Annotated in this window: 59 protein-coding genes, 2 tRNA genes and 1 pseudogene (1 of these 62 only partly in view); 24 read left to right on the top strand and 38 right to left on the bottom strand. The window is 44.5% G+C overall.

Annotated features, from left to right (window positions below; translation table 11 throughout):
* Positions 1–148: the 5' portion of a helix-turn-helix transcriptional regulator gene (locus tag NGM44_RS04395; protein WP_253224397.1), read on the bottom strand. 125 nt of this gene lie to the left of the window's left edge; the window shows 148 of its 273 coding nt (coding positions 1–148); it begins with the start codon at positions 146–148; its stop codon lies off the left edge, out of view.
* Between NGM44_RS04395 and NGM44_RS04400 the strand changes: the two genes are divergently transcribed.
* The 4 genes from NGM44_RS04400 to NGM44_RS04415 all read left to right on the top strand — a co-directional run bounded on the left by NGM44_RS04400 (position 149) and on the right by NGM44_RS04415 (position 3,510).
* Positions 149–535 carry a helix-turn-helix domain-containing protein gene (locus NGM44_RS04400; protein WP_253224398.1) on the top strand — a complete coding sequence of 129 codons (387 nt, stop codon included), beginning with the start codon at positions 149–151 and terminating at the stop codon, positions 533–535. It begins immediately after the preceding gene.
* Positions 536–708: 173 nt separating this feature from the next.
* Positions 709–1,137: a DoxX family protein gene (locus NGM44_RS04405; protein WP_253224399.1), complete on the top strand. Its 429-nt coding sequence runs from the start codon at positions 709–711 to the stop codon at positions 1,135–1,137.
* A 235-nt stretch (positions 1,138–1,372) separates the two neighbouring features.
* Positions 1,373–2,644, top strand: a complete 1,272-nt coding sequence (rho, locus tag NGM44_RS04410; protein WP_253224400.1) for a transcription termination factor Rho — start codon at positions 1,373–1,375, stop codon at positions 2,642–2,644.
* 452 nt (positions 2,645–3,096) lie between these two features.
* Complete coding sequence (locus tag NGM44_RS04415; RefSeq protein ID WP_253224401.1) at positions 3,097–3,510, top strand: hypothetical protein; 414 nt, start codon at positions 3,097–3,099, stop codon at positions 3,508–3,510.
* 163 nt (positions 3,511–3,673) lie between these two features.
* Here NGM44_RS04415 and NGM44_RS04420 read toward each other — a convergent pair whose 3' ends face one another.
* From NGM44_RS04420 to NGM44_RS04460, 9 genes are all read right to left on the bottom strand, one after another.
* Positions 3,674–5,200: a fumarate hydratase gene (locus NGM44_RS04420; RefSeq protein WP_253224402.1), complete on the bottom strand. Its 1,527-nt coding sequence runs from the start codon at positions 5,198–5,200 to the stop codon at positions 3,674–3,676.
* A 191-nt stretch (positions 5,201–5,391) separates the two neighbouring features.
* The gene (gene hisC, locus NGM44_RS04425) at positions 5,392–6,477 is read right to left on the bottom strand and encodes a histidinol-phosphate transaminase (RefSeq protein WP_253224403.1); all 1,086 of its coding nucleotides are present in this window, start codon (positions 6,475–6,477) and stop codon (positions 5,392–5,394) included.
* Positions 6,478–6,561: 84 nt separating this feature from the next.
* Positions 6,562–7,857 (bottom strand): histidinol dehydrogenase, encoded by a 1,296-nt coding sequence (hisD, locus tag NGM44_RS04430; RefSeq protein ID WP_253224404.1) that lies wholly within the window; start codon positions 7,855–7,857, stop codon positions 6,562–6,564.
* Between the two features lie 30 nt (positions 7,858–7,887).
* Positions 7,888–8,547: an ATP phosphoribosyltransferase gene (hisG, locus tag NGM44_RS04435; protein ID WP_253224405.1), complete on the bottom strand. Its 660-nt coding sequence runs from the start codon at positions 8,545–8,547 to the stop codon at positions 7,888–7,890.
* Between the two features lie 93 nt (positions 8,548–8,640).
* Positions 8,641–9,903, bottom strand: a complete 1,263-nt coding sequence (gene murA / locus NGM44_RS04440) for a UDP-N-acetylglucosamine 1-carboxyvinyltransferase (RefSeq protein WP_253224406.1) — start codon at positions 9,901–9,903, stop codon at positions 8,641–8,643.
* A gap of 23 nt (positions 9,904–9,926) precedes the next feature.
* Positions 9,927–10,169 (bottom strand): BolA family protein, encoded by a 243-nt coding sequence (locus NGM44_RS04445; protein ID WP_253224407.1) that lies wholly within the window; start codon positions 10,167–10,169, stop codon positions 9,927–9,929.
* Positions 10,170–10,294: 125 nt separating this feature from the next.
* On the bottom strand, positions 10,295–11,056 hold the full coding sequence (locus tag NGM44_RS04450; protein WP_253224408.1) for a BON domain-containing protein: 762 nt from the start codon (positions 11,054–11,056) through the stop codon (positions 10,295–10,297).
* Positions 11,057–11,150: 94 nt separating this feature from the next.
* Complete coding sequence (locus NGM44_RS04455; RefSeq protein ID WP_253224409.1) at positions 11,151–11,546, bottom strand: YraN family protein; 396 nt, start codon at positions 11,544–11,546, stop codon at positions 11,151–11,153.
* A complete protein-coding gene (locus NGM44_RS04460) occupies positions 11,547–11,999 on the bottom strand; it encodes an RDD family protein (RefSeq protein WP_253224410.1) in 453 nt (150 codons plus the stop codon).
* Positions 12,000–12,153: 154 nt separating this feature from the next.
* Here NGM44_RS04460 and rlmH point away from each other — a divergent pair, with 154 nt between their 5' ends.
* The gene (rlmH, locus tag NGM44_RS04465) at positions 12,154–12,636 is read left to right on the top strand and encodes a 23S rRNA (pseudouridine(1915)-N(3))-methyltransferase RlmH (protein WP_253224411.1); all 483 of its coding nucleotides are present in this window, start codon (positions 12,154–12,156) and stop codon (positions 12,634–12,636) included.
* A gap of 59 nt (positions 12,637–12,695) precedes the next feature.
* On the opposite strand, the gene NGM44_RS04470 is transcribed toward rlmH, so the two are convergent.
* Positions 12,696–13,349, bottom strand: a complete 654-nt coding sequence (locus tag NGM44_RS04470) for an IS1595 family transposase (RefSeq protein ID WP_253224626.1) — start codon at positions 13,347–13,349, stop codon at positions 12,696–12,698.
* 88 nt (positions 13,350–13,437) lie between these two features.
* Here NGM44_RS04470 and NGM44_RS04475 point away from each other — a divergent pair, with 88 nt between their 5' ends.
* Positions 13,438–14,367: a hypothetical protein gene (locus NGM44_RS04475; protein ID WP_253224412.1), complete on the top strand. Its 930-nt coding sequence runs from the start codon at positions 13,438–13,440 to the stop codon at positions 14,365–14,367.
* A gap of 77 nt (positions 14,368–14,444) precedes the next feature.
* Here the strand turns inward: NGM44_RS04475 and NGM44_RS04480 are convergent, their stop codons facing one another.
* Positions 14,445–15,335: a LysR family transcriptional regulator gene (locus NGM44_RS04480; RefSeq protein ID WP_253224413.1), complete on the bottom strand. Its 891-nt coding sequence runs from the start codon at positions 15,333–15,335 to the stop codon at positions 14,445–14,447.
* 121 nt (positions 15,336–15,456) lie between these two features.
* On the opposite strand from NGM44_RS04480, the gene NGM44_RS04485 reads away from it, so the two are divergent.
* Both NGM44_RS04485 and NGM44_RS04490 read left to right on the top strand, forming a co-directional pair.
* The gene (locus NGM44_RS04485) at positions 15,457–16,311 is read left to right on the top strand and encodes an MBL fold metallo-hydrolase (RefSeq protein ID WP_253224414.1); all 855 of its coding nucleotides are present in this window, start codon (positions 15,457–15,459) and stop codon (positions 16,309–16,311) included.
* 35 nt (positions 16,312–16,346) lie between these two features.
* On the top strand, positions 16,347–16,955 hold the full coding sequence (locus NGM44_RS04490; protein WP_253224415.1) for a DsbA family protein: 609 nt from the start codon (positions 16,347–16,349) through the stop codon (positions 16,953–16,955).
* 61 nt (positions 16,956–17,016) lie between these two features.
* Here NGM44_RS04490 and NGM44_RS04495 read toward each other — a convergent pair whose 3' ends face one another.
* Positions 17,017–17,967 (bottom strand): hypothetical protein, encoded by a 951-nt coding sequence (locus NGM44_RS04495; protein ID WP_253224416.1) that lies wholly within the window; start codon positions 17,965–17,967, stop codon positions 17,017–17,019.
* A 167-nt stretch (positions 17,968–18,134) separates the two neighbouring features.
* On the opposite strand from NGM44_RS04495, the gene NGM44_RS04500 reads away from it, so the two are divergent.
* Entirely contained in the window at positions 18,135–18,650 is a 516-nt protein-coding gene (locus tag NGM44_RS04500) for a TetR/AcrR family transcriptional regulator (RefSeq protein WP_253224417.1), read from the top strand.
* 70 nt (positions 18,651–18,720) lie between these two features.
* Here NGM44_RS04500 and NGM44_RS04505 read toward each other — a convergent pair whose 3' ends face one another.
* Entirely contained in the window at positions 18,721–19,221 is a 501-nt protein-coding gene (locus NGM44_RS04505; RefSeq protein ID WP_253224418.1) for an isochorismatase family protein, read from the bottom strand.
* A gap of 26 nt (positions 19,222–19,247) precedes the next feature.
* The gene (locus tag NGM44_RS04510; RefSeq protein ID WP_253224419.1) at positions 19,248–20,096 is read right to left on the bottom strand and encodes an MBL fold metallo-hydrolase; all 849 of its coding nucleotides are present in this window, start codon (positions 20,094–20,096) and stop codon (positions 19,248–19,250) included.
* A gap of 101 nt (positions 20,097–20,197) precedes the next feature.
* On the opposite strand from NGM44_RS04510, the gene NGM44_RS04515 reads away from it, so the two are divergent.
* The gene (locus NGM44_RS04515; protein ID WP_253224420.1) at positions 20,198–21,151 is read left to right on the top strand and encodes a GlxA family transcriptional regulator; all 954 of its coding nucleotides are present in this window, start codon (positions 20,198–20,200) and stop codon (positions 21,149–21,151) included.
* Between the two features lie 258 nt (positions 21,152–21,409).
* Here NGM44_RS04515 and NGM44_RS04520 read toward each other — a convergent pair whose 3' ends face one another.
* Positions 21,410–22,024 carry a cation diffusion facilitator family transporter gene (locus tag NGM44_RS04520; protein ID WP_253224421.1) on the bottom strand — a complete coding sequence of 205 codons (615 nt, stop codon included), beginning with the start codon at positions 22,022–22,024 and terminating at the stop codon, positions 21,410–21,412.
* A gap of 69 nt (positions 22,025–22,093) precedes the next feature.
* Here NGM44_RS04520 and NGM44_RS04525 point away from each other — a divergent pair, with 69 nt between their 5' ends.
* Positions 22,094–22,492, top strand: coding sequence for a MerR family transcriptional regulator (locus NGM44_RS04525; RefSeq protein WP_253224422.1), 399 nt, complete (start codon positions 22,094–22,096; stop codon positions 22,490–22,492).
* Between the two features lie 80 nt (positions 22,493–22,572).
* On the opposite strand, the gene NGM44_RS04530 is transcribed toward NGM44_RS04525, so the two are convergent.
* From NGM44_RS04530 to NGM44_RS04540, 3 genes are all read right to left on the bottom strand, one after another.
* The gene (locus NGM44_RS04530) at positions 22,573–23,133 is read right to left on the bottom strand and encodes an NAD(P)H-dependent oxidoreductase (RefSeq protein WP_253224423.1); all 561 of its coding nucleotides are present in this window, start codon (positions 23,131–23,133) and stop codon (positions 22,573–22,575) included.
* Positions 23,134–23,361: 228 nt separating this feature from the next.
* Positions 23,362–23,604 (bottom strand): DUF2798 domain-containing protein, encoded by a 243-nt coding sequence (locus NGM44_RS04535; RefSeq protein WP_253224424.1) that lies wholly within the window; start codon positions 23,602–23,604, stop codon positions 23,362–23,364.
* Positions 23,605–23,686: 82 nt separating this feature from the next.
* Positions 23,687–24,268 carry an isochorismatase family protein gene (locus tag NGM44_RS04540; RefSeq protein WP_253224425.1) on the bottom strand — a complete coding sequence of 194 codons (582 nt, stop codon included), beginning with the start codon at positions 24,266–24,268 and terminating at the stop codon, positions 23,687–23,689.
* 115 nt (positions 24,269–24,383) lie between these two features.
* Here NGM44_RS04540 and NGM44_RS04545 point away from each other — a divergent pair, with 115 nt between their 5' ends.
* Positions 24,384–25,235: a LysR family transcriptional regulator gene (locus tag NGM44_RS04545; RefSeq protein ID WP_253224426.1), complete on the top strand. Its 852-nt coding sequence runs from the start codon at positions 24,384–24,386 to the stop codon at positions 25,233–25,235.
* A 75-nt stretch (positions 25,236–25,310) separates the two neighbouring features.
* Here NGM44_RS04545 and NGM44_RS04550 read toward each other — a convergent pair whose 3' ends face one another.
* The 4 genes from NGM44_RS04550 to NGM44_RS04565 all read right to left on the bottom strand — a co-directional run bounded on the left by NGM44_RS04550 (position 25,311) and on the right by NGM44_RS04565 (position 28,531).
* Positions 25,311–26,060, bottom strand: coding sequence for an NADPH-dependent F420 reductase (locus NGM44_RS04550; RefSeq protein WP_253224427.1), 750 nt, complete (start codon positions 26,058–26,060; stop codon positions 25,311–25,313).
* Between the two features lie 10 nt (positions 26,061–26,070).
* Complete coding sequence (locus NGM44_RS04555) at positions 26,071–27,033, bottom strand: nitronate monooxygenase family protein (protein WP_253224428.1); 963 nt, start codon at positions 27,031–27,033, stop codon at positions 26,071–26,073.
* Positions 27,034–27,219: 186 nt separating this feature from the next.
* On the bottom strand, positions 27,220–27,714 hold the full coding sequence (locus NGM44_RS04560; protein ID WP_253224429.1) for a hypothetical protein: 495 nt from the start codon (positions 27,712–27,714) through the stop codon (positions 27,220–27,222).
* Positions 27,715–27,781: 67 nt separating this feature from the next.
* Entirely contained in the window at positions 27,782–28,531 is a 750-nt protein-coding gene (locus NGM44_RS04565) for an SDR family NAD(P)-dependent oxidoreductase (protein WP_135711076.1), read from the bottom strand.
* Between the two features lie 190 nt (positions 28,532–28,721).
* On the opposite strand from NGM44_RS04565, the gene NGM44_RS04570 reads away from it, so the two are divergent.
* Positions 28,722–29,225, top strand: coding sequence for a TetR/AcrR family transcriptional regulator (locus NGM44_RS04570; RefSeq protein WP_253224430.1), 504 nt, complete (start codon positions 28,722–28,724; stop codon positions 29,223–29,225).
* An 87-nt stretch (positions 29,226–29,312) separates the two neighbouring features.
* Here NGM44_RS04570 and NGM44_RS04575 read toward each other — a convergent pair whose 3' ends face one another.
* Complete coding sequence (locus tag NGM44_RS04575) at positions 29,313–29,705, bottom strand: nuclear transport factor 2 family protein (protein ID WP_253224431.1); 393 nt, start codon at positions 29,703–29,705, stop codon at positions 29,313–29,315.
* 126 nt (positions 29,706–29,831) lie between these two features.
* On the opposite strand from NGM44_RS04575, the gene NGM44_RS04580 reads away from it, so the two are divergent.
* From NGM44_RS04580 to NGM44_RS04600, 5 genes and pseudogenes are all read left to right on the top strand, one after another.
* Positions 29,832–30,758, top strand: coding sequence for a hypothetical protein (locus NGM44_RS04580; protein ID WP_253224432.1), 927 nt, complete (start codon positions 29,832–29,834; stop codon positions 30,756–30,758).
* An 18-nt stretch (positions 30,759–30,776) separates the two neighbouring features.
* Positions 30,777–31,598 (top strand): hypothetical protein, encoded by an 822-nt coding sequence (locus tag NGM44_RS04585; protein ID WP_253224433.1) that lies wholly within the window; start codon positions 30,777–30,779, stop codon positions 31,596–31,598.
* A complete protein-coding gene (locus NGM44_RS04590; RefSeq protein ID WP_253224434.1) occupies positions 31,583–33,994 on the top strand; it encodes a hypothetical protein in 2,412 nt (803 codons plus the stop codon). Before NGM44_RS04585 ends, NGM44_RS04590 begins: the two co-directional genes overlap by 16 nt.
* Positions 33,991–34,863, top strand: coding sequence for a LysR family transcriptional regulator (locus tag NGM44_RS04595; RefSeq protein ID WP_253224435.1), 873 nt, complete (start codon positions 33,991–33,993; stop codon positions 34,861–34,863). The genes NGM44_RS04590 and NGM44_RS04595 overlap by 4 nt, the downstream gene beginning before the upstream one ends.
* A 339-nt stretch (positions 34,864–35,202) precedes the next feature.
* Positions 35,203–35,420: pseudogene (locus NGM44_RS04600) on the top strand (IS3 family transposase); the annotation flags it as partial.
* 75 nt (positions 35,421–35,495) lie between these two features.
* Here NGM44_RS04600 and pnp read toward each other — a convergent pair.
* The 9 genes from pnp to NGM44_RS04645 all read right to left on the bottom strand — a co-directional run bounded on the left by pnp (position 35,496) and on the right by NGM44_RS04645 (position 45,892).
* Positions 35,496–37,589 carry a polyribonucleotide nucleotidyltransferase gene (gene pnp / locus NGM44_RS04605; RefSeq protein ID WP_253224436.1) on the bottom strand — a complete coding sequence of 698 codons (2,094 nt, stop codon included), beginning with the start codon at positions 37,587–37,589 and terminating at the stop codon, positions 35,496–35,498.
* Positions 37,590–37,787: 198 nt separating this feature from the next.
* Entirely contained in the window at positions 37,788–38,054 is a 267-nt protein-coding gene (gene rpsO, locus NGM44_RS04610; protein WP_253224437.1) for a 30S ribosomal protein S15, read from the bottom strand.
* A 202-nt stretch (positions 38,055–38,256) separates the two neighbouring features.
* Positions 38,257–38,886 carry an opacity family porin gene (locus tag NGM44_RS04615; RefSeq protein WP_253224438.1) on the bottom strand — a complete coding sequence of 210 codons (630 nt, stop codon included), beginning with the start codon at positions 38,884–38,886 and terminating at the stop codon, positions 38,257–38,259.
* A gap of 188 nt (positions 38,887–39,074) precedes the next feature.
* Positions 39,075–39,998, bottom strand: a complete 924-nt coding sequence (gene truB, locus NGM44_RS04620; protein WP_253224439.1) for a tRNA pseudouridine(55) synthase TruB — start codon at positions 39,996–39,998, stop codon at positions 39,075–39,077.
* A gap of 3 nt (positions 39,999–40,001) precedes the next feature.
* A complete protein-coding gene (locus tag NGM44_RS04625) occupies positions 40,002–40,409 on the bottom strand; it encodes a ribosome-binding factor A (protein WP_078317276.1) in 408 nt (135 codons plus the stop codon).
* Between the two features lie 152 nt (positions 40,410–40,561).
* Positions 40,562–43,300 (bottom strand): translation initiation factor IF-2, encoded by a 2,739-nt coding sequence (gene infB, locus NGM44_RS04630; RefSeq protein WP_253224627.1) that lies wholly within the window; start codon positions 43,298–43,300, stop codon positions 40,562–40,564.
* Between the two features lie 189 nt (positions 43,301–43,489).
* Entirely contained in the window at positions 43,490–44,971 is a 1,482-nt protein-coding gene (gene nusA / locus NGM44_RS04635) for a transcription termination factor NusA (RefSeq protein ID WP_253224440.1), read from the bottom strand.
* Between the two features lie 119 nt (positions 44,972–45,090).
* Positions 45,091–45,588 carry a ribosome maturation factor RimP gene (gene rimP / locus NGM44_RS04640; RefSeq protein WP_253224441.1) on the bottom strand — a complete coding sequence of 166 codons (498 nt, stop codon included), beginning with the start codon at positions 45,586–45,588 and terminating at the stop codon, positions 45,091–45,093.
* 227 nt (positions 45,589–45,815) lie between these two features.
* A tRNA-Met gene (locus NGM44_RS04645) sits at positions 45,816–45,892 on the bottom strand.
* Between the two features lie 373 nt (positions 45,893–46,265).
* Between NGM44_RS04645 and NGM44_RS04650 the strand changes: the two genes are divergently transcribed.
* Positions 46,266–47,243: a Fic family protein gene (locus NGM44_RS04650; protein WP_253224442.1), complete on the top strand. Its 978-nt coding sequence runs from the start codon at positions 46,266–46,268 to the stop codon at positions 47,241–47,243.
* Between the two features lie 98 nt (positions 47,244–47,341).
* Here NGM44_RS04650 and NGM44_RS04655 read toward each other — a convergent pair.
* From NGM44_RS04655 to tpiA, 3 genes are all read right to left on the bottom strand, one after another.
* Positions 47,342–47,426 (bottom strand) — tRNA-Leu (locus tag NGM44_RS04655).
* A gap of 69 nt (positions 47,427–47,495) precedes the next feature.
* On the bottom strand, positions 47,496–47,816 hold the full coding sequence (gene secG, locus NGM44_RS04660) for a preprotein translocase subunit SecG (protein WP_253224443.1): 321 nt from the start codon (positions 47,814–47,816) through the stop codon (positions 47,496–47,498).
* Positions 47,817–47,864: 48 nt separating this feature from the next.
* A complete protein-coding gene (tpiA, locus tag NGM44_RS04665) occupies positions 47,865–48,620 on the bottom strand; it encodes a triose-phosphate isomerase (protein WP_253224628.1) in 756 nt (251 codons plus the stop codon).
* A gap of 177 nt (positions 48,621–48,797) precedes the next feature.
* Here tpiA and pilB point away from each other — a divergent pair, with 177 nt between their 5' ends.
* The 5 genes from pilB (at position 48,798) to NGM44_RS04690 (ending at position 54,733) form a co-directional block, all read left to right on the top strand.
* Positions 48,798–50,450, top strand: coding sequence for a type IV-A pilus assembly ATPase PilB (gene pilB, locus NGM44_RS04670; protein WP_253224444.1), 1,653 nt, complete (start codon positions 48,798–48,800; stop codon positions 50,448–50,450).
* A 4-nt stretch (positions 50,451–50,454) separates the two neighbouring features.
* Positions 50,455–51,675, top strand: a complete 1,221-nt coding sequence (locus NGM44_RS04675) for a type II secretion system F family protein (RefSeq protein WP_253224445.1) — start codon at positions 50,455–50,457, stop codon at positions 51,673–51,675.
* Complete coding sequence (locus tag NGM44_RS04680) at positions 51,675–52,532, top strand: A24 family peptidase (protein WP_253224446.1); 858 nt, start codon at positions 51,675–51,677, stop codon at positions 52,530–52,532. The genes NGM44_RS04675 and NGM44_RS04680 overlap by 1 nt, the downstream gene beginning before the upstream one ends.
* Before the next feature lie 41 nt (positions 52,533–52,573).
* Positions 52,574–53,200, top strand: coding sequence for a dephospho-CoA kinase (coaE, locus tag NGM44_RS04685; protein WP_253224447.1), 627 nt, complete (start codon positions 52,574–52,576; stop codon positions 53,198–53,200).
* A 240-nt stretch (positions 53,201–53,440) separates the two neighbouring features.
* Positions 53,441–54,733 carry an alpha-hydroxy-acid oxidizing protein gene (locus tag NGM44_RS04690; RefSeq protein ID WP_253224448.1) on the top strand — a complete coding sequence of 431 codons (1,293 nt, stop codon included), beginning with the start codon at positions 53,441–53,443 and terminating at the stop codon, positions 54,731–54,733.
* Positions 54,734–55,012: 279 nt separating this feature from the next.
* Here the strand turns inward: NGM44_RS04690 and NGM44_RS04695 are convergent, their stop codons facing one another.
* Positions 55,013–55,960, bottom strand: a complete 948-nt coding sequence (locus NGM44_RS04695) for an MBL fold metallo-hydrolase (RefSeq protein ID WP_253224449.1) — start codon at positions 55,958–55,960, stop codon at positions 55,013–55,015.
* A 368-nt stretch (positions 55,961–56,328) separates the two neighbouring features.
* Positions 56,329–57,621 (bottom strand): hypothetical protein, encoded by a 1,293-nt coding sequence (locus NGM44_RS04700; protein ID WP_253224450.1) that lies wholly within the window; start codon positions 57,619–57,621, stop codon positions 56,329–56,331.
* Positions 57,622–57,671 lie beyond the last annotated feature (50 nt).

Below are 57,671 nucleotides of genomic sequence, written 5' to 3' on the forward strand. Positions count from 1 at the left end.
TATGACCTGTATTCTCAAACCGACGAATGGTTGGCTCAGGAATCAAGGATTTTTCAGCCAGCGCTCGGCGTGACAGCTTGGCATCTTTGCGTTTTTGTTTTAGATACGCCGCCAAAGCAGTGGTGATGCCGCACTCAGCACTTAGCAAATGACAGGGATCAAGCAGGGGTTGTTTGAGCTTTTGGCAGCGACACTGGCAACCGAGCAGCAGTCCACACCTACGCCATCATTGGAGCTGTACCATATTGAGCGTATCAAGCGACACATTAATGCCAGACTGATGGATGCTGATCTCACCATCAAAACCATCGCCCAAGAGCTCAATATCTCAACCAGCTATCTGCATCGATTATTTCAAAGCCAAGAAATGTCCGCTTCACAGTACCTATGGCGTCAAAGACTCGAAGCCTGCCGCCAAGATCTAAGCGACACCCAACATCGGCTGAGCATTTCGCAGATTGCGTATAAGTGGGGATTTAATGATGCTGCGCACTTTAGGCCGCAGTTTCAAGACACAATTCGGCTGCTTGCCTAAGCAATACAAGCAGCAACTGGTGCTTAATCCACTGTGATGTGAATTTGGGTAAGGGGTAATGCTTGCAACCCACCATTGCATTTTTAGAATATTATGTTGTAAAAATACCCCTATATTTGGCGATGCGATTTTCTTACAATGGCAGCACTTTTCTCTCATTATAAGGAAATCTAATGCCAAGCCCTAATCAGCTCATTGACAAAATCCTAGCCCATCCCACCATCGGTAGCATCGTCGCCTTAGTTGCGCGCCTGCTGCTGTCGTATCTGTTCATCACATCAGGCTGGGCGAAAATCACCAACTACGCAGGTACTGCCGCGTATTTTCAGGCAGGTGGCGTGCCCACTACCCTATTGCCATTGGTCATCGTCGTCGAGTTCATCGGCGGTTTGATGATTTTATTTGGCATACAGACACGCTTTGTGGCGCTTGTCATTGGTACATTTGCCATCGCAGCGGCATTCATCATGCACAGCGCGCCCGAGCAGGCGATGGATTTTATGAAAAATTTCGCCATCGGCGGCGGCTTTTTTGCACTGATGCTGCACGGCGCGGACAGCTTTAGTATCGACGGTATTTTGTCCAAATCATACGATCGTTAATTTTTCTATGGCAGATTTGACCATCAAATTTGCCATGCTCACTTCTGGTTGCTCATATTTTGGCTGATTGACCAAAAAACAGTCACTATATCACTTGACAATATCACGCTTTCGCCTTAATATGAGCAGGCTTGCAATCTGTGTCTCATGATTGCATTTTTCTTTTTTCTCTCACCTATTTTTCGGTGCATCATGCACTGATTGTCACTTTTTGTCTATATATTGACTTAATTCTATGAACTTAACCGAACTTAAAAGAAAATCTGTCGGCGAACTGCTTGCCATCGCCGAAGCCATGGGTCTTGATAACATGGCAAGAAGCCGCAAACAAGACATCATCTTCGCTATTCTAAAAACCCACGCCAAAAACGGCGAAGCCATCTACGGTGATGGTGTGCTTGAGATTTTGCCCGATGGTTTTGGCTTTTTGCGCTCATCTGAAGGCTCGTACTTGGCAGGCCCTGACGATATCTATGTCAGCCCAAGCCAAATCCGCCGCTTCAATCTACAAACAGGCGACTCCATCGCAGGTCAAATCCGCCCGCCCAAAGACTCGGAGCGTTATTTTGCACTATTAAAGGTGAGCGAAATCAACTTTGACACCCCTGATCGCAGCCGTCATAAGCTGATTTTTGAAAACCTAACCCCGCTTTTCCCAACCGAGCAACTGGTACTAGAGACAGGCAACGGCACAACCGAAGACTTGACCGGTCGCATCATCGATCTGATCGCACCGATCGGTAAAGGTCAGCGCTCGATCATTGTCGCTCCGCCAAAAGCCGGTAAAACGGTGCTGCTACAGACCATCGCCCAATCCATCACCAAAAACCACCCAGAATGCTATCTGATCGTACTGCTGATCGACGAACGCCCAGAAGAAGTCACCGAAATGCAGCGCACCGTACGCGGTGAAGTCGTCGCATCGACTTTCGATGAGCCGCCACAGCGCCATATCCAAGTGGCTGAGATGGTCATCGAAAAAGCCAAACGCTTGGTTGAGCATAAGCAAGATGTGGTGATTTTGCTAGACAGTATCACGCGTTTGGCGCGTGCTTATAACACCGTCATCCCATCAAGTGGCAAGGTGCTGACAGGCGGTGTCGATGCCAATGCGCTTGAGCGTCCTAAGCGCTTCTTCGGTGCAGCGCGTAATGTCGAAGAAGGCGGCAGCCTAACCATCATTTCAACTGCTCTGATTGACACAGGCTCGAAGATGGACAGCGTGATTTTTGAAGAATTTAAAGGCACAGGCAACCAAGAAATTACCCTTGAGCGCGACCTTGCCGAACGCCGCATTTTCCCTGCGATCAATATCAAAAAATCAAGCACACGCCGCGAAGAGCGACTGCTTGATGAAGACACCCTGCGCCGCGTATGGGTACTGCGTAAATTGATGCAGCCGATGGATGACTCGCAAGCGACCGAATTTTTGCTAGAACGACTCAAAGATTCTAAGACCAATGATGAATTTTTTGAGCAAATGGTCAAAAAAGCCCAAAATAGCTGACATCGCCATCCATCAGCGACAATCTACCCCAAGCTTGACAATGTCTGGTTTGGGGTATTTTTTGTACAAAATTTGAGCAAATATTACAATTTTATGGCAAAATTGGCGATTTTTTGATATCGAAATATTGTAAGACTGTCAATCTTATGTTACCATAGTTTTAACACCGAACTGTCAGCGTATGTTTAGCATGATCATTGATAAGGTCATTTGCTTGTTTAGTCTGCAAACAGTGAAATAGAAATATTTTGTTACAACTTCTATGATAGCTTGTAAAGAAAATTGTTTTTATTTATGCTAAATTGCATTATACTAATCTAATGCGCAACACACAGTGTATTACCTATGGATGAGTAATAAGGGCTATTCGGCAGCGCGGCTGTCCGAAGGTTTTTATGTCGTTCATGGGTGTTTTTCTGTCAAAACATCTTATCTCTTAATTGGAGTTTACCATGCAAACTAAACTAATCGCATCTGCACTAATCGCTGCTCTAGCTCTAACTGCTTGCTCAAAGCCAGCTGAAGAAAAAGCTCAAGAAGCTGCCGCTACCGCTACTGAAGCTGCTGCAACTGCAACTGAAGCTGCAGGCGAAGCTGCTGCTGCAACTGGTGAAGCTGCTGCTGACGCTGCAAACACTGCTGCTGACGCTGCACAAGCTGCTACTGAAGCTGCTGGCGACGCTGCTAAAGCTGCAGGCGACGCTGCTGCTGACGCTGCTACCACTGCAGGCGCTGCTGCTGCTGACGCTGCAACTGCTGCTGCTGACCAAGCTCAAGCTGCTGCTGAAACTGCACAAGACGCTGCAACTGCTGCAACTGAAGAAGCTCCAAAAGCTGAAGAAGCTGCTAAAGAAGAAGCTAAATAATTTTAACGCAGTCTTAACTGCTTAAATTATTCTTCATAAAAGAGAATCCATTTCGGGTTCTCTTTTTTATTGTCTTAGTTTTACCGCTAAATTACCACCAAATAAATGGCAATAAAAAATCACCCAAACCGTGATGATTTGGGTGATTGTGTGGTGACAGTACTTATGCTTCAACTACTGGGATTTTACCGATTTTGGCTTGCCAAATCTTCGGTGCAGTCGCGTGTACTGAGCTGCCGCTGCTATCGACAGCGACGGTCACAGGCATATCTTTGACTTCAAATTCATAGATCGCTTCCATACCAAGCTCAGGGAAGGCAACCACTTGTGCTTTTTTGATCGCTTTTGAGACCAGATAAGCTGAGCCACCCACTGCCATCAGATACACCGCTTTATTATCGGCGATGGCTTCACACGCCGCTTGGCCGCGCTCAGATTTACCGATCATGCCAAGCAGACCAGTTTGCTCCAGCATCTGACGGGTGAATTTATCCATACGCGTCGCTGTCGTCGGACCAGCAGGACCAACCACTTCATCACGCACAGGATCAACAGGGCCGACATAGTAGATCAGTTTATTGGTGAAATCAACTGGCAGCTCTTCGCCATTATTCAGCATATCAGTCATGCGCTTGTGCGCAGCGTCGCGGCCAGTATAGATTTTACCGCTTAGTAGCAGCACATCGCCTGTTTGCCATGTTGCCACTTCTTCTTTGGTTAGGGTATCGACATTGACACGCTTGCCATTTTCTGGATTGTAGGTAATGTCTGGATACACATCCAGATTTGGCGGTGTCAGCTCCACAGGACCTGAGCCATCCAGTTCAAACTCGACATGGCGCGTCGCTGCGCAGTTTGGAATCATCGCCACAGGCTTAGATGCTGCGTGCGTTGGGTAGTCTAGGATCTTGACATCTAATACTGTAGTCAAGCCGCCCAAGCCCTGCGCGCCAATACCCAGTGCATTGACTTTCTCATACAGCTCAAGGCGCAATGCTTCGGTAGTGCTCAGCTCAGCACCTGATGCTGCCTTATCTTTTAGCTCATGAATATCGATGTGGCTCATCAGTGATTCTTTGGCAAGTAGCGCCGCTTTTTCTGGCGTACCGCCAATACCGATGCCTAGGATACCTGGTGGACACCAGCCTGCGCCCATGGTCGGGACGGTTTTGAGCACCCAATCCACGATGCTGTCTGATGGGTTTAGCATGGCAAGTTTTGATTTATTCTCAGAGCCGCCACCTTTTGCCGCACAAGTCACTTCCACTTTGTCGCCAGCGACGATTTCCATGTGGATGACCGCTGGGGTGTTGTCCTTGGTATTTTGGCGCTTGCCCGCAGGATCGGCCAGAACTGATGCACGCAAGGTATTATCAGCATTTTTGTACGCGCGGCGCACGCCTTCATTGACCATGTCCGCGACGCTCATGCTTGCATCCCATTGCACATTCATGCCGACTTTTAAAAATACGGTCGCGATACCTGTATCTTGGCAAATCGGGCGATGACCTTCGGCACACATACGGCTATTGACCAAAATCTGCGTCATCGCATCTTTTGCCGCTGGGTTTTCTTCTTTTTCCAAGGCTTCAACCAAGGCTTCAATGTAATCAGTCGGATGATAGTAGCTGATGTACTGGAACGCATCGGCGATACTTTGGATAAAATCATCTTGTTTAATAATCGTCATAATGACTTCCTTTTTGGCGAATTTGCAAGCTGCAAACGGCTAATTTTACTTGGCACGCACTGCCAAGACCCTGTAAAATTAAGCTATTCTATCATTATTTGCACAAAAAATTCATACTAATAACAAATTATTATGATTGAAAAAATTGCAAGGTTTATAAAATTTATTATAAATTTTCAATCAATTCACACTCACAACACCTGCTTGAGCACTTCGATCAAGCGCGCGTTTTGTGCAGCTGTACCGACACTGATGCGCAGATAATCTTTGATTCGCGCTTGCTTAAAATGACGGACGATCACACCATCTTCGCGCAGTTTGGCAGCGATATCGGCAGCGTCCGTGCCTTGTTTGGTAGCAAAGACAAAGTTTGCCGCTGATGGCAGTACATCAAAGCCAAGCGCAGTCAAATCAGCGGTCAGCTGATTGCGAAGATGAATCACTTCGGTGCGACGACTTTCAAAATACTCGACATCCGCCACACTTGCCGCCGCGCCTGCTTGCGCCACGCGATCGAGTGGATAGCTGTTGAAGCTGTTTTTCATGGCGGTGAGTGCCGCTATCAGACTTGGATTGGCAAATGCCATACCGACACGCAGACCGGCTAGAGCGCGAGATTTTGAAAAGGTTTGCGTCACCACCAGATTATCAAACTCACGGATTAGACTGATCGCACTTGCCGCCTTGACATCATCAGCATAGTCGATATACGCTTCATCGATCACCACCACCGCATCAGGATGCTGGCTAAGCAAAGTGCGAATGTCGTCAAGCGGCAGCAGTCTGCCTGTCGGCGCGTTTGGATTGGCAAGAATCACACCATCGCACGGCTGGGCATAGTCAGCAACATGGATAGAAAAATCATCAGCAAGCGGCACAGTCTGCGCCGCCACCCCAAAAGTATCAGCATACACAGGATAAAAACTGTAGCTGATGTCAGGGGTCAATAGCGGCTTGTCTTTGGTAAAAAAGCAAGCAAACACCAGTGCAAGCACCTCATCTGAGCCATTGCCAACAAAAACTTCGCTACTATCTAGACCATAATACGCCGCCAACGCCTGACGCAAACCATCTGACTCAGGCTCAGGATACAAGCGCAGTGCTGCGGCATCATCAGCAAGCACTACCTGCATGGCAGCGACAGCTTTTGGACTTGGCGGAAATGGGTTTTCGTTGGTGTTTAATTTGCACAGATTGTCATGCTTGGGCTGCTCACCGGGTACATACGGTGTCAGACTTTTTGCCTTGGTACTCCATAGGCGATTGTCGATGGTCATTGGATTTTCCTTAAAAAATTCTTTAAATCAAGCTGTATGAAGTTTGTGGCAAAGTTCAATTTCACCCCTTGCCACAAACCCAAATCACTGATGACGATAACGCGCCGATAAGGCGTGCGCTTCCAAATTTTCTTCGATCGCCAAAATATCCGCCGTCTTTGCAAGCGGTACTGCACCATCTTGGGTGCAATAAATCAATGATGATTTCTTTTGAAAATCATACACCCCAAGCGGTGATGAGAATCGCGCCGTGCCTGATGTCGGCAAGACATGATTGCTGCCTGCGCAATAATCGCCGATGGCTTCAGGGGTGTGGCGACCCATAAAAATCGCCCCTGCATGACGAATATCGCCAATCACCGACTCAGGATCATCCAATGACAGCTCCAAATGCTCAGGCGCAACTTGATTGATCACCGCCATGCCTTCGGCGCGATCTTTGACCAAAATCAACGCCCCGCGCGCTGCCAGTGCGGCTTTGGCAATGTCTGCCTTTGGTAAGCGCGCCAATGCCGACTCAATCGCCGCTTCCACTGCCTGTAGCTGCTCGCTGCTTGTCGTCACAAAAATCGCCTGCGCCACCGTGTCATGCTCAGCTTGTGACAATAAATCCATCGCCAGCCACTCAGCATTATCCGCCGCTTCACCTTCGGCATAGACCAGCACTTCAGATGGCCCTGCGATCATATCGATACCCACTTGCCCAAAGACCGCGCGCTTTGCCGCTGCGACAAATTTATTACCAGGGCCTGTGATTTTATCCACTTTCGCGATCGATGCCGTGCCATAAGCCAATGCCGCCACCGCCTGCGCGCCACCGATGGTAATCACCGTATCAACGCCCGCCAAGTGCGCCGCCGCCAATACCAAAGGATTGAGCTGTCCATCGGGTGCTGGCACGACCATGGTAATGTTCGCCACGCCTGCGACCTTGGCAGGAATGGCATTCATCAGCACCGATGATGGATAACTTGCCAAGCCACCAGGGACATAGATGCCGACGCTGTCAAGCGGGGTGATTTTTTGCCCAAGCATATTGCCAAGGCTGTCGGTAAAGCGAAAGCCGTCCTGCACTTGATACTCATGAAAAGCAAAAATCCGCTCAGCAGATAATTTCAATGCCGCGCGCACTTCATCGCTTAAGTCATCAAATGCTGCCTTTAGCACAGCTTGGCTGATGAATAATTCACTCATCGATGTCGCAGGATGGCGGTCAAATTTTTGGGTAAGCTCAAGCACCGCATCATCACCACGGCGGCGCACATCAGCGATGATGTTATCGACAGTCGCAACCAAATTGGCATCAGTCACCGTTTCAAAAGCCAATAATTCTGCCAATTGTGCGTCAAAATCTGCTTGTGCGGAATCTAATTTTTTCATTCAATTATCCTTATTCTTATTCAACGATGCTTAGCGATTGGCTTTGACCGCATCTTCTAAAATCTGCAAAATCGGTTCAAGCTTGGCAAGTTTGCGCTTATGGCTGACAGGATTGGCAATCAGGCGTGATGACACTTGGCAAATGGTCTCAAGCGGCTCAAGTCCATTGGCGCGCAAGGTGTTACCCGTATCGACGACATCGACGATCAGATCGCCCAAGCCCACCAATGGCGCAAGTTCCATCGAGCCATACAGCTTGATGATATCCACCTGCTCACCTAGGCTTGCAAAATACTGGCGCGCGACATTGACATATTTGGTGGCGATACGCAGGCGGCGATTGGGCAGACTCACTCCCTTGATGCCTGCAGTCATCAGGCGGCATTTGGCGATGTCAAGGTCAAGTAATTCATAGACTTGGGCATCATATTCCATCAAGACATCTTTACCCGCCACGCCAATATCGGCCGCTCCATGCTCAACATAAGTCGGCACATCAGATGCGCGCAAAATCAGCAAACGCACTGCAGGATCTGTGGTCTCAAAAATCAGCTTGCGTGATTTTTCCATATCTTCAAGCGGCGCAATGCCTGCTTTGGCAAATAGCGGTAAAGTTTCGTTCAAAATTCGCCCCTTAGATAGAGCGATGGTTAAGCCGTCAAATTGGCTTGTTTGCATTGGATCAGCCATGACAATTCTCTAAGGTTTTTCTAATTTTTTTGTCTAATTTTATCTATACAAATTAAGAAAAAACGCACCGCCTAGACAGTGGTGCGTTCTGGCTTAGCCTTTGATGCGTTCGATATTCACGCCCAAGGCACGCAGTTTGTTTTCAACATCATCATAACCGCGATCAATGTGATAAATGCGGTCAATGATACTCTCGCCTTCGGCACACGCTGCCGCCATTACCAGCGACATCGATGCGCGCAAGTCCGTCGCCATCACAGGCGCTGGGCTGAAGCTCTCCACCCCTTCAACGATGGCGGTATGACCATCGACGCGGATGTTTGCACCCATGCGCTGCAGCTCTGGCACATGCATGAAGCGGTTTTCAAAGATATTTTCGATGATGGTACTTGTACCTTCAGCTAGGCAGCACACCGCCATCAGCTGTGCTTGCATATCGGTTGGGAAGCCTGGATGCACTTGCGTACGGATATCCACCGCCTTTGGACGACCTTTCATCACCGCGCGAATCCAGTCATCGCCTGTGGTGATGGTCGCGCCCATCGCTTCAAACTTCTTCAAGACAGGATGTAAAAACTCAGCCGATGTATTGGTGGTCAGTACATCACCTTCGCTCATCAGCGCACCCGCCAAATACGAACCTGTCTCAATACGGTCTGCGATGACACTATACTCACAGCCGTGCAAGCTTTCGACACCTTCGATGACCATCGTCGTCGTGCCGATGCCGCTGATTTTTGCACCCATTGCCACAAGCATATTGGCAAGATCAACGACTTCAGGCTCGGTCGCGCAGTTCTCTAGGCGAGTCGTGCCACGCGCCAAAGTCGCCGCCATGATGACATTCTCAGTACCGCCAACTGTCACCATATCAAAGCTAAAATCACAGCCAATCAGACGACCACCTGCAGGGGCTTTGGCTTTGACATAGCCATTTTCGACCGTGATGGTCGCGCCCAACGCTTCAAAGGCTTTTAGATGCTGATCCACAGGACGCGAGCCAATCGAGCAGCCACCTGGTAGCGACACTTCGGCTTCACCAAAGCGCGCAAGCAATGGGCCAAGCACCAAAATTGATGCACGCATGGTGCGTACCAGCTCATACGGCGCATAATAATCTGTCACAGTGCGCGCATCTGCGGTGACTGTATTGCCTTCTTTGACGATTTTTACGCCTGTGCCTGCGATCAATTTCACCAAAGTGTCGGTGTCTTTGAGCGTCGGGACATTGTGCAAAACGGTTTCGTCATTTGGCAACAGCATGGCAGCAAGCAGCGGCAAGGCGGCATTTTTTGAGCCAGAAATGGCAACTTCACCTGCGATACGGCTTTTGCCTGTGATTTTAAATTTATCCATGAAATATCTCTTAAAATAACTTATTATGCTTTTTTGGCATCATATTCAGCAGGGGTCAGCGCGTGAATAGTCAAGGCGTGCATCGCGCCACTTTGGATATGCTCATTCACCAGTGCAAAAATCATCTGCTGACGCGCGACCAAACGCTTGCCTTCAAAGGCACCATCTACGATCAGTAGCTCAAATTTATTACCCTGATTCACCGCTTCGATGTGCGCATCGGCAAAATGCGGGCGAAGTAGTGCGATTAGATCATCTGCATTCATAGTTTTCTCTTTTTTCAATATAAATGATAGCTAAAGCATATACCAAGCCATCTAAATCATGGCTATTATAGCAAATTTTCAACCATACAACGCGAAAAAATTCACAATTTTTGCATCAATTCTACTTATTGTGCAGGCTGAAAAACAGGTACTGTGTTGATCGGTGCGGTCGTGCTGGCTTCTGGTGTATAAATCTCTTGTAGCGTATAAGCATCGCTGCTTGGAGCGGCAACAGGTGCAGCAGCTTCACCGCCATAGATTGTACCGCCTTGATCAGCAGCAGATGTATCATTTGGCAGGCTTGTCACTTGACCATCAGTGACCAAAGTCGTCAAAGTCACCGCCATCTCTATACCAGGTGTGGCTTGTACCGCGTTTAAAATATCCACCTGCTGATCTGGGGTCATATAACCCATCACATAGGCGGTGCGGTCGCGGACGATGACTTTAAATTGTGATGATTTGATGTTGCGATCAGTAAGTAGGCGCGCGTTGATCTTGGTGCGCAGATAATTTTCTTGGACGGTGTGGCTTTGGCTGCGCGGCGTCTCGGTGACAGTCAGATAATTGTACACTTTTGCGACATCACGCATCGACTCGATGGTGCGGCCGACTTCGACCTTGATTTGCTCGCTTGGCACTTCACCTGTTAGCAGAACTTCACGGCGATAGCTGTCGATGGCGATGCGGACATTGTTGGCATCGATCCCTGGTACGGTGGCCAGATTGCGGCGTGCAGTCAGCTCAATGCTGCTGTCACTAATACGCTCAGGGATAGTGCGACCCATAGCATCCGCGCCCACGCTTTGGTTTGCACCACCTGTAGCACAGGCGCTCATCACAGCAGCAGACAGCACCATCATCGATACGGCTAATACTTTTTTCATAAGACACTTCCAGTACTTTTTTGTAAAATAAATCCAAACAAAGATCAAATCTATTGTTTAATCAATTGATAAAATCTGGGCATTAATAAGCAATCTAAAATGCCGACACAATCCATTCATGCGTGATCGCGCCATCTTGAGCGATATCAAACGCCATCACATCAAAGCGTATGGATAAATCAGCAAACTGCGGATAAGCTTGTAAAAAATGCTCCGCTGTCCGTCTAATTTTCTGTACCTTAGCATGATTGATGCTATCAATCGCCGTGCCGAACTCTGACCGCGTGCGACTGCGCACTTCGACAAAGACAAGCTCACGCACGCATCTGCCCCGCACCGTCTTATCAGCGATGGCAATGATGTCAATCTCACCGACTTTTGCCACCAGATAATTTTGGGCGATGATCTTAAGTCCTGCCGCTACCAGTATTTGTACCGCTTGCGTCTCAAAAGCATCACCCTGCCTGCGCTTGGCGGTCTTGGTGGTCATTTAGCGCACTCGCTTGACGACGACCGTCCCTGCGATTTTATCATGCCAGCCTTGTTTTTTCTTATCAAAACCCGCCCAGATATAGCCTAGGCAAAATACAATCGCCGACACAGTATAGCCAACCAAATACCGCAGCAATGCGCGCGGTACAGTGATGAACTGCCCTGTCTTAGCATCTCGGATTTGTAAACCGAACAGCATCTTACCAGGCGTTGCGCCTTTTTTCACCCAAAACCAAATAAACAGCGCAATCACCGCCACTGTCAGCACCAGATCCATCGGCGTATAAGCAGGTATTTCATCGATCGGCACATCCGCATACTGCATATAACTATAAAAATAGTACGGCAGCATCAACACCGAAATCAGCAGGCTGTCCACACAATAAGCGGCAAAACGCACCCAGAAGCCCGCGTATTCAAATTCACTGTCGTCCGTGCGTGGATCGTGCATGGCGCTCACCTTTATTTAATTTGTAAAATCATCAATTATAAAAGATCTTTTAGCATAGCAAAGTTTTACGCTTTTCGCCATAGATTGATGATTTTTTCGATGAATTTTTGCAAAAATTTGGGTAAACTATCGGCAAATAATTTGGAATAAAACCATGAAATTACGCATTTTAAGTGTCGGGCATAAGATGCCAAATTGGGTGCAGACAGGCTTTGAAGAATATTTTAAGCGCATTCAGCCGATGATGACGGTGGAATTGATCGAGCTACCCCCTGCCAAGCGCAGTAAAAATCCATCGCCTGCCGAGATTGATAAATATAAAGCTATAGAAGCTGTGACGATTTTGAACGCCAAACAGCCCAAAGAGCTGTTATGGCTACTGGAAGTCAAAGGCAAAATGCTCTCCACCGAAAAGCTTGCCGATAAGCTTGGGGTCGCCATGCAAGATGGTGTGGACATCGCGCTGGTCATCGGTGGTGCTGATGGTGTGGCAGCAGAAGTCTTGCAAGCGGCGGATTTTAAATGGTCGATGTCAGATCTTACCCTGCCACATCCCTTGGTGCGCGTGATTTTGATGGAGCAGCTGTACCGTGCGATGAGTATTATCAACAACCACCCATATCATCGGGGCGGTTGATTTTCTACTTTACATAAAAATTAACAATGATAAAATATTAGGGACTGTACTAGATTAGCCTAAATTCCACACCATTTTCTCAGCACTTTAAACTGATTAGATGGTGTACCATAATTAAATCTAAACTCGCATTCTTTGATGAATAAGTGAAAATTTTTCTTATCAACGCCATTGTGCTTTCTAAGTACTCGTTTGGCTTGACTCCAGAAATTCTCAATACCATTGATGTAATTGTGGTCTTTGGCAAATTCTTTAGAGTGATTAATTCTAAAGTGTTTAAAGTCAGAAACATCAAGAACATTGTAGCTTTTGTAGCTGTCCGTATAAACAATGCTATCAGGCTTGATTTTGCTTGAAATAATAGGCATTAGCGTATCTGTTTTGGTATCTTTTACAATAGCGGTATAAACTTTACCATTGCGTTTTAACAAGCCAAATACAGCAGTCTTACCACCTGCACCACGCCCACGCTTGCCTTTGCGCATTCCACCAAAATAGCTTTCGTCAAGTTCAATCTCGCCATCAAACAAGGTGTGAGCTTCAAGATTAAGATTGTATTCTATCACAAGCCTGATTTTATGGTGGAATAAAGCTGCTGAATTTGGGTGTATTTGTAGCAAATCAGCTGCCGAATGAGCAGTTACTTCAAGCACAAAAAAAAATTCGAGCAGTCTTTTTTGTACTTTTTTACTTGGTTTACAATGGGTTACAATGGGTTACCTTCATAAAACCAGTATAACATGAGAGTTATTCTAGTGCAGCCCCTATTTTTAAATCCAATTATTTATTTGAGCCACCATCATGAAACTTCATACCCTCACACTTTTGGCTACAAGTCTGGCTACCACCGCCCTAAGCGCCTGCACCACACCACAAGTCATACCAGCACAAACAGCCAATGCCACAGCCCAAACCAAAAGCTATGTTAGTGATGATTATCACAACCGCCACCAAGGCTATGACTGGGCCGCCGTTGAAACCACTGAGCAAGCCAACAACTCGCTAAAAGTACAAATCCGCTCTCGCATTGATAAGAAAAAACCAACCTGTACATTTGACGGTATCGCCCACCCTGTGAGTACTACTCTTTACCAAATCAGACAAGGCGATATGACACTCAATCTGACAAGAAATGCCAACAGTATTGACATAAAACCTGCCCAAGACAGCGACCGTCATAAAGCGATGGCGTATTGTTCAGGCGGTGGCAGCTTGATCGGCACTTACAAACAAGTTGCAAAGCTTGACCGTACGGGGCTTGACACCACCAAATATGCCCAAACGCTGTCTTTACAAAATATCCACTTTTTTATTGAGCATAAAGATGATGCGGTGAATGTGCGTACCAGTGGTTTGGCTCATGAATTTAATGAAAATTTCACGATCAAAAATCAACGCATCACCCATGCTGACATTGCAGATATGAACCGTGATGGTTATCCAGAAGTTTTGATTTATCTACAACATATCAAACAACCTTTTTATGGTGATTTGCTGGCATTTTCAGCCAATGGCAATCAATCTTTAAGCCAAATGAGCTTTACCCCTGCCAAAGATCATCCTGAGTTACGCGCTTATTATCATGGTGGTGATGAGTTTGGTTTGGTGGAACATGATTTAGTTCAGCGTTTCCCTGAATATATCAATGGCAAAGCCACAGGACACACCAAACAAGTGACTTATCAAGTACAAAATGGCGAAGCATCTCGTCAATTGGTGCTTGTTAAATAAATCAAAACGCCGTTTGAACAGCACATTCAAAACGGCGTTTTTTTAAATTTTACGGCTTAAGCAGCCTGAAAATAAATTCACCAATCCCTACCTTCAAAATACCCCACCAAAAAGTCCACCAACTTCCGCACCGGGGGCGGCAATTTATGCCGAGACGGATACAGCAAATAAATCGTGAATTTGGGTAATTGCCAATCGGTTAGCACAGCAGTCAGTTGCCCAGTTTGCAGATAATCTTCCAACAAATATTTTGGCAACATCGCCACGCCACTGTGCGCCAACACGCTGTTCAACAAAACCGTGGTTTCATTGGTGGTTAATTGACTGGTTAATTCTAATACGACTTCTTGATTTTCTTGATAAAAATACCATTCTTTGCGGTTGATATTGGCATGGGTCAAATAGCGATGATGTCGCAAATCTTCGGGGTGCTTGGGCGTGCCAAACCGTGCCAAATACTCGGGCGTGGCGACAATCAACGAATGACAATCCGCCAATTTGCGTGCCACTAAATTCGGGTCGGGTTGATTGGTAATGCGTACCGCCAAATCAATGCGTTCAGCCACCAAATCCAGCAATTTATCGCTTAATTCTAAATGAATGTTTAAATTGGGGTGTTCACGCAAAAACACATTGACCGCTTTGGTCAAATGGGTTGTCCCAAACGAACCGCTACTGCTCAAACGAATATTTCCCCGCAAATCGCCTTGTTGTGCTGATAATTCTTGTTCTAATTCAATGCTTAACGCCAACATTTTTTGGCAAACAATCACTGCTTGTTCGCCAGCGTCTGTTAATTGCACTTGTCGTGTGGTGCGTTGGAACAAACGGGCGTTAAGCCATTCTTCCATTAGGGCAATATGCCGTGTAATCATGGGTTTGGACATATCCAAACGGTCGGCGGTGGCGGTAAAACTGCCTGTTTCAGCAACCGATAAAAACACTTTGATGGCGGTTAATTTATCCATGTATGCTCCTAATTATTTCAAATAAAGAAATAATGATATTCATAAAACGCTATTTTTCGTAAATTTTATTTCATTATAATACACATATTCAATGATTTTTTTAACTTTTAAGGTGAATAGTATGAACTTGAAAACAGTCTTTTTAACATTAACATTAGGTCTTTCTGCTGCTGCACACGCTGAATTAAATGTGAAAGTGTATCAAGCAGATAGCAATAGTTTTAATGTTACTTCCACGTTGGTAACAGGAGAAAAAGAAGCCATTTTGATTGATACGGGGTTTACTCGTGCGGACGCATTGCGTATTTCTGCCGATATTTTGGACAGCAAAAAGACGCTGACCACCATTTTAGTCAGTCAAGCCGACCCTGATTATTATTTTGGGGTAGAAACCATTAAAGAAATTTTCCCAAATGTTCAAGTGGTTACGACACCTGCGGTATTGGCAAAGATTGAAGCGAAATTACCTAATAAATTAGCCACTTGGTCGCCAAAAATGGGGGCAAATGCACCCCGTAAGCCGATTTTGCCAACGGCATTAAACGGTACAACTTTCACGCTGGAAGGCGAAACCATTGAAATTCGTGGGACAAAAGGTCTGTTGGCACATCGCCCTTATGTGTGGATACCGTCTATTCAAACGATTACTGGCAATATTGGCGTATTTGGCAATATGCACGTTTGGACTGCCGATACGCAAACCAAATCATACCGTCAGGCGTGGGTTGCCCAATTAGATGAGATGAAAGCGTTAAATCCGCAAAAAGTGATTGCAGGTCATATGGCACAAGGCACGGCATTGGATAGCACCGCCATTGATTTTACAAAAACTTATTTGCAAACTTTTGAGCAAGCATTAAAAGGCAAAGACAGTAGCACCGTCATTGCCACGATGGATAAGGCATATCCTAATTTACCTGCCAAATTTAATTTGGAATTAGGCGCAAAAGTGAATAAAGGTGAGATGAAGTGGTAAAAGCCATTTCAGGCAGCCTGAAAATTGGAAAAATCATGAAAGTTTATTATTTATTTGACCCTTTATGCGGTTGGTGCTATGGGGCGAAACCTGCGTTAGAAACGGTTGCGTCTCAATATCCTGTGGAGCTTACGCCAACGGGTTTGTTTTTCCGTAGCGGTCGCGTGATGGACGCGGATTTTGCCCAATACGCATGGGGTAACGACCAACGCATTCAACGCTTAACAGGGCAAGCATTCAGCACCGCTTATCGTGAAAATGTGTTGCAAGGCGGTGGGCAATTTGATTCACAAAACAGCTTATTAGCTTTGACGGCTGTCCGTGAAATGGCACCTGAACAAGAAATTGCCGTATTGAGTGCCTTGCAAACGGCGCGTTATGTTGATGGGCGTGATAATGCCGATTTGAACGTGATTACCGATGTGTTGCAATCGCAAGGTTTGGGCGATGTCGTGCCAAAATTGCACGATCCAGCAACCGAACAAACATTGTTGGCGAGAATCAACTTCGGGCAACAACTCACGCAGCGTCTGGGCGTGTCGGGCGTACCGCAGTTGGTGCTGGAACGCGATGGGGAATGGGAGTTAGTGCCGAGCCAATTGTTGTTTGGGGATGGCGGTGGGTTGCTGAATGCTTTTGGGTAAGGGTGTTGGTTAAAATAAAAAATGCCACCTGAACCCAGCATTCAAATGGCATTTTTTAAATTTACGGCTTAATTTGTACATCTTGCCATAGTTGATTATGTTTTATTTCAGGATTGACACCAACAAACGCTTTGCCTGCATTCGCATCATTCAACAGGGTATAAAGAAACCAAGCCGTCATATAGCCATCGCCAATATAAAGCATTTGACCGTGGTCAGCATCTTTACGGCGAGCCATTACATTTAGTTTTTGGCTGTTGATTTGCTTGGCATTTTCTTGCATAGACGAAAGCGGTGTAATGCCTGATTTTTTGTCATCGCCATTACCTGCATCTACGCCCCCCATACCTGCGGTAGCAAAATACGGTACGGAAATTTTGTTGATGTGGTAATCCCATTTCAACTGTTGTGCCAAAGGTAATTTTGTCGTGCTGGCAGTATGCACGGATTTAAATTGACGGCTATTGGCAAACTCGGTTGCGCCATTGATTGCACCGACACCGCCTTGAGAATGCCCTGTAATGCCTGCATTATGGGTATCCAATTTTTTGTAAAAAATACTGTTTTTATCCGCATTAAGCTCATCTAATTTTGCCAATGATTGCGATGATGATAAACCGCTCCAACTGGTGCCGTCATCATTGCCAATGACCACAAAGCCCCAACTTGCCAAACGTGCCAATACTGGTTCATATTTTTGATACGCAAACCCTGAACCATTTGCCGAAACAATCACAGGAAATGGCTTGGTACTTTGAGCAATATCCGCTGGATACCAAACTTTATAAGTTTTAAAACGAGCGTCATCACTTGGGAAAACTTGGCTTTGTACCGCATATTTGCCCATGCCTGTATATTGGCGTTCAATTGGGTAATTGGTTTGTGTTTGGGTGTAATAATTGGGCTGAATGGCAAATGCTTGCTCTATTTTTTTGACAATGCTTGTACAGCCCACTGCCAACAAACTGGCACCCAATACCGCACAAAGCGTCCATTTTTCAATTGCTTGCATGATGATTTTCCTGTGAATATGAAAGATTTGTCTATTGTAATGACATTGATTATTCCATGCAATTCAATGATAAAAAACTGCAACAAAAAGCCGATTTTGTTGCAGTTTTTAAAATGGACTTGATTTTGCTAAAATATGCTTAGAATTGCACAATTATTTGTTTTAAAATGAAAAATACGCTGAATACTCATATTAAAGATTATATCGCCCAATCATTGATTTTGTTGTTAAAACAAAAGCCTTTTGATGACATTAAAATCAATGAAATTTGTCAAAAAGCAGGCGTTAATCGTTCATCTTTTTATCGCAATTTTGCCAATAAAGAACAGGCGATTGTGTTTTATTTACAGCTCAATATGATACCTGCGTATTTGGCTCGTCCGCTGAATAATACAAGGGCTGTTTTTATCGCCATGTTTGAAAGCATTAACGAAATGGGCGAAGTGGTGGATTTGTTGTATGCCAATGATTTATCGCACATATTTTTGCAATACATCAAAGAGTGTTGTGGGGTCAAACCGCATTTTGATGACGATGAAGCCTATCGCACAAGCTTGATTATGGGGTTGGTATTTGGTTCGCTTGATGAATGGATTGTGCGTGGACGCAAGCAGTCGCCTGATGAAATGGCAAATAAAATTGGCGAACATTTACAAAGAATTGGTGCGAATTGGGATAAATGAGTTTTTCATCACTCCATCTAAGTTATGATAAGCACCGCTTACATTTTTTTGTAAACGGTGTTTTATCAACTCAAACGACTTCAATCCAATCTCTATCCGACAGCGCCCCAAGTGCGATTTGATGAATCAGCTCGGTCGGTGCGGTACAAAGGCTTGATAATACACGGATTTTATAATCTTTGGCAAAAGGTGAAAGTGCGGTATGGGTCACGCAGTTTTGGGTCATAATACCGCAAATGTCCACTTGCTCAATACCATTTTCTTGCAAGATTTCAACAAGATTGGTATTTAAAAAACTGTCGGCGTGGACTTTTTGTACCACTGGCTTATCCGCCAAAATGCCTGCGACCGATGAATGCAACTCTGCACCAATCGAACCTTCGGCAAACAGCGGATAATCTTTTGCCATGATATGCTGAACGCCAATAATGAGCGTGCCGTTTTGCTCGGCAGTCTTGGCATAATCGGCGATGTCTTTGGCAATGTTATCTACATTAAACTGGTCAAATTGACCACCTGCGGACGCAAAATATTCGTTTTGAACATCAATGATTAACAGGGCTGTTTTCATAAGATTTCTCCGATTATTGAATAAAATTATTTAAAATCAATAACTTCACCATCATTAGGCACAATCACTTTATCCGTTAATTTTTCACCAATGACAAATTTACGCATATCATCACGACTTGTTGCGGTGTGATTGACCGTATCCATATGTACGGTGATAATCTTGGCATTTGGGGCGATTTGTGTGGCTTTTAGCACATCTTCCACACCCATAATAATACTGTCTGATAATCCATTCACACGGGCAAAACCGGTATTCATCACCAAGAAATCAGGCTTATATTTGTGCAAAGCTTTATTGACATCAGCCGTCCAAACGGTGTCACCTACGATATAAGCGGTCTTATGTCCATCTTTTTTGATGACCACGCCCATTGCTTCGCCCAAAAGCGTGGCAAGCTGTGGATTGGCGTACATTTGCTCTGTACCGTGCGAACCACCTGTTTTATGGAGTTCTACGCCATTAAAGGTTAATTTTTCATGCAACACTTGTACATTTTTAAAGCCTTGATTTTTGATTAATTTGGCATCGCTCTCATTTTGTACAAAAATCGGCAAATGTTTGGGTATGGCTTTTTGGGCAACTTCATCCCAATGGTCTTCGTGAGTGTGGGTTACAATGACCGCATCCACACCTTTTAAAATCTCATTTGTGGACATCGGCAAATCAATCAAAGGCATACGCAAATGACTGTTGAAGGTTCCTTCAAAACCTGCCATAGATTCTTTTTTGGCAAAAAATGGATCCACCAAAAAGGTTTGTCCTGCGTATTCAATTTTGGCAGTAGCGTTACGAATATGTTGATAGCTATCAAAAGCAAAAGCGGGGATGCTCATTGTCAAAGCAAGAGCGGATAAAGCAAGTTTTTTTAGCATTTTAAAGTTTCCAATAGGGTTAAAATTTATGAGCATTTTAACCCTATTTTGGTTATGCTAAAATAGGCAATATTGACAATCAACGCAAGGATTTTGCCAAAATGACTTTCACCCATCAACCACCAAAACTTATCCTTTACGCCCAAAACGGCTGTAACGATTTTGTTTTTAATATTCCCTTTTCGCTGTTTCAAGCCACTTATCAAGGGCAAAAACTGTTTGATTTTGCGGTATGTAGCGACAATGGCAAGGCGATTGTCAGCGAATTTGGTGCAAAAATTGCGGTCAATGGCGATTTGTCACTGCTCAACACGGCGGACATCATAGTGATTAGTGGCTTTGTGGGTGATGTACCCAGTGCCAAATTATGCCAAAAATTGCAAACCGCCCACGCACAAGGCAAAAAAATCATTGGGCTGTGTTATGGCACTTTTGTGCTGGCTTTTGCGGATATATTGCAGGATAAAACGGTGGTGACGCATTGGGCGGGTGAGCGAGCATTTAAGGATAAATTTACAAATATTCAACTAGATAGCAATCGGCTTTATATTGATGACGGCAATATTTTGACATCAGCTGGGACATTTGCAGGCTTAGATTGTTGCTTGTATTTTATCCGTACACTGTATGGGGCAAAGGTAGCCAATGAGTTGGCTCGGAACTTGGTTTCTGCACCGCACCGTGAAGGCGGTCAAGCCCAGTTCAATGCTATCAGCCCAATTAGCCACGCAAAAGATAAAAAAATCAATGAATTATTGCAATTTTTAAGCGATAATTTGGACAAACCCCATACGCTTAATGAATTAGCAGAGCGAGTACATTTATCCAAAAGAAGTTTTCATCGTCATTTCAAATCCGCCACGCAAATGACATTAACCGAGTGGCTGACCGCCAAACGCCTAAGCCTTGCCCAAGAGCTGCTAGAAAGTACAGATTTTTCCATTGAAGTCATTGCCCATCAGACAGGCTTTGGCACGGCAAGCCATTTTAGAATGCAATTCAAGGCACGCTTTGGCGTATCACCACAAAGTTTTAGGAAAAGTTTTGGCGGATAAACTCTGTTTATCATCATAAACGGTGGTGTATTTTTCAAATCATCTCATCAATTTATCAACCAATTTTGGCACGCTTGTTATTCTCACGCCACAAAGTGCGTATCGACCTGTGAGTGTGCAGACGGTGATGGATTTTTTTGTGGAAAAATGGGATGGGAGGGGGGGAGAAGTTGGGCGTTTCAGGCAGCCTGAAAATATTTTGCAAAATTTCCACACAAAAACACCGCTTGAAAATCAAATTCAAACGGTGTTTATAAATTAACTGACTTTTAATTCCACCCAAGCCCTTTTGATGATTTCTTGACTGGCTTGTAATGCTAAAAATGCCAAAATAAACGCCACAATTAAATCAGGATATTTTGATTGAAAAAAATAAACTGCTATACCAGCCAAAATTACTGCCACATTACCAATCGCATCATTGCGAGAACAAAGCCATACACTTCGGACATTACTGTCGCCATCACGAAATTTTAATAATATCAACACTGCTGACACATTCACCAACAACGCCAAAAATCCTACAATACTCATTTCGCTATAACTAGGAATTTCCCCATAAAACACACGATAAACGGTTGTAATTAAAATAAATAAGCCAAAAACACCCATCGTTAGCCCTTTAACCATAGATGCTTTGGCACGGTAACTTAATGCCATTGGCAAAACAATCAAACTTATCAAATAATTGGCACTGTCGCCCAAGAAATCTAAACTGTCTGACAATAGTGAAGTTGAACCTGATTTAACCCCCATTACAATTTCCACAAAGAACATTGATAAATTTAACATCAAGACAATCCACAAGGCTTTTTTGTACTTGGGTGATTGGTGAATGGGCTGATTTGAACTGCAACAACTTTGGCACGCCATAACAAACTCCGAAAGAGGATTGAAATTTGCTATAATATAAACTCCGTAGTCATTACAGGGTCAAGTACAATGTCAAAAATTTTTCAAATTAAACAAGCCAGTGAACAAACAGGCGTACATTTGGAAACCATTCGTTATTATGAAAAACAAGGCTTAATCAAGCCAACTTTTCAAGCTAATGGCTACCGAGTTTTTGATGAAAATCAGCTAGAACAATTACGCTTTATTAAAACTTGTCGCAATCTCGGTTTTTCTTTAAAAGACATTCAGGTCTTATTGACATTCCAAACAACTCCCAATCATCAATGTGATGATGTTGATGAGTTAACCCAAAAACATTTATCGCATATCAATGAACAAATTAAGCAATTACAAGAAGTTAAATCATTTTTAGAACAAATTATTGGTTGTCAAAATAAAAAAATTGAAAATTGTCAAATCATTAAAAGTATTAAAGATAAAGGATAATGTTTCAGGCAGCCTGAAAATATTTTGCCAATAAAAAACACCGCTTTTATTTCTAAAAACGGTGTTTGTTAAACCTAAAATTAAATCAAACTTTCCAATTTTTCAATCAAAGTTTTGGCGTGGGCTTTGGCATTGTTTTGCAGATGTGCCAAATGTTCATCGTTATGCAAGCCTGCAATGTACAACGCACCATAAAGTGGGTACACGCCTTGCCATTCAAAGCCGGAATACAAAGCCGAATGTTTAACAGGCTTCACCAAATCTTCAATTTTTGCCACGATTTCGCCATTATAAGTGCCTTCTTGCGAGCCTGTGCTGGTAGAAACGAGCAATTTTTTACCGTGCATTTTGTCGCCACCTTCACCATAAGCAAAGCCGTAGAGCCACACATCGTCTAACCATTTTTTCAAAATCGCAGGGGTGTTAAACCAAAAAGTCGGGTATTGGAACAAGACCACATCGGCTTGCACCAACGCATTTTGTTCGGCTGGCGCATCAATTTTAAAATCAGGGTACAAATCAGACAAACGGCGAACGCTGATTTTGTCGCCAAAATGGTTTTCTAATTCTTTTAAAATTAATTGGTTGCTGACCGATTGATTTAAATCTTGGTGGGCAGAGATGACTAAAATTTTGCTCATAAAAGCTCCTAAAATAATATGGATATGGTTTGTGCCATATTTTAGTGTGATTGCTAATATTTCGATAGTACTTACATTTTTGTAAGTATGGAAATATTTTTTAATTGATTGATTTTTTTAGAAAAATACAAAATAGAAAAGTTGGGCGTTTCAGGTAGCCTGAAAACAAAAAAAACAACCTGAAAGCCAAATAAACAGCTTTCGGGTTATTTATTGAAAAATAAGAATTTATTTATCCTGACGGATACTCCATTGCACCCATTTCACAATCATCGGGCGCACCAGTAAAACACAAATAAATGCAATCGGCATGGCAATGGCATAGTTATACAAGACACGCCAAATATAACCGTCTGTTATGCCCGTATTGATTGCCACCAAAACTGCCGACATAAGCAATGCCATCACCAAAGCCATATAAAACGCCAATAATACATTAGCATATCGGCTGGGAAAAAAACCTTTAGCCATTTGATTATTCCATTTAGCATTCGCACATTTTGAAAAGCCGTCTGAAAAAACATGATTTCAGACGACTTTTCAATGATAACGATTAAGCTTGGAAACCTTCTACAATAATTCCCAACAATTTAGAGCCGTCTTCGCTTGACCAATCTTGTGCCAATTCGGCAATTAGTTGATTGGTGCTGGTAATGATTGCGCCTGCATCGCGCATACGGATTAACGCCATTTCATCGGCAAATTTGCTGGGCGAACCGCCTGCATCGGCAACCACTTGCACTTCATAACCTTGTTCCAACAAAGTCAAAACAGGATAAACGGTACACACATCATTGGTTACGCCTGCCACAATGATTTTTTTGCGTCCTGTCGCTTCAACAGCACGGGCAAAATTCGGGTCAGTCATGGCATTTACAATGCCAGCGCGTAAAATGCGGTTGTCAAATTCGGTTGGCAAAATGTCTTTCAATTCAGACAATAATGGACCTTGCGCGTTTTCTTCCATGCTGGAAGTCAAAATAGTGGGCATACCAATCGCTTTGGCAGATTTCGCCAACATCAAAGCGTGTTTTTTCATTTCATCAAAAGAAATCGAACCTACCCAACCCATTGTGCCAACTTGGTGGTCAATCAATAATAATGCGGCGTTTTGAGAAGAAAATACGTTTTTCATGGTGTTACCTATGTTTCGTTGTGTTGTTTAAGATGAAACGCATTATACGTTGTTTCTTAAATCGGATAAATAGGCTAAAATTGAAAACACTATTCGTTTAAATGGATAATAAACCATGAACTCACTGGACGATATGCAGTTATTTGTTGAAGTGGTGCAAAACAAAAGTTTTGTGAAAGCGGGGGAACGCTTGAATTTAGCCACTTCTACCGTGTCTTTGCGTATTCAGAAATTGGAACAGCGATTGGGATTGCGTTTGCTGAACCGCACCACGCGCAAAATTGAATTGACCGAAGCAGGCAGCCTGTATTTTGCCAAAGCCCACCACATCGTGCAGGAAGCCGAAACGGTACACGAAACCTTAACCGAAATGCTGTCTGAACCATCGGGAACGGTGCGCATTTCCATGCCTGTGGATTGGGCGTATCAGGCATTTGCCCCGCTTGTGCCGTTGTTTTATCGGCAGTTCCCTAAAATTAAGCTGGATATTGATACCAGTGCGCGTGTGGTGGATTTGATGAGCGAGCCGTTTGATGTGGCGTTGCGAATGGGCGAACCCAAAGATGTGAATTTGATTGCTCGATTGCTGGCGACTTATCCGTTTCATTTGTATGCGTCTGCCGATTATTTGGCGCAACACGGTACGCCACAATCGTTGGACGATTTGGCACATCATCAATGTTTGGCGTTTCGGCAGGAACAATGGCAGTTGTTTCGCAATGGGCAGGAAAAAATTTACAATTTTGACGCGGTGATGATTGGGCAAAATTTGGGTTTGCTGGAACGCTTGGTTACGCAAAACATGGGCGTGGCGTTGTTGCCTAATATTGTGGTTAAAAATAGGGATTTGTGTCGCGTGCTGCCTGAATGGTCGGGCAAGTCGTCTTGTTTGTACGCCATTACGACCACGCGCTTGTTGCCGAAAAAGGTGCAGGTGTTGATTGATTTTTTGCGCGAATATTTGTGATATGACGGGGATTGGATTTCAGGCTGCCTGAAAATAAAAACACCGCTTACATTTTTTTGTAAACGGTGTTTGATATTATACATTCAACATACGATTTGCTTTAATCACATTCTCATGCGAAAAATCGCCACCTGTCAGCTTAGGCAATTCGCCCACCGCATAAGCACGGTTTTGGCGGACGCTGTCGGCAGTTTGGGCAGAATTTTTACGGCGTTGGCGTAATTCATCAGCGGTACAATCACAGCAATAGCCTGCCGAATTCGGCTGTTGTTTCCACGAATTTGCCAAATCCCCACCATCTAACGCATCAAAACCGCACTCATCAACCAAGCCCATAATTAAGTGTTTTTGATGCTCATCATCGCCTGCCACCCACATCGCCAAACGGTTGCTTTGTTTTGGATTTTTGCCCAAATTGGCAAGAGAATGGGCAAGAAGCATATTAAACGCTTTGACCACTTTTCGCCCAGCCACTTTACTGACCCACAGGCTTTCAGGCTGTCCCTTGTCAATCTCATCAATGCGAGCATCACGAAATTCAGGATAATAATTGCCCGTATCCACAATCACGGTATCAGGCGACAAATTCGCCCACAAACTTTTGGGCAAATCAGCAATACTTGGGGTTGGCACGGACAAAATCAGCACATCAATGTCCACGCCCACCGTTTGTAAATCGGCAGGAATTGCGCCAATTTCTTTGGCAAAATCCGCCACGCTGTCAATGCCTTTTGAATTGGCGACCTTGACCATATGTCCCGTTTTTGCCAATTTTTTGGCGATGGTTCCGCCAATTTGTCCGATACCAATCACACCAATTTTCATATATTTTTCCTTACGCAATCTCTGCCATCAATTCATCAACCAATTCCTGCACGCTTTTCACACGGTAAATCTCGGAAATGCCATTACCCACCGACACATAACCGTGTTCAAAATCCCCTTCCAGCATACCCAAACGCATACCCGTACCCGCATTCATCACCTTGGCAATATCGGCACGAGTTGCCCCATTTTCGCTCATTTCAAAGCATTTTTTGGCGACTTCGGTTGGCAAAGAGCGGTAATAATACGGCTCGGTGCGGAACAATAACAAATCATTGGCAGTTGATTGAACAACCCAATCTTTCACTTTTTGACTGGCTCGGCACTCATGCGTCGCGATAAATGCCGTCCCCACCCACACGCCCTCTGCACCGAGCATAAACGCGGTCTGAACCGCTTTTTTATCGGCAATGCCACCAGCAAGCATCATTGGCAAATCCACCTTGCCCACAAATTCCGCCAATACATTAAAACTGCCAATTTCTTTCATCGGCAAGGTTCCGCCTTCATCAAAACCCGTCAGCACCAAAATATCCGCACCCAATTTTTGAGCTTTTAAAGCATCTGGCAAATTCGGATTGCCCAAACGGCAAATGATTTTAATGCCTGCCTGTTTGAGTTTGGCGTAAATTTGTTCGTCCAACCAACCATTATCCAGCACCACAGGCACTTGCTCTTCAATCAGCAAATCTACCATCAACGGAATCAGCGAAAAGTCATAAGACAACATAAATGGCACGCCAAAAGGCTTATCTGTCAAGGCTTTGACTTTGCTAATTTCGGCACGCATACGGTCTAATACATCTTGATTGGAGGTTGGATTGGTGGTTTGTCCAGCGTGTGGGGCTAAAAAGCCCAATCCGCCAGCATTGGCAACACTCGCCACTAAATGCGCATCGGTCAGCCACGACATTGGGGCTTGGACAATGGGGTATTTGATATTTAAAATTTGGCTAATGCGATTGTTTTGCATAATATTTTCTCTGATTTAAAAAATGGAATAAGCGTATTTTAGGTTATTCAAATTGAGAAAAGAATAGCGAATTTTGGGAAGTTAGTTTTCATTTATGGAAATTAACTTTCAGGCAGCCTGAAAACTTATTTTGCACATTTTCCAAACAAAAACACCGCTTATCATCACGATAAACGGTGTTTTGCTTTACTTTTTCGCCTGTTCCAAAACTGCCCGATAGCCATTCGCTCGTTCTTTAGAAAAATAGTCAATCACGGCAAACGAAGTCCCCAAAATAAGTAACGCCACCGCCCACGCTTTCCATTTCACGCCCACATCAAAATGCAATAACGCCAACGCCACCGCAAAACTAACCACACTAATCGCAATAGACATCGAATACAAATATTGAAAATTCGCTACCCGTTTTAATTCATCGACAACAAATTGCGTTTCGCCCACGGCTTGATAAGTGTCTGCCACGTTTGCCATGGTCTGTATATTGCTATAAATCATCGGCACACCAATCGCCAAAAAAAGCACCAAAAGCACCATCATCGGCACAAACAAGGCTTTCGCCCCTGTACTTTGCCCATAAAAATGGCACAGCAAACCAATCAGCCCCAAACAAACGCCCGCCCCCACAATAAACCATGCTTCCAAAATTTCGCCTTGATACCAAGCAATCGTGTGTTGATACATTTTATTATCCTAAAAAGTGAAAGGTTTTGGCATTATTAAAACACCAAAAACCATTGATTTTTAAAAATTACTTGGCACAAAAACCGCCATCAACATTTAAAATCGTTCCTGTCATAAACGGCACATCAGGCGATGCCAAAAACACAATCGCATTAGCAATAGAACTCGTATCGCCCATTTTATTCATCGGGTGAATGCCTGCAATTTTATCTTCTGGATAAACGCCTGCGTTAATAGCATTTTGCAAAATATCGGTTTTAATTGCCCCAGGGGCAACGGCATTGACCCGAATGCCTTGTGTCGCATAATCCAATGACGCTGACTTGGTTAAGCCGACCACTGCGTGTTTGCTTGCCGAATATTGCGAAGTAAATTCAATGCCATTTAAACCTGCAATAGACGCCAAATTAACCACCACGCCACCGCCAGTTTTGAGCATGGCGTCAATGGCGTATTTCATTCCCCAAAATAGCCCCATCACATTGACTTCAATCAACTCACGGAAATTTTCGGTAGAATGTTGATGTAATGGTACATTTTCACGCCCTGCAATGCCTGAATTATTGACCATTACATCAATTTTACCAAAATGGGCAACGGCTTGTTCAATCAAGGCTTTGACTTCATTTTCTTGGGTAATGTCTGTTTTGACAAAAATCGCATTCGTACCCAATGATTTGATTTCATTGATAACTTCTAAACCTTCTTTTTCACGGCGACCGCTGACCACGATATTGTCGCCTAATTTGGCAAATGCCAATGCCGTTTCTTTGCCGATACCCGATGTTGCCCCAGTAATGACGATAGTGCGTTTCATAAAAAATCCTTGTGTGTGTTGAAAATTTAAGATGAGCGTATTTTAGGAGATTTTTATGTGTTAAAATAGCTATAAATGATATTCAAATTTCATCATATCCATACAAAATACATAAAAAGTATGCTTATGATGAAATTAACCAGCAAATAGTTTAACCAACGAGTAAGCCATGAACAAAACCGACCTGCGTGTGATTAAAACACGCGAAACCATGCACCGTGCTTTAATTGATTTGTTGCACGAAAAGCCATTTAACGAGATTACCGCCAAAGATGTGATTGAAAAAGCGAGGGTTAATCGCACGACTTTTTACCGTTATTATTCGGGACTGGTTTCTTTAATTGATGAAGTGTTTTTTGATTTTAAACAAAAATTTGCGGATTTGCTTGCCAATGAACATTGCCAAACCGAACAAGTTTTTCAAGATTTTCTCAATTCTCGGCACACTATTTCAGCGTTATGGAAAATCCAATCTCGCCGTTATGGGCTATATGATGATATGCACAAAATGTTGCGAGTTGCTTTTGCTGATGAATTGGTTAAGCAAAATATGGTGGGACATTCTTTGCATTATCAATCATTTATTTGTGCCAGTTTGTGTATGGAAAGTTTGCGATATGCGATTTTGCATAATGAAACCATGAGTTTGAAACAGAGCATTGATGATATTAAATCATTGACTGGTTTATTTTGAATTTGTATTTTCAGGCAGTCTGAAAGTTATTTTAAATAAAAAACACCGCTTGAATTGCTCCAAACGGTGTTTTTACGCTTTACAAGATTAAAACATACTGCGACCACTGGCAGTTTTGGCTGGCACGGCTTGCAGAACATCCCAATGCTCTACGATTTTACCATTTTCATCAAAACGAAAAATGTCCACCACTGCACTGCCCAAGCTGTCTGGCGTTGGTTGGCTATGAATGTGCAACACCACCAAATCGCCTTCGGCAATCGCACGCTTGATGTGTGAGCGAGCTTGTGGGGCTTGGCTGACAAATCCGCCAATGCCTTTGACAAAGGCTTCTTTGCCGTCCGCCACCATTGGATTGTGCTGTAAATAAACATCACCAATGTATTTATCAGCGGCTTCTTGGACTTTGTGCTGATTAAATGCCAAATCATAAAAAGCAATGGCATTGGCTTTATTGCGTTCAGTCTTGGATTGAACCACTGATTTGACACTTGTTTCGGCTTTTTGTGCGGTATTGGATTCGCTTTGGCAACCTGTTATAGCTTGAAATATACTTAAAAATCATCATGTTTATAAATTAGAAAATTCACTTAGGGTCATATAAAAATGTCTATCAGATGGGAAAATATTAAACCTTTAAAAGGTTCTCAAAATAATGCTTTTGAAGAACTGGTATGTCAATTGGCACGCCAAGAGTTTAGATCAAAAGGCAAATTTACCAGAATTTCTGCCCCTGATGGCGGTATTGAAGCAATGTGTGAATTTTCAGATGGCTCATTATATGGATGGCAAGCCAAATACTTTTTGAGTTCATTTTCATCGTCACAATGGAGACAAATTGAAGATTCTTTCAAGGAATCTTTAAAAAATTATCCAAACCTTACAAAATATTATGTTTGCGTCGCAACTGATAGAGCAAATGCCAACATATCTGGAAACAAATCTTTTCTTACAAAATGGGAGGAGTATGTCCAAAAATGGAAAGAATTCGCTCAATCACAAGGTCGTGAAATAGAATTTGAATTTTGGGGAAGTTTTGAATTATCTGATTTATTATCAAAACCAAAAAATGCAGGTAAAAAATTCTTTTGGTTTAATGAAAATGAATTATCAGATAAATGGTTTGAACAATACAATCAATTAGCTATTAGCAATCTTGGTGTTCGTTATACACCAGAAATCAATGTTGATTTACCCATTACAATGCAATTAGAAAGCTTGGCAAGAACAAAAATTTTTAAAGAAAATTTTGGAAACCAATTTAGCCAATTATTAATAGATGTTAAATCACAATATCAATCTCTGTATCGTTATGAAGAGTTAGATCAGTATTTTGAGCCTGTATACAAACTTTTAATTAAAGAACTTAATTTATCAATAATTGATGATTTAGAAATAATCATTAATATTGATTTATTAATTCAAAAAATCAATGAGTTGATAATACATCTTGAAGATTTCTCTAAAAATTATTTAAATAAAGAAGAAAAAAACAATAATGACTATTACTATTTCAGAAAATTAATCAGCTGATTAGAAGATATTATTCAGTTGTTAAATTCATCTGAATTGTCATTATTCAATGGCAAAGTGCTTGTTTTAACTGGTCAAGCTGGTAATGGTAAATCTCATTTATTAGGAGATTTTGTCCAAAAGAGTCAATCTTCGGGAAAATATGCTTTGCTATTATTGGGTCAAGATTTTACTGAAAAATCTAATGTTTGGAGCCAAATTTTCAAGCAGTTAAATCTAAATAATACAACACCTGATGTTTTTTTGTCAGCTTTGAATAGCATAGGAGAAATGCAGAAAGAACGGGTTATTTTAGCCATAGATGCCTTAAATGAAGGTGAGGGAAAATCTTTGTGGAATAACCAACTCAATGGATTAATTGAATTAGTAAGTCAATATTCAAACATTGGGCTAGTGATTAGTGTACGAGACAGTTACCAAGAAATTATTTTGAATCAATTAACCACAAAAAATAAAGAAAAATTATGTTATGTCCATCATACAGGATTTATGGATAATGAATTTGAAGCTATTCAAATATTTTTTCCCTACTACGGCTTACAACTACCTAGTGTGCCATTGCTCAATCCAGAATTTTCTAATCCATTGTATTTAAAATTATTTTGTGAGTCTTTAAGATTTCAAGGGGAGACTTGTGTTCCGAGAGGTCATAAGGGATTGAATAACATTATAAAATTTTACTTAGATGGGGTTGAGAAACATATTTGCAAACAAATTGAACAAGATATTGGTTTAAACTTAGTTCAAAGAGCAATCAATGTGATTGCAAAATTACAATTAGAGGAAAATAAATTTAGCTTGGATTATATTACAGCCAAGAGGGGGTGCGAAATGAATTAATAGAAGACATTGCAGAATCAGATGCTAAAAGATTTCTTGATTACTTAATTAAAGAAAATGTTATTAGTAAAAATGCTTACTATAACAGAGATGAAGAGTATATTTATTTCAATTATGAAAGGATTGGGGAATATCAAAAAGCGAATTTAATATTAAAACATATTCACAACCAAGATGATTTTGTTCAATGGTTAAATAGCGAACAAGGAAAAAACCTATGTAACAGCGTTGGTTTTAATAGAGGTGTATGGGAAGCATTGAGTGTATTATTACCAGAACGATTTGATTTTGAAGTGTTTGAAGTGCTTGATTGCTCAAAAGATTGGGTTTGGTTTGAAATTATTGTGGAAAATCTCTTTTGGAGGCAGCCTGAAACAATCAATCTGCAGAAACTACGACAGTTTTTCAAAACTAATCAATATTTCAATCAAGCAACTTGGACTGATGTTTTGTATCAACTGGCTACCGAAATTAATCACCCGTTAAATATAAAATATTTGCACAATACACTGCATTCTTTTTCTTTAGCAGATAGAGATGCCGTTTGGACTGCTTTTATTGCATTAAATTCTGATGAATGCCCAGCAATAGATAGATTATTGACTTGGTGTTATAAATCAAGTGGTCAAGAAAATATTGAACCAGAAGTATTATTGCTGGGTGCAATCGCTGTAAGTTGGTTATTTACTTCTACTGATAAACAAAGTAGAAATAAACATATCAATGCATTGGCTCATTTATTATGGAATAGATTGGACATTGCATTAGAATTATTTAAAGAATTTCATACAGTTAATGACCCATATGTGATGGAAGGTATTTTATCTGCCATTCATGGTGCTGTTGTCTATTCAGAAAATATATCTTATTTAAAAGAACTTGCATTAGAAATAGACAATCAAATATTTAATAAACCTGAAAAAGAAGAAATCTATCCCAATGTTTTGGTTCGTGATTATTCTCGCCATATTATTGAATATTCTTTACAAAAAGATAATTATTCATCAAATAATATTGATTTAATCAGAGAAAGAATCACACCACCATATAAAAGTTCTTTTCCTAATATTCTACCAACAAATGAAGAAATTGATGAAAAGTATCATTCTGATGGACAAAGAATAATTATTCGTTCAATGACAACGGAGTATGGTCGTGGGACAGGCGGATATGGTGATTTTGGCAGATACACTTTTGAAGCTAAGTTTCGTCAATGGGAAAGTTATAAATTAGGCAATATTATTGATGTTAATTTATTAAGCAATTATGCCTGCCAAATGATTTTTGAGCAATTTGGTTATGATGATGAAAAGCATCTGAAATTTGATAGGGAAAGCTATTCAAGATATTGGCGAAGAGATGATACCAGTAAAATTGAGCGAATTGGTAAAAAGTACCAATGGTTGGCTTTATACGAAATTTTGGCAAGAGTGATGGATAATTTTCCTGCTTTTGTTGATAGCTATAATGATAAATCAGAACGTGATTATATGAGAAATTTAGATGATTTTTATTTACCAAAAACTCAAATTAAAATTTCACCGCCAACTAGAACCGATGTATTCTCTCAATACAAAAATCAAAAACCATGCCAAACCAAACATTATTTTACCATCCAAGATAATGAATTAATTGATGAATGGGTACAAACCAATGATTTTCCTGATATTAGCAATTTGCTGGAATTGACGATTAATGGTGAAAAATGGCTTGTTTTAGAAAGACACGATGATTTTCGCGAAATGGCAAAATTCGGGCAAAAAGAAACTTATGATATTCAAAAATGGCTGCAAATACGCAGTTATTTAGTTAAAGAAACTCAATACTTAAAAGCCAAAACTTGGTTGCAACAACAAAATTTTATGGGAAGATGGATGCCAGAAAGTAATGAATATTATAATATTGATGTTAATCAATTTTTTGCTAAAAATACATTCAATGAATGGCAAGAAATTTCTAGGTATCAAGATATTGAACCACCTTCATTTAAAGTTATACCTAGTGTAAATTCCTATATTTGGGAATCTACTTATGGTAATGATGGTATTTCATTTTATGCCCCTAACCCTATTATTTATCACGGAATGAAAATGCAAAATTGTATTAAAAATGGCTATTGGGTTAATTCACAAAATAATTTAATCTGTTTTAATCCGCAGATAAATGATGAATTTCAAAATAGTTTATTGGTTAAAAAGGATGAATTCTTAAATTTCGTAAAAGAGCATAAATTAAAATTAATTTGGACTGTTTTAGGTGAGAAACATGCTTATACACAAAGCAAATTTTTACAAGAGCTTTCGGGAGTTTATTATCTGCATGGGAAAAATCAGCAAGCAAATGGTAATGTTTCAAATAGCATTCAAGAGATTCAACATTGGGGAAATGAACAATGAACCTAAACGCCCTATCCCTATTTGTTTCTGTCGTCCAAGACGGCAGTCTCTCCAAAGCATCGGAACGGCTGAATGTACCGATTGCCACCATTAGCCGTCAAATTACAGAATTGGAAAAATCGCTCAATATTCAACTATTTGACCGCAAAAAATCAGGCGTTAAGCCGACAATGACAGGGCAAAAGCTTTATGAACAAGTGTATCAAAACATCGATAATTTATTGCAAGTAGAAAAAGCATTCTCTGAACATCAAGAAATTAGCGGAACATTACGCATTTCCACCTTTACAGGATTGGAAGAAGTTTGGGTGTGGCTCGATGAATTTGGCACGAAATATCCCAAAGTGAGCATTCATTGCCAAGTAACCGACCGAGTTTTGGATTTGGTGGAAGATAATATTGATTTTGCGTTTCGGGCAGGGGATTTGCATACCGATAATGCGGTGGCGCGTTTGGTGCTGACGGCAAAAGTCAAATGCGTGGCACATCCGCATTTATTGGCACAATACGGCACCCCGACAACGCCTGATGGTTTAGTGCGTTTTCCTTGTGTGGGTTTTGCCAAAGCCGAACAAAAAGAGTTGATGATTACATTAGAAAATAAGATGCTGAAATTACCTTATGTGTTTGCGTCAAACGATGTGTATGCCATCGCTTATTTAATTCAACAAGGGCGTGGTGTGGGGCATTTACCTGAAACGATTGCCAATCGTTTGATTGAAGAATATGGCTTGGTGGAAGTGTTGCACGATTACCCGATGCGGACTTATCCTGTGCATTTGTTGTATTTGAAACATCGTTATCCGTCTTCGGTGATGCGTGCGTTTTTGGATTTTGTGATGGAGAAAGTGGGGTTTTTGGCAGTTTAAAGTGGTTTGATGGATGCTTTGTAAGAAATTTCGTACACAGATTGCCGATTTTTGCCACTGTTTACGACACTGTCATTTTGGCATAATACGCATAACAGCAATGGAAACCGATACAGGATGTATCAAGCAAGGATGATCAGCTGTTCGTATGGAAACACCGTAAGGATGCACGCAGGATATGCACCAAAAAGCCACAAGTTAACGTGAACCGCACCCCAAAAGTTAGGCAACCTTTGGGGTGTTTTTATGACCAAATACACAATGGACTTTAAACTTGAAGTCATTGATCATTATCACAATGGACTTAGTTGCAATCAGATTGTACCGGTACACTGATGCGGCAATTGCTTGGATAATGCAGTGATAGAGAGTTTCTTTGGGGCGTTAAAAGAAGAAATCTTCTTTAATGGCAAAAAAGTAGAAGATTTACATCAACCGATGAACTTGGATAAGTGATTGATGAGTGTATTCACTACTACAATCATGATAGAATAAAAGTAAAATTAAAAGGACTGAGTCCTGTACAATACAGAACTCAGTCCTTTATTAAACCTTAACCGTTAATCTTAGTGTCTAAGAATTGGGTTGGTTCACCGACGATAAAGCGGTTTTTTGATTGATCAATAAATCAATTATTGCTCAATGCCTTTCATGGTCAGCTTGATGCGGCCACGGTTATCGATGTCTTGGACTTGGACTTTGACCACTTGACCTTCTTTTAGGTAGTCACTGACATTCTCGACGCGCTCATCTGAGATTTGGCTGATGTGTACCAGACCATCAGTACCTGGTAGGATGGTCACGAACGCACCAAAATCAACGATACGCGCCACTGTACCTTCATAGACAGTGCCCACTTCCACTTCAGCGGTGATCGCTTCGATTTGTGTCATTGCTGCACGCGTCGATGCTTTATCCATACCAAAGATGCGGATTGTGCCGTTGTCTTCGATGTCGATGGTTGCGCCAGTGTCTTCGGTCAGCTGACGGATGGTCGCGCCGCCTTTACCGATGACATCGCGGATTTTTTCTGGGTTAATGTTCATGGTTGCGTAGTTTGGCGCATAGGCATTGATCTCGGTGCGGCTTGTTGAGATAACTTCATTCATCGCAGCCAAGATGTGGATACGGCCAGCATGAGCTTGTTTCAGCGCTTGCTCCATGATGTCGGCGGTGATACCTTCGATCTTGATGTCCATCTGTAGCGCGGTGATGCCTTCGGTCGTACCTGCTACTTTAAAGTCCATATCACCCAAGTGGTCTTCGTCACCTAGGATGTCAGATAGTACGGCAAAACGCTCGCCTTCTTTGACCAGACCCATCGCAATACCTGCCACAGGTGCTTTTAGCGGTACGCCTGCATCCATCAATGATAGTGATGCACCGCACACAGATGCCATAGATGATGAACCGTTTGATTCGGTGATTTCTGATACCACACGGATGGTGTAAGGGAAGCGATCAGCGGCTGGTAGCATGGCTTGGACACCACGGCGAGCTAGGCGACCATGACCAATCTCACGGCGTTTTGGCGCACCTTCACGACCTGTCTCACCCACTGAGAAATGCGGGAAGTTGTAATGTAGCATGAAGTGGTCTTGCTTAGTGCCTGCCAAAGTATCCACCAAGTTTACATCACGGCTAGTACCTAGTGTGGTCACGACCAAAGCCTGTGTCTCACCACGGGTAAACAGTGCTGAGCCGTGCGTATAAGGCAATACACCCACTTGGATATCCAATGCACGCACAGTCTCAAGGTCACGGCCGTCGATACGTGGTTTGCCTGATAGAATATTGTCACGCACGGTGCGGTATTTTAGCTCTTCGAACAATGCTTTGATGTCATCAACACGCTCAGCATAACCCTCGCTCTCAGCATCGTCTGCCAATGCTTCGATGGCTTCGTTTTTGATTTCATCTAGGCGAGCATAGCGATCTTGCTTGACGGTGATGGTATAAGCTTCGCTCACTTTGTCAGTAAAGCCTGCCTTAAGTGCGTTGTTTAGCTCTTCGTTAATTGCAGGGGCGACAAATTCTTGCTTGGCATTGCCAACAGCTGCAGCAAAGGCATTGATGTTATCAATCACGATTTGTTGCTGTGCATGGCCATACAGTACCGCGCCCAGCATCTGATCTTCTGACAGCTCGCGCGCTTCTGACTCTACCATCAAGACCGCTGACTTAGTACCAGCAACGACCAAATCCAAGTCGCTTTGTTTCATCTGTGCCAGATTTGGGTTTAGGACATATTCACCATTGATAAAGCCGACACGAGCGGCACCGATTGGGCCATTAAATGGTGCAGGTGAAATCGCCAATGCCGCTGACGCACCAATCATCGCCGCGATGTCAGCATCTTGGCTCTTATCTGATGAGATGGTGGTGGCGGTGATTTGGATTTCGTTGTAGTAGCCTTCTGGGAATAGTGGGCGGATTGGACGGTCAATCAAACGAGATGTCAGCGTCTCAAACTCGCTGGCACGGCCTTCACGCTTGCCATAGCCACCTGGGATTTTGCCCGATGCGTACATTTTTTCTTGATAATTGACGGTCAGTGGGAAGAAATTTTGACCAGCAACAGCTTCTGGACGCACAACCACAGCAACCAGCACAGACACACCACCCATGTGCACAAGCACTGAGTTTGCTTGGCGTGCGATACGGCCAGTTTCTAGGACAACTTGTTGGTTGCCATATTGAAATTCTTGACGAATGGTATTAAACATAAACTTTTCCTAATAAATGAACTTTGGCAATATCTAAAGCCCTAAGCCATTACACCGATTGGAAATCCAACTTGTGCCATGCCTTAGAGTTCTAAATACCTGCCAAATTTTGCTTAAAATTAACGAAAAAACGGCACGCAAAAAGCACGCCGTTTTTTATTATCGTAAACAGGACTTACCTGTCGCCACAAGAGCGAATTAACGACGCAGACCCAGTGAACCGATTAGGTCGGTATAACGATTTAGGTCTTTACCTTTTAGGTAGTCAAGCAGCTTACGGCGTTGGTTAACCATACGGATTAGGCCACGACGGCTGTGATGGTCAGCTTTGTGTGCTTTGAAGTGGTCTTGTAGGTCGTTGATACGAGCAGTCAATAGTGCTACTTGCACTTCTGGGCTACCAGTGTCATTTTCAGCGCGCTTGTATTTAGCGATGATGTCGATACGATCTTGATTCGTTAGCATAACAATTTCCTAATAAGCAATGCAGTGATATTCGGGCAAGCATTGCATTGCTAAAGCTTGCCTAAGCCAATTGGCACTTAAACGCAGATTATAACAGATTTGAGCGTGCTTGTCAGCTTATTTTGTGGTATTTTGGTGCAAAATTTCACAAAAACAAACCCATCGATCATCTGACCGATGGGTTTGTATTGATGAATTTGGCTTAAAAATTCATACGCACGCCGACATTAGCACCTGTTTGGGTGACTTTGGTATCGCCAACTTTACCCAAATAGTTATATTCGCCGCTGACATTGACCGCCACCGCAGGGGTTGCTTGATAGCTGACACCCACGATACCGCCGACGCCGACACGCGTGTCAGTATTGGTGTCGTCGCTATAGCCACAGACCGAACCCAAACCTACCGATGACACACAGCGGCGCAAATCTTGGCTCAAGAAGTTCACACCCACGCGCGCGCCAACATATGGCGTGACGCGACTAGTATTTTTGAAATCATAAAACGCGCTTGCGCCGATCGAATGTGCATAAGTGTCATATTCGTCACGCACATAAGTGGTGCCGCTGCGCCAGTGGTAGTTGTCTTCAGCATTGCCAAAATAGCTGTAATCATAGGCATAGCGGTAGCTGCCTTTATCTTTACCGACGCTGATGCGACCGCCGACACCATCTTCATCACGCTCGGCATCACCGAAGTCGAAATTTAGATCCGAGTAGCCGATGTCCGCTTGCCAATACCATTGATTGGTGCTTTGTTCGATGTCATAAATAGATGCCTGTGCAGCGCTGGTAGTGAAAATCGCCGCTGCCAAAAGTGCTAATTTTTTCATAAATTCACCGTATTTTTTGTGATTGGTTGGGTGCATTGTACGCACAATCTGCCTAGATGACAAGCTGACTTGATGATGAAACAGGGCTTTTGTTGAAAAATTTTGTAACATTTGCCGAAAATTTAGACAATCGCCAAACAGCTGTCTAAACTTTGTGCAATTCTCCAAAACTGCTTAACAAACAAGCCCTACGCCACCAATTTTTTCGGCTGTAATCGCCCTGTATTTGCCACTTCACCCAAGCCCAAAAATTCGCCATCGGCATACAGTCTGACTAGGCAAGTCTCTGTAAAGCTTGGCAAGGTATTCACGCGGTCTTTGACATTCAGCCGCTGCCCAAGCTTAAGGCGCGCTGCCTCATCATCATTTACCGCCAAAATCGGCAAATGCATTAGCATCGCATCGATCGGCAGCAGCCTGCCAAGCCGCTCAGCCATTGGCAAAGCTTCAAACGCATCCATGCTAATGGCGTCATCAATACCAAAGCCACCCGTCAAAGTACGACGCAAACTCGTCAAATGCCCAAGCGTGCCAAGTCGTTTGGCAATGTCTTCGCCAAGCACACGCACATAAGTGCCTTTTGAGCAAATGACTGACAGCCTAATATGCTCATCATCAAGCTTGGTTAGGCTCAAATGGTGAATGGTGATGGCTCGTGGCGCACGCTCAATCTCGATGCCGTCTCGGGCATATTCGTAGAGCTTTTTGCCGTCTTTTTTGAGCGCGGAGTACATCGGCGGGATTTGACTTTGTGCGCCTGTCATAGCAGCGGCAATCTGATCTAACTCCGCTTGGCTAAAGTTTGGCACGAAAGCTGTATCAATCACTTGCCCATCAGCATCGCCCGAATCGGTCGCTACGCCTAGGCGAATAGTCGCCGTGTAGCCTTTATCAGCATCCAGTCCATATTGTGCAAATTTGGTCGCTTCGCCAAATACCAACGGCAAAAGCCCAGTCGCCATCGGATCAAGCGTGCCTGTATGCCCTGCTTTTTTGGAATCTTGGCTGTCTGATTTGAACAAAAACTTCGCCTTTGCCAATGCCGAATGCGAGCTGATGCCTTGGGACTTATCCAATAATAAAATCCCTGAAATGACGGTCTTAGCACTCATCACTCACTCTGCCGTCTCATCATCATAATGCTGTTCGCTCTCATGTGTCTTTTTCATCGCCTGATTGACCAAATCCATCATGTGATTGCCATGCGCCGTCACTTCATCATAATGAAATCTTAGGCGTGGCGTGGTGCGAGTTTTCATCGTGTGCGATAATTCGGTACGCAAAAACCCTGACGCACGGTTCAAGATAGCGACACTCTCACGGTGGCTATCAATGTTCATGCCTGTGTCATTATGCGGCTCAAGGATGGTCACATACACATCAGCATAACCCAAATCAGGGCTGACCTTGACACTTGAGATGGTCACAAATCCCGTCAAGCGTGGATCGTTAATCTCATCGCGAATCAAAGTGGCAAGCGTTCGCTGAATTTGATCAGCAAGTCGTTGTAAGCGTTGGCTCATTGAATTTTTTCCAATAAATAATAAATTTTAACTTATCCACCAAAGACAACTTGGATAAAGGTCGTCTTTTATGCTGGGTAGTATAACAAATTTCACCCATCTATGGCGACAAAACCCCATCATGCGACAGGGTTTTGGCAAGAGTATGGCGATTATAGTTCGCGTTTGATTTCGTGGATTTCAAAGACTTCGATCTTATCACCCACAGCGACTTCATAACCCTTGACGGCAAGACCACATTCCATGCCAGCTTTGACTTCATTGACATCGTCTTTGTAGCGACGCAGTGACTGTAGCTGACCTGTGAAGATGACCTTATCATCACGCAAGACGCGGATTGGCTTGTTGCGATGGATGGTACCTTCTTGCACCATACAGCCTGCCGCCGCACCGAATTTGCTTGAGCGGAAGACTTCACGCACTTCAGCGATACCCAAGATCTTCTCACGATGCTCAGGGGCAAGCATACCACTCATCGCCGCTTTGACATCATCGATCAGACCATAGATGACACTGTAGTAACGGATATCTAAGCCTGCTGCATCGGCTTTTTTCTTGCCTTGGTTGTCAGCACGGACGTTAAAGCCTAGCAGCACCGCTTCTGAGGATTCTGCCAAGATGACATCAGATTCGGTAATCGCACCGACACCAGAGCTGATGACACGCACTTTGACTTCATCAGTCGATAGCTCATCAAGTGCACCAAGCAATGCTTCTAGCGAACCACGCACATCGGTCTTCAAGATGATGTTCAAGGTGGCAACTTCTGCACTACCCATGCTGTCAAATAGGGTGTCTAGGCGCATCTTGTTTTGACGCTCAAGGATGCGATCACGCTCACGAGCGGCACGGAAATCAGCCACTTCACGGGCTTTTTTCTCATCTGAGACAACCAAGAATTCGCTACCTGCTGCTGGTGCTTCAGGCAAGCCTAGAATCTCAACAGGAATCGATGGACCGGCTGATTTGATACGCTGACCATTCTCATCAGTCATCGCACGCACTTTGCCGTAATATTCGCCCGCCAAGACCAAATCACCTTGGTTCAATGTACCTTTTTTGACCAATAGACTTGCGACTGCACCACGACCTTTGTCCAAGCGAGACTCAATCACCACACCTTGGGCAGCACCATCAACAGGTGCTTCTAGCTCCATCAATTCTGCTTGGATGCTGATGACTTCTAGTAGTTCATCAATACCCATGCCTGATTTGGCAGAGACTTTGACCATCGGGGTATCACCGCCCCACTCTTCAGGGATGACTTCTTTGACAGACAGCTCATTGATGACGCGATCAGGATCGGCAGTATCTTTGTCCATTTTGTTAATAGCGACAATCAGCGGCGTACCTGCTGCACGCGCATGGTCAATTGCTTCTTCAGTTTGTGGCATCATGCCGTCATCGGCTGCAACCACTAGGACAACGATATCGGTCGCCTGCGCACCACGAGAACGCATTGCTGTAAAGGCAGCATGGCCTGGGGTGTCAAGGAAAGTAATCACGCCACGATCTGTCGTCACATGGTATGCGCCGATGTGCTGAGTGATGCCACCCGCTTCGCCAGATGCCACCTTGGTCGCACGAATCTTATCCAGTAGTGATGTTTTACCGTGGTCAACATGGCCCATGATGGTCACAACTGGTGGGCGAGTTTGGACATTACCCGATTTTTCATCGACTGCCACTTGTAGATCATCTTCAAGCTGTGTGTCGCTGACTGGGATAAAGTTATGGCCAAATTCTTCAATCACCAATGCCGCCGTCATCTGATCGATGGTATCAGATTCACGCACCATTTCACCCATCTTCATCAAGGCTTTGATGACTTCACGCACTTTGACGGCCATTTTTTGAGCCAAATCAGACAGGACGATACTCTCACCCACTTCGACATTGTGGACGATTTTTTCGACAGGCATTTCAAACTTATGCTTGTTGGCTTGTGATGACTTCAAGCCCTTTGAACGCGTTTTGATTTCACGCTCTTCTTGCTGACCTTTGCGGCCTTTTTTAGCACCTTTGCCTGTAGTACCTGCTGTACCACGCTTGATTTCACGGCGTTCTTTTTCGAACGACTCTTCAAGCGCTGCACCCACCAAGCCATCTGCGAGCGGTGCATCATCTTTGGTGCGCACGATGGTGCTACTTGTCGCATCATCACTATCGCTATAACGGGATGCCATTTGTTTCATCTGCTCAAGTGTGCGTTTTTGGGCTTCTTCAGCAGCTTTACGGCGGGTTTCGGCTTCCATCTGACGCAAGCGTTCTTCTTCGGCTTCACGAGCTTCACGAGCCGCTTTGTCTTCGGCAGATTCTTGTTTGACAGGCTTGGCTGGTTTTTTCTTGTCAGCTTTATTGTCTGCTTTTGCTTCTGCTGCGTCGTCTTTTTTGGCTTTTTTGACCACAACACTGCTTGAGCTGTCAGATTTTTCGCTTGGTGCACTGCTGGCTCGCATCGCTGCCAAGGTTGCCGCTTGACGCTCAGCCGCTTCTTTTTTGCTACGCTCAGCAGCCTGCTTAGCTTCCGCTTCTTTTAGGCGAGCTTCTTCGGCTGCACGTGCTTGGGCAGCGATTTCAGCTTCGATTTTGGCCGGATCTGGCTTTTCGTACACGACTTTTTTGGTACGCACGACATTGACCGTCTTGGCTTTGCCTGATGTACCCGTCACTTGAGCGGTAGAAGTGGTTTTTGATTTTAGACTGATGCGAGATTTTGGTTTTTCGCCGTGGCTTTGTTTTAAAAATGCCACCAGTTTTTCTTGTTCAGCTTCACTGACGCTATCAGCTTCACCACGAGCAGGTAGGCCTGCATCGCTTAATTGCTTGAGAATGGTCTCAACATTGGTATTAGAAAGTTGGGCTAGTTCTTTGACTGTTTTCGCCATTATATCACCTAAAATTATTGGTTTGGCAAGTGGATTGATAAGTATCGCTAATCTGTGTCATTGATACTTATCAAGATTATCCACTATTAAATTTGCTGCCAAACCGCTTTTTCGGCTTGGCAAAATTAGTTCAATGCGTGCATGATCATGACAGTATTCATCATCATGCACCAACGCCTGTGGCACGCATGGTTAGGCAAACCACGATTGGCGAGCCTGCATGATCAGCTTGCCTGCACTATCAGCATCCAAGCCTTCGATATCTTCGATATCAAACACCGCTTGCTCAGCCAAATCATCCAGCGTGATGATGTCGCGCTCGGCAAGCTTATACGCGATCGCAGGCGTCATATCTTCTAGGGCAAGCAGTTCAGCACTTGGCTCTTTGATGTTTTGCTGCTTGGCAAGCTCATCTGAGATGATAACTTCTTTGGCACGCGCTTGGATGGCAGCGATGGTCTCATCGTCCAAGCCATCGATTTCGTAGAATTCTTCGACAGGTGCATATGCCACTGTCTCGATGTCGCTAAAGCCAACTTCAGTCAGCACTTCTGCCAAGTCACGATCCACTTCCAGACGCTCATAGAACATCTCGATGACCGCTTGATTTTCTGACTCTTGGCGCTCGTTGTATTCAGATTCTAGGATCATGTTCAGCTTATAGCCCGTCAATTCTGACGCTAGGCGGACATTTTGACCTTGAGAACCGATCGCACGCGCCAACTGATCATTGGTCGCAAAAATCACATCGGCAGTCTTGGTATCTTCATCAAGTACAAGACCGCTGACATCAGCAGGCTCAAGCGCGCTGATGATGTACTGCGCAGGGTCTTCGTTCCATACGATGACATCGATGCGCTCACCGTCCAGCTCTTGTTGTACCGCTTGGATACGCGTGCCACGCATACCGATACACGCGCCCACAGGATCGATGCGATGGTCATTGGTCTTCACCGAAATCTTGGCACGCAAGCCTGGCAAGCGAGCCACATCACGAATCTCGATGATTTGTTCGCTGATCTCTGGGACTTCTTTTTGCATCAATGCGATCAGCATCTCTTTATTGGTGCGAGACAGCACCAACTGTGGGCTACGGCCATCGCGATTGACTTGTGCCAAGATCGCTGTGACGCGGCTTTTTGGGCGCAGGCTTTCGCGTGGTAGCGTTTGGTCTTTGGCAAGATAACCTTCACCACCTTCGCCCAGATCAATGATATAAGCATCGCGGCTTTGTTTTTTCACTTCGCCAGTGACAAGCTCGCCTAGGTGCGATTCAAAGGCATCAGCGACAAGCGCACGCTCAGCTTCGCGAATCTTTTGGATGATGACTTGCTTGGCTTGGGTAGCAGCGATACGACCAAACTCGATCGACTCGATTTGCTCTTCGACGATGTCGCCGATTTTGTATTCATTTTCGTCAAGATCGCTGATGGCAAGCTGACACGCAGGCATCTCGTGGTCTTCGTCCGCCACCACAGTCCAAAAACGGAAAGTGTCATAATCGCCTGTTTTGCGGTCGATATGCACACGAATCGCCACTTCTGGCTGCTCGGTATAGACTTTTTTCTTGGTAGAAACGACCAACGCTTGTTCAATCGCTTCAAAGATGTCTTCAGGATTTAGCCCTTTTTCGTTACTGACGGTTTCAACCACGGTCAAAATTTCGCGACTCATCTGTGGATTCCTTGGGTTAATTGTTAATAATAATTACAAATCTATAAGAAATTTTGTATCAGATTATACGGATAAAGCTTATGATAAAACTGGCAAAGCAATGCCATTTATAAGCTGGATTAATCTTCATAAACCAAATGCGCTTTATCCACACTATCAAAAGCAATGTCAAACTCAAGCTTATCTTCGGTAACGACTTTCATCGTATCGCTGCCAACTTCTGTCAAGCGACCCACCACTTTACGGCGTTTGGCATCGCCTGTACCGATGGCGTGAATTAAGCGTAAGTTTACAATCTCACCGACATATTCTGCCACTTGCTCACGGGTAAATAGCGGACGGTCAAAGCCAGGGCTTGACACTTCCAGCACATACTCGCCTGCGATCGGATCATGAACATCAAGCACGCCTGAGACTTGGTGATTGACCGCTGAACAGTCTTCGATGGTCACATGCACGCCGCGCGCGCGATCTTCTGGCAAGGTCTCAATATAAATGCGCAACAGCGATTTGCGTCCTTGGGGCATGAACTCAATACCCCACAGATCCACGCCACAGGCGGCAACTGCAGGGGCGATTAACTCGGTTAATTCAGCAATTTTGCTTGATGGTTTCATGATTGAATGTTAATTCCTAAAAAATTCAATAAGCCTATCGGCACTTCGTCGCCATCATAAGTGCAAACACCCAAAGATAGACAACGACAGATACAAAAAAGCCCACAAAACACTCAGGTTGGTGGGCGATCATAATACCAGCCGACAGCTTGACTGTTTTGTCAAACTACCTAAGAACTTATCTCAATCAACTTGATTATCAAAGCCTTTCTTAGGATTTTAAAAAGTGGTAGCGGGGGCTGGATTTGAACCAACGACCTTCGGGTTATGAGCCCGACGAGCTACCAGACTGCTCCACCCCGCATCAATTTAGGTTGCCTATTATACGGCAAATTTTTTCAATGTCAAGCTTTTTTGATGAGATTTTTTGGAATTTGGTGAAAATTAATACTTGAAGACAATTTAGTAAGCAAAAAAAACCTTTCATTAACTCATCCAAGCGTACAAAAAACTGAATTTTCTACGCAAATTATGCGTCAAATATATGCTACAATCAACGCAAAATCTATTTTTTCTAGCTAACTATGACGCAATCTTTATGCATCTACGAATATGACAATTGGACAAATTAACAAATTGACAATGCCACCTTGTTGCCCATCGTCGCTCGCATACGCCTACTACAAGGCAGACTACTTGGGTAAATTCACAGTCTTGGGTTTGATTTGCCATTGCAAATGCGGCTTGAGACACTAAGTCTAGAAGTGGTAAAAACCTCTGAAATTGAAGGCGAGATTTTAAATACCGAGCAAGTGCGCTCCTCTGTGGCGCGCCAGCTTGGAATTGAACACCTATATAGCAACTTGGTTGCACCAAGCCGAGAGATTGATGTCATTGTTGAGATGATGCTGAAGGCAAGCTATGATTATGACAAACCACTAACTCTTGATGAGCTGTTTCGTTGGCATAAAGCACTTTTTCCGACGGGCACAAGTGGCTTATATAATATCAAAACAGGTGCATTTCGCGATGATAGCAATGGCGTCATGCAAGTAGTATCAGGGGGCTATGGCCGCACAAAAGTGCATTTTGAAGCCCCCAAAACTGAGAGATTGCCCGATGAGATGGTTAAGTTTTTGGCATGGTATAATGATGAAGATGCCACACTTGACCTAACCATTAAAGCTGGACTTGCTCATTTATGGTTTGTCACTTTACACCCTTTTGATGATGGCAATGGGCGACTGACACGAGCTATCACTGAGCGCATGCTTGCCAAGAGCGATGATAGCAAACAGCGATTTTATAGCATGTCGGCACAGATTTTAGCCTGTCGAAATGAATATTACCAAATTCTAGAACACACCCAAAATGGCATCGCATCAGTCAATGATTGGCTTATTTGGTTTTTATCAAGTCTAGAAAACAGTCTGATTAAGTCATTGGAAATGCTACAAAAAATCATGGGTCAAGCCAAGTTCTGGCACGCTCATCATGACACTATATTAAATCAACGGCAAATTCTGATGATTAATAAGCTATTCGGTAATTTCTATGGCAACTTGACCAGTAAAAAATGGGCGAGTATCACCAAAGTGTCTCACGATACCGCCTTAAGAGATATTAATGATTTGATTGATAAAGGAATTTTGAAAAAATCTGAAGCATCTGGACGTAGTCAAAGTTACGAATTGGTGATAAATGAAGCATCCTAGGAATAAAACAAGCCCTGCATTTATGGCACACTGAGTGGTACACACAACTGCAAGGCTTGCTAATTTTTTATATATTTCAATGACTTATCAGTCGAATTTGGTGCGATCGGAGGGACTTGAACCCTCACGCCGTGAAGCACCACCCCCTCAAGATGGCGTGTCTACCAATTCCACCACGATCGCAAACTTGGGCGTATTCTACCCAAAAAAGCCGCCAAGCGCAAGTGCTTTGGCGAATTTACGCAATGATGCTCAATTGCTGCCTTGGGCTGGCGTGGTCGATGTTGGTGCTGGTGTGCTACTCACCGCCGGCACATCCAGACGCAGCTGATCTGCCGCTTGTTTTTGGGCAAAATGCGCCAAAGCAAGGCTTGTGATGAAAAAAATCGTCGCCAAAACCGCCGTGGTACGCGTCAAAAAGTTCGCCGAACCTGCCGCACCAAATACTGTACCTGATGCGCCTGCACCAAATGATGCACCTGCATCCGCACCCTTGCCATGCTGAATTAAGATAAATCCAATCATCACAATAGCAACGATAATATGAACGGCTAATAGAATGTTAAATAGCATAAAAAACTCTTTGGTAAACTTACCAGTTACTGATCAATAAATTTAAAATCACGCACTTGTGGCAAATGCTGCTGCAATCACCGCAAAGCTGTCGGCTTTTAGGCTGGCACCGCCCACGAGCGCACCGCCCACTTCATCAGCAGCGGCAAAATCTTTGGCATTATCCGCATTGACACTGCCGCCATACAGCACGCAGATATTTGGCAAGTCTTTTTCTGCCAATTTCGCTTGGATATGGCGATGCACCGCCACCACTTCTTCAACCGTCGGTGTCAGTCCTGTGCCGATCGCCCACACAGGCTCATAGGCGATGATCAGCGATTTGGCAGGGACGCCCAGACCATCCAAGACCGACAGCTGCGCATCCAACACTTGCAAGGTTTGACCGCTTTGGTAGTCATCCTTGGTCTCGCCGATACACAGCACAATTGCCAAATCAGCAGCCATCGCTTGCTTGATTTTTTCGCTTAAGATGGCATTGTCTTCGCCATGATATTGGCGGCGTTCTGAATGTCCTAGGATGACGAATTTTGCCCCAGCGTCGATGATTTGCGCTGCAGAAATATCACCCGTGAATGCACCTGTCACACCTGTCTTGGCGGATAAATCCTGCGCACCCACCCACAATGGCGAGTCTGCCAATACATCTGCCACCACAGGCAAATGCACAAAACTTGGCGCACAGCCAAGCTTGACAGTATCCATATCAAGGCTGTCTTTAAGCTCGTTTGCCAATGCCTTAGCTTCTGCTAAGCTTGCTGGGTTTAATTTCCAATTGCCGATGACATATTTTGCCATATCGATGTCCGTGTCAAATTTTTTAATCAGAATATCAAAATAAAACTGTGATACGCTCAAATGCGCACTGTGAACACGATATTATAACCCAAATTCTGATAATGCCAAAAATATTTTGTGGTATTTGGATAAAAAATTTGCTATTTTTGTAACTGTTGTTGTTTTTTCTTAAGGATCGTCGTCATGCTGACCGCGTTTCATCATCGACTCATTGCACAGTTATCACAGCTTGGTTGTGATGCTGACGCGCTCACCACCGCCATGACTGATGCATATGCCAACTCTACCCCATGGACAGATGCTGTAATCAATGCACAGCTTGTCAGTCCAAAGCCGCTTGGTGATACAATGGCGATACTGCTCAATATGCCGCTTGTCGATTTAGATCGTCATGATACGCGCGATGCTGGCACGCTGATCGATCCCAGGCTCATTGCGCGCCATCGCGTCTTGCCACTTAGCAAGGATAATAGCACGCTGACCCTTGCCATGAGCGATCCGACTGACCGCGATGCCATTCAGTCCATTCGCTTTCACACACATCTGAATGTCACGCCAGTACTGGTTGAAGCTGATAAATTGTCGCGACATCTTGATAAGCTGAGTCTGGGCGCGCCCGTGGTGCTCGATGAACATCTGGATGATGAAGACATCGAAGACGATCCCATCGTTGATGCGCCGACGGTACAATTTGTCCAAAAAATCCTAGCCGACGCGGTGCAACTGGGCGCATCTGACATTCATTTTGAGCCTTATGAAAACAGCTTTCGCGTGCGCTATCGCATCGATGGCGTGATGAGCAGTGTCAATACACCACCCAAAAGCCAAGCGGGTAAAATCACCACGCGGCTTAAAGTCATGGCGCATTTGGACATCGCCGAGCGACGCAAACCCCAAGATGGGCGTATCAAATTTCGCTTATCTGAACATAAATCGGTGGATTTTCGCGTCAGTACTTTGCCTACTTTATTCGGTGAAAAAGTCGTCTTACGAATCTTGGACTCAGCGCAGACGCTCATCGGCATGGACGCGCTAGGGCTTAATGCCACACAAAAACAGCAGTTCACCGACGCCCTGCACAAGCCCCAAGGCATGATTTTGATCACAGGTCCGACAGGCAGCGGCAAGACCATCTCGCTATATACCGCGCTTGGGTTATTAAACCGTGGCGATAATAATATCTTGACCGCCGAAGATCCTGTGGAAATCAATCTTGACGGCATTAACCAGACTAACATCAATCCAAAAATCGGCTTGGATTTTGCCGACTTATTACGCGCGTTCTTACGCCAAGATCCTGATGTGATCATGGTCGGTGAAATTCGCGATACCGAGACGGCTGAGATCGCGATCAAGGCAGCACAAACAGGGCATTTGGTGCTATCGACCCTGCATACCAATTCTGCCGCTGCCACCTTGACGCGTCTTGGCAGTATGGGCGTGCCAAGCTTTCAACTTGCCAGTGGCGTCAATCTGATCATCGCCCAACGCCTAGCGCGGCGGCTGTGTGATGACTGCAAGCGCGCGGTAGTGCTACCGCCACAGGTGCTGCGTGAAGCAGGCTTTGGTGATGATGACATCTCACGCACCCATCAGCTGTACGAGCCTGTGGGCTGCCATCGCTGCCGTGATGGCTATCGTGGGCGTGTGGGTATCTTTGAGCTGCTGCCGATCACGCCCAATATTCGCAAGTTGATTTTTGATCGTGCTGACAGCGATGTCATTGATCATGCCAATCGCCAAGCAGGTAATATCAGCTTACGCCAATCAGGAATCGCCGCTGTCATGGCAGGCATCACAAGCTTGACTGAAATGCACCGCGTGACATCGGACTGATCGCATGAAACCATCATCTCAAAGTCCAACACAGCGCTTTAGTTATAAAGCCATCAACGCGCGCGGCAAAGCTGTTGCAGGCGAGATCAGCGCGGCAAATCTTGCACTCGCCAAAGTCATGCTGCACAAGCAAGGCTTAGCACAAATCACGCTCAAGCCTGCAGCGGTGCGCGTATCGTGGCGAAAATCGCGCGTACGCCCTGCTGATGCTTTGCTTGGATTAAGAACACTTGCCACGCTGATCAGCTCAGGGCTGGTGCTCACTCAAGCACTGGATATCGCTAAGCAAACCACCAACAGCACCGCCTTGGCAGCTTATCTGAACAAGCTAAAAACCGACATCGAGACAGGGCATAGTTTTGCCACTGCCATCGACAATGCACCACCTGTATTTGGCACACTTGCCTATCCACTGATCGATGCCGGTGAAAAATCAGGCGCGCTCGATGTCATGCTTGATCGCCTAGCTACCTACAGCGAACAGCAAGCCACCCTTAGAGCCACCGTCAAGCAAGCCGTGCGCTATCCGTTGATCGTGCTGATCGTTGCACTGGTGGTGATGGCGATTTTATTATTAAAAGTCGTGCCAAGCTTTGCCATGACTTTTGCATCAATGGGTGAAACTTTGCCTTTACCGACACGCATCGTGCTTGGCTTATCACAGTTTTTACAAAGTTATTTTTGGCTCATTTTTATGAGCATCATCGGCGTTATCGTCATTGGTGTGACAGCTTATCAACGATCTGCCGCCTTGCGCCATCGATGGGCTGTGTTCTCCCTGCGCCTGCCTGTCATCGGCGCGCTGATTCGCTTGGTTGGCAGCGCACGATTTGCACGCACTTTATCGACGACTTTTGGCGCAGGCGTACCCTTGCCACAAGCCCTAAGCCTAGCAGCACGCGCCACCGATCATCCTATTTTTATTAGCGCAACCGAACAAATCATCAGCCAAATCCACAGTGGTCACAGCTTATTTGCCGCGATCAAAAATACCGATCTGTTCTCACCGATGAGCGTGCAGATGATCGGCGTCGGCGAAAGCTCAGGCAAGCTTGTGCCCATGCTTGAGAAAGTCGCTGATTATCACGAACAACAAATCCACGCCAAAGTCAGCACCATCACTGGCATGATCGAGCCTGTGATGATCGTGGTGCTGGGCGTATTGATCGGTGGTTTGGTGTTGGCGATGTATCTGCCGCTGTTTAATCTGGGAGCAGGCTTGTGATGATTTATTTGGTATTTATTGGTGTGCTTGGGCTGTGCATTGGCAGTTTTTTGAGCGTTGTCATTCATCGCTTGCTGATCATCATGCAGTGGCAATGGCAACAAGATGCGCAAGATTTCATTGCACAATCTGCCCTGTCAAGTACCACCAAAGACGATGTCAAACAGCACTTTGCCACGCCCTTGCCTGTATCAATGTCACATCCGCGTTCGCAGTGCCCGACTTGTCATACGCCGATTGCTTGGTTTGATAATCTGCCTGTACTCAGCTTTGTGCTGCTGCGCGGGCGTTGTCGTGCTTGTTATGCGCCGATCGCTTGGCGGTACCCTGCTCTTGAGCTGATCACCGCCATCTTAAGCGTACTGGTTGTGCTGCGCTTAGATCTTGGTTTACAAGGCGCGCTTGGTTTGGTGTTTGTGTGGCTATTGATCGCTTTATCAGGGATTGACTGGCGGATGCAGATTCTACCCGATCGCTTGGTGCTGCCGCTTGGGATGATTGGCTTGACTGCCAATGGCTTGGGGATTTTCACCACGCCAAGCGATGCGATCTTTGGGGTGGTGGCAGGTTTTGGTGCGCTGTGGCTGGTTAATGTGATTTATAAACTGCTGCGCGGTCATGATGGTATGGGTCTGGGGGACGCTAAGCTATTTGCCGCCATCGGTGCGTATTTGGGCGTATGGCAGCTGCCCTTGGTGTTACTGATTGCAGCCTTGATGGGCGTGGTGGTCGGTATCATTCACAGCGTTAAGCATGGGCACGCGCCGTTTGCTTTCGGGCCATATCTTGCCATCGGTGCGGTGGTGGCGTTATTATTTGGCAAATCTATGATGACATGGTATGTGTCGTTATTTTAAATGGAAATTTAAATAACAATTTAAATAATAAGGGGAAAGTAATGTCAAAATTCATCGTCGGACTAACAGGCGGTATCGGCAGCGGCAAGACAGCGGTGAGTGATTATTTCGCCGCCCAAGGCATGGATGTCATCGATGCTGATGTCATCGCCCATCACCTAACAGCAAAAGGCAGCCCGCTACTTGACACACTTAGGCACGCCTTCGGTGACTGGGTCGTCGATAATGATGGCAATTATGACCGCGCTGCCATGCGTGCTTATATCTTTGGGCGTGATGATGAGTTGGCGCGGCTCAATGCCATCATTCATCCTGCCATCCGCCGTGCGATCATCGATGAGCTTGCGCGCGCGACATCGCCTTATGCTATCTTGTCCGTGCCGCTGCTGCTCGAAGGTCGCCACAGTACGCCCAATCTGCTTGAGCTGTGCGATCATCTGCTCATCGTCGATGTGCCTGTCGTTGTGCAGCTTGAGCGCGCAAGCCGCCGTGATGATAATGCCATCGCGCAGATTCAAGCCATCATCGATAAGCAAATCAGCCGCGATGAACGCCTAAAGCTTGCTACCAAGCTTGGTGCAGATATCGTGGATAACAGCCAAGATCTACCTACTTTATACGCACAGCTTGCACCGCTACACCAGCGATATTTAGCGATGGCAAAATAACTTGGCACAAAAATACAAAATATTTAACAAAACCCTTGAAATCTCCACCCAATGACAACAATAAGATAGCAGCGTTTTTGGGCGATTGATGCCAAATTCGCATAATAATATTATAAACATAATTAATTTACAGATATTGCATATCTTACACAATCGGTATATTATATATTACGATAACTTACTATTATAAATACCGTTATCATTCAATAATTAGTACTATGACCAATCAGGAGAATAACAATGGATAATCACAACACCACAGAACAAGCAGAACCAACCGTTTCTCTATCTCGCCGCAAGATGCTTGCCGCAACTGGTATCGGTCTTGCCGCCCTGCCATTGATGAGCAAAACTGCCTTTGCTGCAGATGGTATCACCAAAACTGTCACCCCTGCTGCTGCCATTCCAAAATTTGCCGCCACCGCATACGGCGCAAGCACGCGTGAAGGCAAAATCAATGTCGTAAACTTCAACCTGCTAGAAGACCAAGCCAAAAAAGTCATCCCGCAAGCGGGCTATACTTTCGTCTCTGGCGCAGCAGGCGATGAATGGACCTTGCGCGAGAACCGCCGTTCATTCGATGATTATCGCATCACATCAAAACGCCTAGTCGGACTAGCGGCATCAGACATCGATATCTCAACTAAGCTACTGGGTCACGACCTACCAATGCCAATCATGGTCGCACCAATGGGTGTGCATGGTATGGTACACGAAGGCAAAGAAGTCTTGACCGCTAAGGGTGCTGGTCTTGCAGGTACGCTATACTGCTCATCAGGTGCATCACACGCATCACTAGAAGAAATTGCAGCAGCGACCACTGGCCCAAAATGGTTCCAACTATACTACAATAAAGACGAGCAAGTAACACGCTCACTACTGACTCGCGCCAAAAAAGCAGGCTTTACCGCCATCGTGCTGACCGCTGATGCGCTTGGCCCAGGTCAATCAGATGCCTTCATCGCGCTAGGTCGCCCATTCCGTACTGACCTGCCATTCGGCAACCATGATCCAAAACGCGGCGGCAGCGGTGATTTCTTTGCCCAAAAAACCGACCTAACACCTGAAACCATCAAATTCATCAAAGAATTCACAGGTCTGCCTGTCATCGTCAAAGGCGTCCTACGCGCTGATGATGCGGTGCGCTTCGTCAATGCAGGCGCAGACGCGATCCAAGTATCGAACCACGGCGGTCGCCAAATCGACGGCGTACCTGCCAGCATGACTGCACTGCCTGCAATCGCCAAAGCAGTGAACGGTCGCGTGCCTGTACTACTAGACGGTGGCGTGCGTCGCGGTATCGATGTGGTACGCGCCATCGCGATGGGTGCAACTGCCGTAATGGTCGGTCGTCCAATGCTATATGCACTGGCGATGGGTGGCGCTGAAGGTGTACAATCAGCTCTAGAATGGCTAGCCAACGACACCAAAACTGCCATGCTGCTAGCAGGCGCAGGCAAGCTGTCAGACCTAGACGCAAGCTACATCGACATCGTCGGTGAAAATGCTCGCTTCAATGTCGCAAAAGGCTAATTAGCCCACGCTACAAGCATAAAAACTGGCGCAGAATTCTGTGCCAGTTTTTTATTGTTTGTCGTTTAGGCGGGTGTAGCATTCGTGCCAATCACACCAATGCGCATCAATATTTATAAAATCAAGCTTCAACTACCGACCCCTAATATATAAAATCACCCTACCGCCATTTTTTAATAATTGACAAAACAACTGCCAATTCGATGCTTTTATTTCATCAATAAAAAAACTGCCCAGAAATCTTCTGAGCAGTTTTGCTTTGGGGTGATTGTCAATCAATTACCAGTTACCACGGCGGTGGTTTGATACCCAACGATACATACCCAAAGTATTTGGAATGCGCATGGTATCAAAGCCAATCCAGCTTTGGACTTCTGGGCTAAACTTCACATTGCGATACAGCTGATCCCATGATTGACCTTGGCGAGTCAGATCCAGCACTTGTTGGTGCAGATCAACCATATAATCGCGCAGTGCTTGTTGGTCTTTTTTGGTCGCTGGGCTGTAGTGGCCAACATCGATCACTTCGACATCTTGTTCTAGTACCCAGTTTAGCGTATCGATCCAACCAGTGTAGTAGAAATCTAGGAAGTCATTGTACGGCATTGATTTGCTTTCGCAAACATCGGTACATTGTAGCGCTTTTTGGCGTGGGAATAGTACCATCACCATGCTGTCAGAGTGGCTTGGTGATACATGATGTAGCAAGACTTTTTCGCCGCCAAGCTCGATTTCCATGTCTTTATCAAACACTTTATCAGGCACTGGTACAGGCAGTTTCTCACCAACGATCGGCTCAACCGCGCGCTTGTTCGCTACAACGATCGCGCCAGCATCTTTGAACACTTGAGTGCCTGTGATGTGGTCAGCGTGTGCGTGCGTTTGGATCACATATTTGACAGGTACGCCAAAACGCGTCTTGATCTCTTTGTTCAGCCATTCAGCTGCACAGGTCGCGCCACTATCCACCACCAGCGCGCCCTCTTTAGTGATCATCACAAGACCACTGTGTACAGCCAAACCACCGCCATTGGTATGGCGATAGATGTTATCCTTGATGTGTACCAAAGTCGGAGCATAAGTATCACACATCGCACCAGTGAAGTCAGGCAGCGTCTCACGGTTAAGATAAGGAGTGTGATCAAGCGGCGTGCCAGTATCTGAAGCAGCCATGGCTGATAGTGACAGGGTCGCGCCCACGAAGGCAGCAAGTGCTTTTTTTAACATGATAGACCTCGGTATTGTTGTTTTTAATTCTTGTTCGATCGCTGATGATTTTTCAATTGGTATAATAGACATCAGCTTTGGACATAATACTCCTTGTTTGTAAATTTAGCAAGACAAAACTTGCTATTTTGTTGCGTGATTGCTCAAGATTTACACAATTTGACATATTTCGCTACAAAATCAGTCATGACAACTGATATTTTTGGTGTGCTATTACAAGTGTCTTGTACCAATTTTCATCGGTTGCACAGATCTTGATTGCTTTATTTTTAATCATTCAATGATCAACATATCAAATAAAAATCGCCAAATAAAAACCGCCCAAATCATTGAGCGGCCTTGATCGTGCCATCTATCCGTCATACAGATCAGCGAATCGGCGTCACCGCGCCATCTTGTACAGTGATAGCGTCCGCCCCTGCAGCCGTAATCCTGCCGCCGACGCTGATGGCGTGTACTTTGCCGCCGTTCTCGACTTGATAAGCGGTGACATCTTTGCCTTGGGTGCTGATGTTGCCTTTGACAGTGATGCTATCGACTTCGCCGCCGTCTTTGATACTAAGAGCGATGGCTGGCAGCAGTACATTTTTACCCTTGACCAAAGAATTACCGATGCCGCCTTGGGTAGTGATGCTGCCATTGACCGTGAGCGTGCCAATTTTTTTGCTGATTTGCACACCGACCGAGCCATCGCCATAGGTGGCAATGTCATTAAATTCGATGCGATCGACCGTGCCATCGTACTGATTGTAGCCGCGCGCGCCTAAGCCATAAGTTTTCACCGCGCCTTTGACCACGAAGTTTTTGACATAGCCAAAGTTCACAAAGCCGACACCGCTTGGGCTATATGAGATGATGTCTTGGTGCGATACCCATTCATCGACCTGACCCCAAGTGTCCAGCACCATGTCATTGACACCATAGGTGACGATGTTGCCGTGATGTTCGACGCGTTTGGCATGCGCGCCATAGACGATGAACACGCCTGCGGTGATGAGATTTGCCACACCAAAAGGCAGCTTGCCATTACTATAGATGTCGCCTGTTTCGATGACATCGATCAGCGTGCGGCCACCTTCATCGCCAAAGCCTGAGACGAACAGCCCTGAGCCTGCCACTGGTGCATTAGCACGGCCGATGCGAATATTTTTGATGCTGATATTCAGCACGCTGTCAGGATTACTGTTGAAATTATAGGCAGTAAATGCGCCTTGTAGGACATTGACGCCGTATTTTTGTGGCTGTTCAAAATAATGACGCGCATCGGCATAGACGATGTCCAAATCATCAATAGTCACTTGTGCCGACTGACTGCCTGCGCGCATGATGAAAGAAAATTGACCGATTAAGCTTAGGCGCGAGAAGTGAAATTTACCCAAATCTTCTGCAGTCTTGGTATTGAAAATCGCGCGGTGCTCGGCTGATGCTGCGATGTTCAGATTTTGTACCGTGTTGTTCGTGGTCAGCACTACGCCATCAGCAAGAAAAGATAAAACAGGCAAGCTGCCATCTTCTTGGGCGATACCTTCTAATAGCGTACCATCAGGCAGCGTCACTGAATCTAGTGCCAAAAAGCTGCGCGTGATGGCGATGTGCGCGGCGCGATTGTCGATGGCTTGGGTCAGTTCGTTATAATTGGTGACTTTAGTAATCGTAGTCATGATGATTTCCTTATATTGTTATTGTTGTTGAATGATCCGATTAAAAACCA

The sequence above is a fragment of the Moraxella sp. FZFQ2102 genome (assembly GCF_024137865.1).
In the GTDB taxonomy this organism is placed as follows: domain Bacteria; phylum Pseudomonadota; class Gammaproteobacteria; order Pseudomonadales; family Moraxellaceae; genus Moraxella.

Coding starts and splice junctions, on each gene's coding strand:
- NGM44_RS04415 (WP_253224401.1), top strand. CDS start 3,097: ATGCAAACTAAACTAATCGCATCTGCACTAATCGCTGCTCTAGCTCTA.
- NGM44_RS04615 (WP_253224438.1), bottom strand. CDS start 38,886: ATGAAAAAATTAGCACTTTTGGCAGCGGCGATTTTCACTACCAGCGCT.
- NGM44_RS04420 (WP_253224402.1), bottom strand. CDS start 5,200: ATGACGATTATTAAACAAGATGATTTTATCCAAAGTATCGCCGATGCG.
- NGM44_RS04580 (WP_253224432.1), top strand. CDS start 29,832: ATGTCTATCAGATGGGAAAATATTAAACCTTTAAAAGGTTCTCAAAAT.
- NGM44_RS04495 (WP_253224416.1), bottom strand. CDS start 17,967: ATGCAAGCAATTGAAAAATGGACGCTTTGTGCGGTATTGGGTGCCAGT.
- hisD (WP_253224404.1), bottom strand. CDS start 7,857: ATGAAAAAATTAGATTCCGCACAAGCAGATTTTGACGCACAATTGGCA.
- NGM44_RS04650 (WP_253224442.1), top strand. CDS start 46,266: ATGCGGCTTGAGACACTAAGTCTAGAAGTGGTAAAAACCTCTGAAATT.
- pnp (WP_253224436.1), bottom strand. CDS start 37,589: ATGTTTAATACCATTCGTCAAGAATTTCAATATGGCAACCAACAAGTT.
- hisC (WP_253224403.1), bottom strand. CDS start 6,477: ATGACCATCGACAATCGCCTATGGAGTACCAAGGCAAAAAGTCTGACA.
- NGM44_RS04595 (WP_253224435.1), top strand. CDS start 33,991: ATGAACCTAAACGCCCTATCCCTATTTGTTTCTGTCGTCCAAGACGGC.
- NGM44_RS04480 (WP_253224413.1), bottom strand. CDS start 15,335: ATGGATAAATTAACCGCCATCAAAGTGTTTTTATCGGTTGCTGAAACA.
- NGM44_RS04625 (WP_078317276.1), bottom strand. CDS start 40,409: ATGAGCCAACGCTTACAACGACTTGCTGATCAAATTCAGCGAACGCTT.
- NGM44_RS04515 (WP_253224420.1), top strand. CDS start 20,198: ATGACTTTCACCCATCAACCACCAAAACTTATCCTTTACGCCCAAAAC.
- NGM44_RS04445 (WP_253224407.1), bottom strand. CDS start 10,169: ATGAATGCAGATGATCTAATCGCACTACTTCGCCCGCATTTTGCCGAT.
- NGM44_RS04675 (WP_253224445.1), top strand. CDS start 50,455: ATGAAACCATCATCTCAAAGTCCAACACAGCGCTTTAGTTATAAAGCC.
- secG (WP_253224443.1), bottom strand. CDS start 47,816: ATGCTATTTAACATTCTATTAGCCGTTCATATTATCGTTGCTATTGTG.
- NGM44_RS04520 (WP_253224421.1), bottom strand. CDS start 22,024: ATGGCGTGCCAAAGTTGTTGCAGTTCAAATCAGCCCATTCACCAATCA.
- hisG (WP_253224405.1), bottom strand. CDS start 8,547: ATGGCTGATCCAATGCAAACAAGCCAATTTGACGGCTTAACCATCGCT.
- NGM44_RS04450 (WP_253224408.1), bottom strand. CDS start 11,056: ATGAAAAAAGTATTAGCCGTATCGATGATGGTGCTGTCTGCTGCTGTG.
- coaE (WP_253224447.1), top strand. CDS start 52,574: ATGTCAAAATTCATCGTCGGACTAACAGGCGGTATCGGCAGCGGCAAG.
- NGM44_RS04560 (WP_253224429.1), bottom strand. CDS start 27,714: ATGTATCAACACACGATTGCTTGGTATCAAGGCGAAATTTTGGAAGCA.
- NGM44_RS04490 (WP_253224415.1), top strand. CDS start 16,347: ATGAAAGTTTATTATTTATTTGACCCTTTATGCGGTTGGTGCTATGGG.
- rimP (WP_253224441.1), bottom strand. CDS start 45,588: ATGAAACCATCAAGCAAAATTGCTGAATTAACCGAGTTAATCGCCCCT.
- NGM44_RS04510 (WP_253224419.1), bottom strand. CDS start 20,096: ATGCTAAAAAAACTTGCTTTATCCGCTCTTGCTTTGACAATGAGCATC.
- NGM44_RS04460 (WP_253224410.1), bottom strand. CDS start 11,999: ATGCACGATCCACGCACGGACGACAGTGAATTTGAATACGCGGGCTTC.
- NGM44_RS04550 (WP_253224427.1), bottom strand. CDS start 26,060: ATGAAAATTGGTGTGATTGGTATCGGACAAATTGGCGGAACCATCGCC.
- NGM44_RS04505 (WP_253224418.1), bottom strand. CDS start 19,221: ATGAAAACAGCCCTGTTAATCATTGATGTTCAAAACGAATATTTTGCG.
- NGM44_RS04475 (WP_253224412.1), top strand. CDS start 13,438: ATGAAACTTCATACCCTCACACTTTTGGCTACAAGTCTGGCTACCACC.
- NGM44_RS04695 (WP_253224449.1), bottom strand. CDS start 55,960: ATGTTAAAAAAAGCACTTGCTGCCTTCGTGGGCGCGACCCTGTCACTA.
- NGM44_RS04690 (WP_253224448.1), top strand. CDS start 53,441: ATGGATAATCACAACACCACAGAACAAGCAGAACCAACCGTTTCTCTA.
- NGM44_RS04540 (WP_253224425.1), bottom strand. CDS start 24,268: ATGAAAAACGTATTTTCTTCTCAAAACGCCGCATTATTATTGATTGAC.
- NGM44_RS04680 (WP_253224446.1), top strand. CDS start 51,675: ATGATTTATTTGGTATTTATTGGTGTGCTTGGGCTGTGCATTGGCAGT.
- NGM44_RS04565 (WP_135711076.1), bottom strand. CDS start 28,531: ATGAAACGCACTATCGTCATTACTGGGGCAACATCGGGTATCGGCAAA.
- rlmH (WP_253224411.1), top strand. CDS start 12,154: ATGAAATTACGCATTTTAAGTGTCGGGCATAAGATGCCAAATTGGGTG.
- NGM44_RS04405 (WP_253224399.1), top strand. CDS start 709: ATGCCAAGCCCTAATCAGCTCATTGACAAAATCCTAGCCCATCCCACC.
- NGM44_RS04700 (WP_253224450.1), bottom strand. CDS start 57,621: ATGACTACGATTACTAAAGTCACCAATTATAACGAACTGACCCAAGCC.
- rho (WP_253224400.1), top strand. CDS start 1,373: ATGAACTTAACCGAACTTAAAAGAAAATCTGTCGGCGAACTGCTTGCC.
- NGM44_RS04400 (WP_253224398.1), top strand. CDS start 149: ATGACAGGGATCAAGCAGGGGTTGTTTGAGCTTTTGGCAGCGACACTG.
- nusA (WP_253224440.1), bottom strand. CDS start 44,971: ATGAGTCGCGAAATTTTGACCGTGGTTGAAACCGTCAGTAACGAAAAA.
- pilB (WP_253224444.1), top strand. CDS start 48,798: ATGCTGACCGCGTTTCATCATCGACTCATTGCACAGTTATCACAGCTT.
- NGM44_RS04455 (WP_253224409.1), bottom strand. CDS start 11,546: ATGACCACCAAGACCGCCAAGCGCAGGCAGGGTGATGCTTTTGAGACG.
- murA (WP_253224406.1), bottom strand. CDS start 9,903: ATGGATAAATTTAAAATCACAGGCAAAAGCCGTATCGCAGGTGAAGTT.
- truB (WP_253224439.1), bottom strand. CDS start 39,998: ATGAGTGCTAAGACCGTCATTTCAGGGATTTTATTATTGGATAAGTCC.
- rpsO (WP_253224437.1), bottom strand. CDS start 38,054: ATGCTAACGAATCAAGATCGTATCGACATCATCGCTAAATACAAGCGC.
- NGM44_RS04535 (WP_253224424.1), bottom strand. CDS start 23,604: ATGGCTAAAGGTTTTTTTCCCAGCCGATATGCTAATGTATTATTGGCG.
- NGM44_RS04555 (WP_253224428.1), bottom strand. CDS start 27,033: ATGCAAAACAATCGCATTAGCCAAATTTTAAATATCAAATACCCCATT.
- NGM44_RS04485 (WP_253224414.1), top strand. CDS start 15,457: ATGAACTTGAAAACAGTCTTTTTAACATTAACATTAGGTCTTTCTGCT.
- NGM44_RS04545 (WP_253224426.1), top strand. CDS start 24,384: ATGAACTCACTGGACGATATGCAGTTATTTGTTGAAGTGGTGCAAAAC.
- NGM44_RS04500 (WP_253224417.1), top strand. CDS start 18,135: ATGAAAAATACGCTGAATACTCATATTAAAGATTATATCGCCCAATCA.
- NGM44_RS04530 (WP_253224423.1), bottom strand. CDS start 23,133: ATGAGCAAAATTTTAGTCATCTCTGCCCACCAAGATTTAAATCAATCG.
- NGM44_RS04525 (WP_253224422.1), top strand. CDS start 22,094: ATGTCAAAAATTTTTCAAATTAAACAAGCCAGTGAACAAACAGGCGTA.